At 64.1% G+C, this 48,830-nt stretch carries 37 protein-coding genes and 1 riboswitch (1 of these 38 only partly in view); of the genes, 18 read left to right on the top strand and 19 right to left on the bottom strand.

Features of this window, described 5'->3' with window-relative positions:
• The 8 genes from ACX80B_RS14240 to ACX80B_RS14205 all read left to right on the top strand — a co-directional run.
• Positions 1–769: AfsR/SARP family transcriptional regulator (locus tag ACX80B_RS14240; protein ID WP_459297258.1), on the top strand; the 769-nt coding region annotated here is incomplete at its 5' end.
• 174 nt (positions 770–943) lie between these two features.
• Entirely contained in the window at positions 944–2,185 is a 1,242-nt protein-coding gene (locus ACX80B_RS14235) for an amidohydrolase (RefSeq protein ID WP_459297256.1), read from the top strand.
• 104 nt (positions 2,186–2,289) lie between these two features.
• A riboswitch (glycine riboswitch) is annotated at positions 2,290–2,392 on the top strand.
• Between the two features lie 150 nt (positions 2,393–2,542).
• Complete coding sequence (gene gcvP, locus ACX80B_RS14230) at positions 2,543–5,449, top strand: aminomethyl-transferring glycine dehydrogenase (RefSeq protein ID WP_459297254.1); 2,907 nt, start codon at positions 2,543–2,545, stop codon at positions 5,447–5,449.
• Positions 5,450–5,463: 14 nt separating this feature from the next.
• Entirely contained in the window at positions 5,464–6,630 is a 1,167-nt protein-coding gene (gene gcvT, locus ACX80B_RS14225) for a glycine cleavage system aminomethyltransferase GcvT (protein ID WP_459297252.1), read from the top strand.
• Positions 6,631–6,654: 24 nt separating this feature from the next.
• Positions 6,655–7,041: a glycine cleavage system protein GcvH gene (gcvH, locus tag ACX80B_RS14220; RefSeq protein WP_459297250.1), complete on the top strand. Its 387-nt coding sequence runs from the start codon at positions 6,655–6,657 to the stop codon at positions 7,039–7,041.
• On the top strand, positions 7,038–8,387 hold the full coding sequence (glyA, locus tag ACX80B_RS14215) for a serine hydroxymethyltransferase (protein WP_459297248.1): 1,350 nt from the start codon (positions 7,038–7,040) through the stop codon (positions 8,385–8,387). The genes gcvH and glyA overlap by 4 nt, the downstream gene beginning before the upstream one ends.
• A gap of 2 nt (positions 8,388–8,389) precedes the next feature.
• Complete coding sequence (locus ACX80B_RS14210) at positions 8,390–9,841, top strand: L-serine ammonia-lyase (RefSeq protein ID WP_459297246.1); 1,452 nt, start codon at positions 8,390–8,392, stop codon at positions 9,839–9,841.
• Positions 9,842–9,853: 12 nt separating this feature from the next.
• Positions 9,854–10,519 (top strand): NUDIX hydrolase, encoded by a 666-nt coding sequence (locus tag ACX80B_RS14205; protein WP_459297244.1) that lies wholly within the window; start codon positions 9,854–9,856, stop codon positions 10,517–10,519.
• Here ACX80B_RS14205 and ACX80B_RS14200 read toward each other — a convergent pair.
• Positions 10,479–12,206: an HNH endonuclease gene (locus ACX80B_RS14200; RefSeq protein WP_459297242.1), complete on the bottom strand. Its 1,728-nt coding sequence runs from the start codon at positions 12,204–12,206 to the stop codon at positions 10,479–10,481. The two genes, ACX80B_RS14205 and ACX80B_RS14200, sit on opposite strands and share 41 nt — an antisense overlap.
• Positions 12,207–12,362: 156 nt before the next feature.
• The gene (gene uvrA / locus ACX80B_RS14195; RefSeq protein ID WP_459297240.1) at positions 12,363–14,927 is read right to left on the bottom strand and encodes an excinuclease ABC subunit UvrA; all 2,565 of its coding nucleotides are present in this window, start codon (positions 14,925–14,927) and stop codon (positions 12,363–12,365) included.
• 110 nt (positions 14,928–15,037) lie between these two features.
• On the opposite strand from uvrA, the gene ACX80B_RS14190 reads away from it, so the two are divergent.
• Both ACX80B_RS14190 and ACX80B_RS14185 read left to right on the top strand, forming a co-directional pair.
• Positions 15,038–15,679, top strand: coding sequence for a DNA-3-methyladenine glycosylase I (locus ACX80B_RS14190; RefSeq protein WP_459297238.1), 642 nt, complete (start codon positions 15,038–15,040; stop codon positions 15,677–15,679).
• 49 nt (positions 15,680–15,728) lie between these two features.
• The gene (locus ACX80B_RS14185) at positions 15,729–16,631 is read left to right on the top strand and encodes a DNA-3-methyladenine glycosylase family protein (protein WP_459297236.1); all 903 of its coding nucleotides are present in this window, start codon (positions 15,729–15,731) and stop codon (positions 16,629–16,631) included.
• On the opposite strand, the gene ACX80B_RS14180 is transcribed toward ACX80B_RS14185, so the two are convergent.
• Positions 16,624–16,968: a TraR/DksA family transcriptional regulator gene (locus tag ACX80B_RS14180; RefSeq protein WP_459297234.1), complete on the bottom strand. Its 345-nt coding sequence runs from the start codon at positions 16,966–16,968 to the stop codon at positions 16,624–16,626. The two genes, ACX80B_RS14185 and ACX80B_RS14180, sit on opposite strands and share 8 nt — an antisense overlap.
• 189 nt (positions 16,969–17,157) lie before the next feature.
• Between ACX80B_RS14180 and ACX80B_RS14175 the strand changes: the two genes are divergently transcribed.
• A complete protein-coding gene (locus ACX80B_RS14175; protein ID WP_459297232.1) occupies positions 17,158–18,411 on the top strand; it encodes a metal-dependent hydrolase family protein in 1,254 nt (417 codons plus the stop codon).
• Between the two features lie 71 nt (positions 18,412–18,482).
• Here the strand turns inward: ACX80B_RS14175 and ACX80B_RS14170 are convergent, their stop codons facing one another.
• From ACX80B_RS14170 to ACX80B_RS14160, 3 genes are all read right to left on the bottom strand, one after another.
• A complete protein-coding gene (locus tag ACX80B_RS14170; protein WP_459297230.1) occupies positions 18,483–19,742 on the bottom strand; it encodes a dicarboxylate/amino acid:cation symporter in 1,260 nt (419 codons plus the stop codon).
• Between the two features lie 213 nt (positions 19,743–19,955).
• On the bottom strand, positions 19,956–21,311 hold the full coding sequence (locus ACX80B_RS14165; protein ID WP_459297228.1) for an 8-oxoguanine deaminase: 1,356 nt from the start codon (positions 21,309–21,311) through the stop codon (positions 19,956–19,958).
• Positions 21,312–21,457: 146 nt separating this feature from the next.
• Positions 21,458–22,459 carry an adenosine deaminase gene (locus tag ACX80B_RS14160; protein WP_459297226.1) on the bottom strand — a complete coding sequence of 334 codons (1,002 nt, stop codon included), beginning with the start codon at positions 22,457–22,459 and terminating at the stop codon, positions 21,458–21,460.
• Between the two features lie 228 nt (positions 22,460–22,687).
• On the opposite strand from ACX80B_RS14160, the gene ACX80B_RS14155 reads away from it, so the two are divergent.
• From ACX80B_RS14155 to ACX80B_RS14130, 6 genes are all read left to right on the top strand, one after another.
• Entirely contained in the window at positions 22,688–23,167 is a 480-nt protein-coding gene (locus ACX80B_RS14155) for a nucleoside deaminase (RefSeq protein WP_459297224.1), read from the top strand.
• A gap of 14 nt (positions 23,168–23,181) precedes the next feature.
• On the top strand, positions 23,182–24,681 hold the full coding sequence (locus ACX80B_RS14150; RefSeq protein WP_459297222.1) for an NCS2 family permease: 1,500 nt from the start codon (positions 23,182–23,184) through the stop codon (positions 24,679–24,681).
• A 142-nt stretch (positions 24,682–24,823) separates the two neighbouring features.
• Positions 24,824–26,026 carry an XdhC family protein gene (locus tag ACX80B_RS14145; RefSeq protein WP_459297220.1) on the top strand — a complete coding sequence of 401 codons (1,203 nt, stop codon included), beginning with the start codon at positions 24,824–24,826 and terminating at the stop codon, positions 26,024–26,026.
• Positions 26,017–26,850 (top strand): FAD binding domain-containing protein, encoded by an 834-nt coding sequence (locus tag ACX80B_RS14140; RefSeq protein WP_459297218.1) that lies wholly within the window; start codon positions 26,017–26,019, stop codon positions 26,848–26,850. Before ACX80B_RS14145 ends, ACX80B_RS14140 begins: the two co-directional genes overlap by 10 nt.
• Positions 26,847–29,660, top strand: coding sequence for a molybdopterin-dependent oxidoreductase (locus ACX80B_RS14135; protein ID WP_459297216.1), 2,814 nt, complete (start codon positions 26,847–26,849; stop codon positions 29,658–29,660). The genes ACX80B_RS14140 and ACX80B_RS14135 overlap by 4 nt, the downstream gene beginning before the upstream one ends.
• Before the next feature lie 156 nt (positions 29,661–29,816).
• Positions 29,817–31,229, top strand: a complete 1,413-nt coding sequence (locus ACX80B_RS14130; protein ID WP_459297278.1) for a nucleobase:cation symporter-2 family protein — start codon at positions 29,817–29,819, stop codon at positions 31,227–31,229.
• A gap of 9 nt (positions 31,230–31,238) precedes the next feature.
• On the opposite strand, the gene ACX80B_RS14125 is transcribed toward ACX80B_RS14130, so the two are convergent.
• The 8 genes from ACX80B_RS14125 to ACX80B_RS14090 all read right to left on the bottom strand — a co-directional run bounded on the left by ACX80B_RS14125 (position 31,239) and on the right by ACX80B_RS14090 (position 40,369).
• The gene (locus ACX80B_RS14125) at positions 31,239–31,868 is read right to left on the bottom strand and encodes a nucleotidyltransferase family protein (RefSeq protein ID WP_459297214.1); all 630 of its coding nucleotides are present in this window, start codon (positions 31,866–31,868) and stop codon (positions 31,239–31,241) included.
• A 193-nt stretch (positions 31,869–32,061) separates the two neighbouring features.
• Positions 32,062–33,675 carry a polysaccharide pyruvyl transferase family protein gene (locus tag ACX80B_RS14120; RefSeq protein ID WP_459297212.1) on the bottom strand — a complete coding sequence of 538 codons (1,614 nt, stop codon included), beginning with the start codon at positions 33,673–33,675 and terminating at the stop codon, positions 32,062–32,064.
• Positions 33,676–33,763: 88 nt separating this feature from the next.
• Positions 33,764–35,224 (bottom strand): benzaldehyde dehydrogenase, encoded by a 1,461-nt coding sequence (locus ACX80B_RS14115; RefSeq protein WP_459297210.1) that lies wholly within the window; start codon positions 35,222–35,224, stop codon positions 33,764–33,766.
• A 35-nt stretch (positions 35,225–35,259) separates the two neighbouring features.
• Positions 35,260–36,894: a thiamine pyrophosphate-dependent enzyme gene (locus tag ACX80B_RS14110; RefSeq protein ID WP_459297208.1), complete on the bottom strand. Its 1,635-nt coding sequence runs from the start codon at positions 36,892–36,894 to the stop codon at positions 35,260–35,262.
• Entirely contained in the window at positions 36,891–37,778 is an 888-nt protein-coding gene (locus ACX80B_RS14105) for an ABC transporter ATP-binding protein (protein WP_459297206.1), read from the bottom strand. The genes ACX80B_RS14110 and ACX80B_RS14105 overlap by 4 nt, the downstream gene beginning before the upstream one ends.
• Positions 37,768–38,541 (bottom strand): ABC transporter permease, encoded by a 774-nt coding sequence (locus ACX80B_RS14100; RefSeq protein ID WP_459297204.1) that lies wholly within the window; start codon positions 38,539–38,541, stop codon positions 37,768–37,770. The genes ACX80B_RS14105 and ACX80B_RS14100 overlap by 11 nt, the downstream gene beginning before the upstream one ends.
• Complete coding sequence (locus ACX80B_RS14095) at positions 38,538–39,344, bottom strand: ABC transporter permease (protein ID WP_459297276.1); 807 nt, start codon at positions 39,342–39,344, stop codon at positions 38,538–38,540. Before ACX80B_RS14095 ends, ACX80B_RS14100 begins: the two co-directional genes overlap by 4 nt.
• 35 nt (positions 39,345–39,379) lie before the next feature.
• Entirely contained in the window at positions 39,380–40,369 is a 990-nt protein-coding gene (locus tag ACX80B_RS14090) for an ABC transporter substrate-binding protein (protein ID WP_459297202.1), read from the bottom strand.
• Positions 40,370–40,609: 240 nt separating this feature from the next.
• Here ACX80B_RS14090 and ACX80B_RS14085 point away from each other — a divergent pair, with 240 nt between their 5' ends.
• Positions 40,610–41,812 carry an MFS transporter gene (locus ACX80B_RS14085; RefSeq protein WP_459297200.1) on the top strand — a complete coding sequence of 401 codons (1,203 nt, stop codon included), beginning with the start codon at positions 40,610–40,612 and terminating at the stop codon, positions 41,810–41,812.
• Here ACX80B_RS14085 and ACX80B_RS14080 read toward each other — a convergent pair.
• The 5 genes in view from ACX80B_RS14080 to ACX80B_RS14060 are tightly spaced (at most 52 nt apart) and all read right to left on the bottom strand, a layout consistent with a single transcriptional unit that may run on beyond the window.
• Positions 41,781–43,274: a gamma-aminobutyraldehyde dehydrogenase gene (locus tag ACX80B_RS14080; protein ID WP_459297198.1), complete on the bottom strand. Its 1,494-nt coding sequence runs from the start codon at positions 43,272–43,274 to the stop codon at positions 41,781–41,783. The genes ACX80B_RS14085 and ACX80B_RS14080 overlap by 32 nt on opposite strands.
• A 52-nt stretch (positions 43,275–43,326) precedes the next feature.
• Entirely contained in the window at positions 43,327–44,748 is a 1,422-nt protein-coding gene (locus ACX80B_RS14075; RefSeq protein ID WP_459297196.1) for an NAD(P)/FAD-dependent oxidoreductase, read from the bottom strand.
• A complete protein-coding gene (locus ACX80B_RS14070; protein WP_459297194.1) occupies positions 44,745–46,439 on the bottom strand; it encodes an amidohydrolase in 1,695 nt (564 codons plus the stop codon). Before ACX80B_RS14070 ends, ACX80B_RS14075 begins: the two co-directional genes overlap by 4 nt.
• The gene (locus ACX80B_RS14065; protein ID WP_459297192.1) at positions 46,429–47,811 is read right to left on the bottom strand and encodes an aminotransferase class III-fold pyridoxal phosphate-dependent enzyme; all 1,383 of its coding nucleotides are present in this window, start codon (positions 47,809–47,811) and stop codon (positions 46,429–46,431) included. Before ACX80B_RS14065 ends, ACX80B_RS14070 begins: the two co-directional genes overlap by 11 nt.
• 37 nt (positions 47,812–47,848) lie before the next feature.
• On the bottom strand, positions 47,849–48,830 hold the 3' portion of the coding sequence (locus ACX80B_RS14060) for an NAD(P)/FAD-dependent oxidoreductase (protein WP_459297190.1). The gene runs 410 nt beyond the window's last position; the window shows 982 of its 1,392 coding nt (coding positions 411–1,392); its start codon lies off the right edge, out of view; the stop codon is at positions 47,849–47,851.

Here is a 48,830-nt window from a genome sequence, read left to right as displayed (position 1 = left end):
GGAAAGCTACATCAGTATCCTGCGCCGCCGGATCCAGCCCGGCGCCAGCCGCACCGGCGCCCTGCGCACCGTCACCGCCGGCTACGTGATGGACCGGGACCTGCTCGATCTTGACCTGGACCGGTTCAACGACCTGCTGGCCCGGGCCCAGCACGCACCCGCAGCCCAGGCATACCCGCTGCTGCTGGAAGCTTTGGCCATCGCCGCCGAACCGCTGCTCGCGAACGAACCAACCGCGGCCTGGGCCGAAGCCGAACGTCAGACCCATACCGCACGGCTGTCCTGGGCCATGGTCGCCGCCGCGAACGCCGCGGCCGCGACCGGCCAGAACGAGGACGCCATCCAACTCGCCCGCCGCGCGATCGACGCCGACAAACTCGACGAAAACGCCTGGTCCGCCCTGCTGAGTGCGCTGCGGAACACCGGCCGGCACGCCGACGCCCTGCACGCCTACGAACAATGCCGCCAACTGTTCATCGACGAACTCGGCTGCACCCCCGGACCGGCACTGCAGGGCATCCACCACGAACTCCTCCAAGGCGCCGCCGAAGCAGACGGCAGCCTCGCCGACCTGCTCTCAGCCCTGCTGTGCCTGCACGCCCACACCAACACCGACAGCCACACCACCAAACCCGCAGCCAGCCCGGCAGCAGCCGCCCCCGCGGCCGCACCAACGGCCAGCCACGAACCACTACGCGACGCCAGCCGCGTCCTGTCAAACCTCCTCAAACAAGCCCAACTCGTCATGCAAACCCAAATACCCGGCTAAAACCGTGGACTTGGTCAACTGGCAGTCGCGGCCACTCCGGCCGGAAATCTGAAATTTCCGGCTGGAGGACAGGACGCCGGGGCAGGCCGCCGTGGCCCGTACTGCACCGCTGCGGCCGGGGTAACGTGGGTGCCGGTGGACCCGCCACTGCCGAACACGAATTGAGGCTGACTCATGACCAGCGACGCCCCCGGCTCAAACCCGAAGATAGAACTCAATGGTGCGCAGACTCAGAAGATGCATGACCTGTACCGTCAGCTGCACGCCAATCCGGAACTGTCCATGCAGGAGCATCGGACGGCCGAAATCGTTACCGAACGGCTCGATGCGCTTGGAGTTGAGACCTTCAGCTGTGGCGGCACCGGAGTCGTCGGTGTTCTGCGCAATGGTGACGGGCCGGTCGTGGCGTTCCGGGCGGACACTGATGGACTGCCGATCAAGGAGGACACGGGCCTGGAGTACGCAAGTGCCGCCACCGGTAGCCTGCCCGATGGGACGGACGTGCCCGTGATGCACGGCTGCGGACACGACACCCATGTAACGGCCGCCTTGACGACGGCGGAGCTGCTCGCCGACGCCCGTGGAAACTGGTCCGGCACGGTGGTCTTCATCTTCCAGCCGGGAGAGGAGACGGCTGCCGGGGCAAAGGCTATGGTCGACGACGGACTCTGGGAAAAGGCGCCACGTCCGGAAGTTGTCTTCGGACAGCATGTGATGCCGGAGGTGGCAGGTTCCGTTCATGTCCGCAGTGGCAGCGCGATGTCGATGGCCGACTCCTGGAAGGTCAGCGTCTACGGGCGCGGCGGGCACGGTTCCCAGCCGCAGGACACAGTGGATCCGATCGTGCTCGGTGCCCACATGGTGGTGCGGATCCAGTCCATCGTGGCGCGCGAAGTAGACCCAAGGGAATCCGCCGTCGTCACCATTGGCACCTTCCACGCCGGGCTGAAGGAAAACATCATCCCGGCCTCGGCCGAGTTCACCCTCAATGTGCGCACCTTCAGTCAAGACGTGCGCGATAAGGTTCTGCACTCCTTGCGGCGGATTATCAGCTCTGAAGCGGAGGCGTCCGGGGCTCCAGAGCCGGCGATTGAGGAGATCTCAAGGTTCCCAGCATGTTGGAACGACCCTGAAGCCAGTGCTGGGCTACTGACTGAGTTCCGCCAGGCGCTGGGGGAGGACAACGTGGTGGAGGGCCGGCCGCAAATGGGCAGTGAGGACTTCGGCAGCCTGGCTGAAGCGATCGGTGTTCCATCCGTCTACTGGTTCTTCGGTGGGCATCCGCCTGAGCTGCTCGAGTCCGGCGATACCGTGCCGATGAACCATTCCCCGCAATTTGCGCCGCTAATGGAGCCAACGCTGAGCACCGGCGTCCGTGCTGCGACGACGGCGATTCTCTCGAGGGTCGGCGCATAGTCAGGGCGTCCAGCCGGGCCTGCGCATGCGCGGGCCCGGCTTTTGCCCCACGACGCGACATCGCGTATTCTGTGATACGAACCACCCACAACTGCATACGCCGCTGACCCGCAGCGGGAGAGCCCGGCAGGACGAACATCCTTGGCCGGCGCCGTAGGAGCAAATCCTCCCCAGGAACCTCTCAGGCACCCGTACCGCTGCGTCAGGCAACTCTGGAAAGCAGCCCGGCACAGCCGTGGCTCACCAACGGTGCAAGCGGATCCGATCAGGATCTGCGGAATCTCTCAGGTCCACTACAGAGCGGGGAGGAACCCAGCCACTGGCGTGTCCGCACGCCGTCTACCTTTGGAGTTCCTCATGACGGTTCATTCGACCAATTCAACCAGTCCGGTTTTCGCCGACCGCCACATTGGTGCGCGCAATAACGACGCCGAAAGCATGCTCAAGACAGTCGGTTATCCCAGTGTCGAAGCACTCGCCGACACAGCCGTGCCCGCCAGCATCCGCCAGAGCGCCCCGCTGGACCTGCCGCCGGCCCGCAGCGAATCCGAGGTCCTCGCAGACCTGCGGACGATCGCCGCCAAGAACGTGATGAAGACCCAGATGATCGGGCAGGGCTACTACGGCACGTTCACCCCGCCGGTGATTCTGCGCAATGTGCTGCAGTCCCCGGCCTGGTACACCGCCTACACCCCCTACCAGCCGGAGATTTCGCAGGGCCGCCTCGAGGCTCTGCTGAACTTTCAGACCATGGTCCAGGACTTGACTGCCCTGCCGATCGCCAACGCCTCCCTGCTGGACGAAGCCTCCGCCGTCGCCGAGGCCGTGCTGCTGATGCGGCGCTCCAACAAGGCCAAGTCGGACGGGAAAATCGTCCTCGACGCCGACTGCCTGCCGCAGACGATCGCCATCGTGAAGGGCCGTTCCTCCGCGCTGGACTTCGAGGTAGAGGTCGCTGATCTCAGCAATGGACTGCCCGACGGCGAGATTGCCGGCATCGTGCTGCAGCAGCCCGGCGTTTCCGGCCGGATCCACGAGCACCAGGCTGTCATCGACGCGGCGAAGGAACGCGGCGCGATGGTCACCGTTGCGGCCGACCTGCTGGCACTGACCCTGATCACCGCTCCGGGCGAGCAGGGCGCCGATATCGCCGTCGGCTCCGCCCAGCGCATGGGTGTCCCGCTGTTCTTCGGCGGCCCGCACGCCGCGTACATGGCCGTCCGCAAGGGCCTGGAGCGTTCCGTTCCCGGCCGTATCGTCGGAGTTTCCCAGGACGACGCCGGCACCACCGCCTTCCGCCTCGCGCTGCAGACCCGCGAACAGCACATCCGCCGCGAGAAGGCCACCTCGAATATCTGCACCGCGCAGGCTCTGCTGGCCATTGTCGCTGGCATGTACGCGGTCTACCACGGTCCTGACGGGCTGCGCGCCATCGCCACCCACGCCCACGACTCCGCGCGGGCGCTCGCCTCGGTGCTGACCGACGGCAGCTTCGAGCTGACCAGCCAGCGCTTCTTCGACACCATCACCGTCCAGGCTCCCGGCCGTGCGGCGGACATCGTTGCCTCAGCTGAGGCCGGCGGCGTGAACCTGCGCCTCATCAGCGCGGACCAGATCGGTATTTCCAGCGATGAGACGACGACGGCGGACCACCTGGCCACGATCGCCGCCGCGTTCGGCATCTCCGAGCCGGAAACGGCAATCCGGAACGCGCTCGACGGCGGGACCCGGGGCTTCGAGCTGGAGCCGGAACTGCACCGCACCTCCGCCTACATGACCCACCCGGTCTTCTCCCAGTACCGCTCGGAGACCCGGATGATGCGCTACCTGCGCCGCCTCTCCGACCGCGACTTGGCGCTCGACCGGACGATGATTCCGCTCGGCTCGTGCACCATGAAGCTGAACGCCGCCGCGGAAATGGAGTCCATCAGTTGGCCGGAATTCGCCACCATCCACCCCTTCGCGCCGGACAGCCAGACCGAAGGCTGGCGCGAACTGATCGGCGACCTCGAGTCCCGGCTGGCCGAAATCACCGGTTACGACAGCGTCTCCATCCAGCCCAACGCCGGCTCGCAGGGTGAACTCGCCGGTCTGCTGGCGATCAGCCGCTACCACGAGTCCCGCGGCGAAGGTCAGCGCAATGTCTGCCTGATCCCGGCGTCGGCTCACGGCACCAACGCGGCCTCGGCCGTGCTCGCCGGCATGAAGGTTGTCGTCGTCGCCACCGCCGAGGACGGTTCGATCAACCATGAGGACCTGGCCGCGAAGATCGAGCAGCATTCGGCCACGCTGTCCGCGATCATGATCACCTACCCCTCCACGCACGGCGTTTACGACGACGACGTCCGCATGGTTTGCGACTCGGTGCACGCCGCCGGCGGCCAGGTCTACATCGACGGCGCGAACCTGAACGCCCTCGTCGGCCTCGCCAAACCGGGTGAATTCGGCGGCGATGTCTCGCACCTGAACCTGCACAAGACCTTCTGCATCCCGCACGGTGGCGGCGGTCCCGGCGTCGGGCCCGTTGCTGTTGCCAAGCACTTGGCTCCGTTCCTGCCCGGCGACGCGGCAACCGGGAATAACGACGACGACGGCGCTGAGAGTGCCGCGTCGCAGCCGAATGGAGTGCCGATCTCGGCCAGCCGCTACGGTTCGGCCGGCGTGCTGCCGATTTCCTGGGCCTACGTGGCCATGATGGGCGGCGAGGGCCTGACCGAAGCGACCCGCGGTGCCCTGCTGGCCGCGAACTACGTGGCGACCCGGCTCAACGAGTACTTCCCGGTTCTCTACACCGGCCGGGACGGCCTGGTCGCGCACGAGTGCATTCTGGACCTCCGGGACCTGACCGCCCGCAGCGGCGTCACCGCCGAGGATGTGGCTAAGCGCCTGATCGACTACGGCTTCCACGCCCCGACGCTGGCGTTCCCGGTTGCCGGCACGCTGATGGTCGAGCCGACCGAGTCGGAAGACCTGCACGAAATGGACCGGTTCATCGACGCCATGATCGCCATCCACGGCGAGATGGAAGCCGTCGCAGCCGGAACCTACGCCGTCGAGGAAAGCCCGCTGCGCCGCGCGCCGCACACGGCTTCCGCCGTCGCCAGCTCGGACTGGGACCGGCCCTATACCCGTGAGGAAGCGGTGTTCCCGCTGGCATCGCTGCGGATGGACAAGTACTTCCCGCCGGTCGGCCGGATCGACGGCGCCCGCGGCGACCGCAACCTGGTGTGCACCTGCCCGCCCATCGAAGAGTACGCCAACTAGGAATGAGCGAAACCATGAGCAACGAAACATCAGGATCGGAAAATCCCGGCAACGGCACAGAGTCCAGCCGGCAGACCGCCCTTTATGCCGAACACGAAAAGCTCGGCGCATTCTTCACCGACTTCGGCGGCTGGCAGATGCCGCTGAAGTACAAGAGCGAGTTGGCCGAACACAAGGCGGTGCGCGAAACTGCTGGTCTGTTCGACCTCAGCCACATGGGCGAAGTCAGGGTGAGCGGCCCGCAGGCGGCCGAATTCCTCGACTACGCCCTGGTCGGCAAGCTTTCCGCCGTCAAGGTTGGCCGCGCCAAGTACTCGCTGTTGTGCAATGAGGGCGGCGGAATTATCGACGACCTCATTACCTACCGCCGCGGCGACAACGACTACCTGGTGGTGCCCAACGCCGGCAACGCTCCCGCCGTCGCCGCCGCCCTGGCCGAGCGATCGACGCAGTTCGAGGTCGAGGTTGAAGATCAGTCCGCGGAGACCAGCCTGATCGCTGTGCAGGGTCCTGAGTCTGAAGGGATCCTGCTGAAGCTCATCGACTCCTCGCAGCATGAGGACGTCACGGGGCTGAAGTACTACGCGGCCACCGACGTCACCGTCAACACCGACGGCGGCCCGCTCGATGTGCTGCTCGCCCGCACCGGCTACACCGGCGAGGATGGCTTCGAGCTGTACCTGCCGAACGCCAAAGCGGCGCAGTTGTGGACAACTCTGTTGGAGAGCGGCTCCGACGCCGGGCTGACGCCGGCGGGCCTGGCTTCACGCGATTCACTGCGACTGGAAGCCGGCATGCCGCTCTACGGCAACGAGCTCTCGCTGGAGACGAGCCCTTATGCGGCCGGCCTCGGCCCCGTCGTCGCCCTTTCCAAGGAGGGCGACTTCGTCGGCCGCTCCGCTCTCGAAGCACAGAAGGAACAGGGCGCGACCCGCAAACTGGTCGGACTGACGGCACAAGGACGCCGCGCCGCCCGCTCGCACTACCCGGTTTCGGTCGACGGCGAGGTCGTCGGCGAGGTGACTTCCGGAGCGCCGAGCCCCACCCTGGGCCACCCGGTCGCGATGGCCTATGTCGACGTCGCGCATTCCGAACCGGGCACCACCGTGGAAGTCGACCTCCGCGGCAAGCCGGAGAAGTTCGACGTCGTCAAACTCCCCTTCTACAAGCGCGACAAGTAGCGCGAAGACCTGAAAGGCTCACTTATGAGTAACAACATCCTTACCGATTACCGGTACTCTGCCGAACACGAATGGGTGGATAGCTCCGGTGCCGACGGCGTGCGGATCGGCATCACCTCCGTGGCCACCGACGCACTGGGCGACATCGTCTATGTCGACCTGCCCGAGGCCGGTGCCGAGATCACTGCCGGTGAAGTTTGCGGTGAGGTCGAGTCGACCAAATCCGTTTCCGACCTCTATGCGCCGGTCAGTGGCAAAGTCAGCGCCGTCAACGACGCCGTCGTCGATGACCCTTCACTGGTCAACAACGACCCGTACGGCGAGGGCTGGCTGTTCACCGTGGAGGTCAGCTCCGAAGGTCCGCTGATGAGCGCCGACGAGTATGCCAAGACCAACGGAGTCGAGCTGTGAGCGCGCAGGCAGGGGTCAACGCCGCGGGCGTGCAGACCAAGGAACCGTACCTGGACGCTCTGCTCGGCGATCTCGATCCTGAAATCGCCGAACAGATCGACGCCGAACTGCACCGCCAGCGCTCCGGCCTGGAGATGATCGCGTCCGAGAACCATACGGCCGTCGCGGTGATGCAGGCGCAGGGTTCGGTGCTGACCAACAAATACGCCGAGGGCTACCCCGGCCGGCGTTACTACGGCGGCTGCGAGCACGTCGACGTCGTTGAGCAGCTGGCGATCGACCGGGTCAAGGACCTGTTCGGTGCCGGCTTCGCCAACGTCCAGCCGCACTCCGGCGCGCAGGCGAATGCGTCTGTGATGCATGCGCTGATCAAGCCAGGCGACACCATCCTGGGCCTGAATCTCGCGCATGGCGGCCACTTGACGCACGGAATGAAGATCAACTTCTCCGGCAAGCTGTACAACGTGGTTCCGTACCAGGTCAGCGAGGACGACAACCGGATCGATATGGCCGAGGTCGAGCGCCTCGCCGTCGAACACCAGCCCAAACTCATAGTCGCCGGCTGGTCCGCGTACGCTCGTCAGCTGGACTTCGCCGAGTTCCGCCGGATCGCTGATGCCGTCGGTGCTTACCTGATGGTGGATATGGCGCACTTCGCTGGTTTGGTGGCTGCCGGGCTGCATCCGAATCCGGTTCCGCATGCCCACGTGACGACGTCGACAACGCACAAGACGCTCGCCGGGCCGCGCGGCGGAATCATCCTTTCCAACGACGCCGACATCGCCAAAAAGGTGAACTCGGCTGTTTTCCCGGGTCAGCAGGGAGGACCGCTGGAACATGTGATCGCCGGCAAGGCGGTCGCATTCAAGCTGGCCGCGACGCCCGAGTTCAAAGAACGGCAGGAGCGCGTGCTGGAAGGCGCCCGGATCCTCGCCGAACGGCTCTCGCAATCTGACGTGGCGGAGGCCGGAATTTCCGTCCTGACCGGCGGAACCGATGTGCACCTGGTGCTGGTCGACCTGCGCAACTCCGAGCTGAACGGCAAGGAAGGGGAGGATCGGCTCGCTGCCATCGACATCACCGTCAACCGCAACGCCGTTCCCTTCGACCCGCGCCCGCCGATGGTCACTTCGGGCCTGCGGATCGGCACGCCGGCATTGGCCACCCGCGGTTTCGGCGCCGATGCCTTTACCGAAGTTGCCGACATCATCGCCCAGGCCCTGATTGCGGGACCGGACGCAGACCTGGCGCCGCTGGCAGCACGTGTAACGGCGCTTGCCGAAGCACATCCGCTCTACCCAGGCGTGGCCCGTTTCGCTGACTCTGCCCCGCCGGAACAGGACTAGTCATGGCAGTCGGCGTTTTCGACCTCTTCTCCGTAGGGATCGGTCCCTCCAGTTCTCACACGGTGGGACCGATGCGGGCGGCGTCCGTTTTCGCGCGTGAGCTGGTTCAGCGCGGCATTCTGGACAGCGTCTCCGGTTTGCGGGTGGACCTCTACGGGTCACTCGCAGCAACCGGCCGCGGGCACGGCACCATGACCGCGGTGCTGCTCGGACTGGAAGGGTTCGAACCGGAACTCATCCTGCCCGACGAGGTCGAATCCCGGCTCGCTGCGATCGCCGAGTCCGGTGAGCTGCATCTGGGGTCCCAGGTCGAGGGCGTGCCGGCTGTTGATGGCGCGCCAGGTGTTGATGGTACGCCGGGGCGGAAGATCAGCTACGGCGTCGACGATATTGTGCTGCGGCCGCTGACCATCCTGCCGCGGCACACCAACGGAGTCAGCTTCCAGGTCACGGACGACGACGGCAACGTCCTGCACAAAGCCACATTCTTCTCGGTCGGCGGCGGCTTCATTGTCCGTGAAGGCGAAGAAGACGCCGCAGCGGATGAACTCGACGCCTCCAAGGCGGAGCAGCCGCTTCCCTTCCGCACCGCCGTCGAACTCCTGCGGCACTGCAATGACCGCGGCATCAGCGTCGGTGAGGTCATGCGCACCAACGAGTTAGTCGAACGTTCGGAGGAGGAGATCCGCTCCGGGCTGCTGCATATCCGCGACGTGATGGAAGCCTGCGTGGAGACAAGCCTGAAGCGCACGGATGTGCTCCCCGGCGGGCTCAACGTCCGCCGCCGCGCTCCGAACTGGCATCAGCGGCTGATCAGTGAGGACCCGGACAACGATCCAAAATTCTGGCAGGAATGGGTCAACCTGGTAGCGCTGGCGGTCAACGAGGAGAATGCCTCGGGCGGGCGGGTAGTCACCGCTCCGACCAACGGTGCCGCCGGCATCATCCCGGCCGTGCTGCACTACGCCACCCGTTATACCGCCGGCATGGACAAGGCAACCCAGGAGGAGCGCGATGACGTCGCGGTCCGGTTCCTGCTCACAGCCGGTGCCATCGGCGTGCTGTACAAGGAGCAGGCCTCCATCTCCGGTGCTGAAGTTGGCTGCCAGGGTGAGGTGGGCTCGGCGTCGTCGATGGCGGCGGGAGCGCTCGCCGAAATCATGGGCGGCACGCCGGAACAGGTAGCAAACGCGGCGGAGATTGCCATGGAGCACAATCTCGGCCTGACCTGCGATCCGATCGGCGGACTCGTCCAGATTCCGTGCATCGAACGCAACGCCATCGCCTCTGCCAAAGCAATCAACGCAGCAAGAATGGCCCTCTGGGGCGACGGGACTCATCATGTTTCGCTCGACGAAGTCATCATTACGATGCGCGAGACCGGCAAGGACATGAGCTCAAAGTACAAAGAGACAGCCGAAGGCGGCCTGGCGGTTAACGTCGTCGAATGCTGAGATAGAGGCAGCATGGCAACATATCCTGATCCTTCCGGCGTCGAGCATGTCGAACCACGCCTTGCTGTCAGTGTTCTGATGCTGCGCCGCGATGCTCCTGAGGTTGAAGTGTTCATCCAACACAGGGTTTCGACGATGGACTTCGCGGCTGGCGCTGTGGTGTTTCCCGGTGGACGCGTTGATCCGGTCGACTATGAATCAGCCAAGGCGCACACGTTGCCGCCAGCCGTCTGGGATCGGCATGCGTTGGCCTGGAAGCGGTCCGCCGTAGCGGTCGCCGGTCACTCCAGCATGCATGACATGTCGCGGGTCCTTGTGGCAGCGGCACTCCGGGAAGTTCAGGAGGAGACCGGGGCCGTGCTCGAAGCGGGTGAACTCCTCCCTTGGGCCAACTGGGTAACACCTCCGGGTGGTCCCAAACGTTTTGATACATACTTCTACCTTGCTGTCGTCGGTCCTTCATTGGAGCCGCGGCACCAGACCACAGAAGCGAACGCCTCCCATTGGTTACCGGTGCGGGAGGTGTTGCAAGGTGCCGCGAATGGGACGCTGCAGCTCATGCGCCCAACGTATGTGTTACTGAAAGAGCTGGCGGATTTCGAGGGTCTGCCGAACATCCTGGCAAGCAAACGATCGATCATCCCGAATGGCGCAGGTGTTCAGTACGAATCGGAATGATGTCCCGCGGTTTGGACTTGCTCATTGCCATATCCAACCAGGGGGTGCCCGGGGGTGGCGGTGCTGTTGATTCGTAGGTGTGGCCGGTGGGCGTGGTGAGTTGGACGCTGTGCCTCGGCCCATCAATAGGTTTGGCTGTGAAGCCAGGCGCTTCCTTCGCGAGATTGCAACGTTGGCACAATCCCTGGGAGTTTGCCTCACTGGTTTGCCCACCTTTGCTGTGTGGGGTGATGTGGTCGATGTGCCGGATCGGCGCGTCGCACCAGGGCGTTCGGCAGGTTTGATCCCGGCTGATGAGGAATCTTCGTAATCCTTGAGGGAAGATCCTTGCCCTGGAGTCCATGCTGATCAACCGGCCGGTGTCGGGCGCGGTGTATAGCCTGCGGATCCATATCCGGCCCGCGGCGGATTGACCGGCGTCACCGGTACGGGGGCTGGTGGCATTGTGGTGACTGCCGCCGTCCTCGCGGCCACTGACGTTGTCGCCGTCCGTGTTGCCGCCGTTGCGGATCAGATTTCTGGCCCACCCGGCCGGTACGGTTCCGTAGCCGTGCAGGTAGGCGGGTTCGTTGTCGCCGGCGAACAGCGCCCGGTCAGTCATGATCAACTGGACTTCGACTCCCACACCGGCTGCAGGAGTATTCAGGCTGTTCCCTTCGTCGGGAGTGTCCTGCCCGGACGTTCCCGGCACGGTGTCGCGTCGCCGTGCTGTCTCTTCCGGATACCCGGTCGTGCCCGGGAGGCCTGTAGTTTCAGCGGACAATGCAGTACCGCCCGGAAGCCCGGCGGGTTCAGCACGCTGGTCGGTACCTGCCGCCCCCGGGGTTGAGTTGGTGAACGTGCGGCCGGTGACGCGCTCGACGAGTGTGTCTGCCATGATCTGACCGCGGCCGCGTTCGTCGCCGGTGATCCGTATGTGGTGGTCCGCAGCCTGGGACAGGGCTGCCTTCACCGCAACTCCCTGGGCAACGGGCAACAGACCGGTCACATAGGTCATGGTGTCAGGGGCGGGCCGGCAGGTGACCGTGCGTTCGGATTCGGCCTTGGCGGCCCGGCGAACCACCGAGCGCGGATCCAGCACGTAGGCGTGTTTCTTCGCCTCGCTGATAAGCCGCCGGTCTCCCAAGCCCTTCAGCGCCTTCGGGTCAGCGGCCATGGCCTCATCGACCCGGGCACGGTCTTCGACATCCAGACAGGCGGTCTCGCGGACCAGAATGGTCGCACGCCACTCGCTGAGCACGCCGATGGTCAGCGCGTTCAGGGTGTGCGGCATTTCGTTCACCAGAGCTTTGCCCACACTCAGGTGCCGGCTTCCCAAGGCAGGGCTGTCGTGGCGGGCGAGAGCAATTTGGGAGACGATTCCTTCACCCGGTTTTGCCCGCGTACTGCCATCAGACTGCTTTCTGCGGTGGGAGACATCGAAACTTACGGTAGCGTGCGCCTGGGCAGCAGAGGCAGCCGACTTCAGTTCCTCCAAGGCCGCGATCCGGTCGATTAGTTCCGCATCTGAAACGTCCTGATCGAGCTCAGAAAGGGACGAAGCGAAATCCGCCACGACCGAACTGTCAACGGCTCGGACCGGTTCGCCCCGTCCATTTATGGAGGTCGCTGTAGAGGTCCCGGTCGGAGTCCGCGTGACCTTGGCGACGGCCTGGCCTGTGTTCCCGGAAGCTGATATCTCGAACATGTCTTCGACTTTAGTGGGCCAGTTTCGGTCATACCAGGGTTCGCCAAGACGATGTGGATAATTCAGAAGCGGCTGGCCATGTGGAGGGAAAGTGCGCCGCTGGGGGAAGAGTGGATTGCTGGAGAGACCGCCTGGCCAAACTTGGAATGGAACACCTTACGGCGCAGAGCCTGCTGGCGCGCCAGCTAACCGCTTGGCGAGGTACGGCGCTGTGACACTGCCCTTCTCCGCGGCGACAGTGTGCGGCGGACCGGCGGCCATGATGCGTCCGCCGGCGTCGCCACCAGAGGGTCCTAGATCAATAACCCAGTCCGCTGACGCTGCAACGTCCATGTCGTGTTCGACGAGAACGACGGTATTGCCGGCGCCGATAAGGCGGTTGAGTTGCTTCATCAGGAGCTGCACGTCTGCGGGATGCAGTCCCGTGGTGGGCTCGTCGAGAAGGTAGAGCGTGTGTCCGCGACGGGATCGCTGAAGTTCGGTCGCCAGCTTGATCCGCTGGGCTTCGCCGCCGGAAAGTTCGGTGGCGGGCTGGCCCAAACGCAGGTAGCCCAGTCCAACTTCGCGAAGTGTTTCGAGGCTGCGCGCCGCGGCCGGAACATCGGCCAGGAATTCTACGGCGGCGTCGACCGTCAGGCCGAGTACTTCCGCAATATTCCTTCCGCGGTATGTAACTTCCAGCGTCTCCGGATTGTAGCGGGAGCCGTGACAAGTCGGGCAAGGTCCGTAGCTGCCGGGCAGGAAGAGCAGCTCGACGGCAACGAAGCCCTCGCCCTGGCAGGTTTCGCAGCGTCCGGCGGCGACATTGAAGGAAAACCGTCCGGCGTTGAAGCCACGGGAGCGGGCGGCATCGGTGCTGGCATAGAGCTTCCGCACTGCGTCGAACAGCCCGGTATAAGTGGCGAGGTTGGATCGCGGCGTTCTACCAATTGGCTTCTGATCCACGCGTACCAACCGGTCGATGCCTTCCAGACCGGTGATCTCCTGGACGGTCATCCGGTCGCCCGGTGCCACTTCAACATCCTCCGTCTCTGGAGAGTCGTTGCGCACGTGTGAGCCGACGACATCTGCCAGCACTTGGCTTACCAGCGTCGACTTTCCAGAACCCGATACGCCGGTCACGACCGTTAGAACGCCGAGAGGAAATTCGGCGTCCAGACTGTGCAGATTGTGCCGGGTAACGCCCTCCAGGCGCAAAGTCCCTCGCTGTTTCCTTTCGCCCTGCGCTGCCGCATCTGCAGGTACCCGGCCCTGCGGACCCGACCCATCCTGCAGGAACGGCCGGGTGACCGAACCATGAACCTCCGCCAGACCCGGAACTGGCCCGCTGTACAGTACAGACCCGCCGCCCCCACCAGCATACGGACCGACGTCGACCACCCAGTCCGCGCGGCGGACCACGTCCATATTGTGTTCGACGACGAAGACTGTGTTTCCGCTCGATTTGAGCTGTTCCAGCACGGTCAACAGGGGTTCGGCATCTGCGGGGTGCAGCCCCGCGGAAGGCTCGTCCAGAACATAGATGACGCCGAACAGACCGGAACGCAGCTGGGTGGCGATCCGCAACCGCTGCATTTCTCCCGGGGAGAGCGTCGGCGTTGGCCGGCCGAGGCTCAGGTAACCGAGACCGAGTTCCAGCAGCACCTCGATCCGCTGCAGCAGGTCACGGGTCACCGTCACGGCTACCTCGGTCGCTTCCCCGGAATCGGCAGATGCCCAGGCCGCACCGGCGTCGGTCAGCTCCGTGGTGGGACGGACGATGTCGGCCAGTTCCGTCATCGGCAATGCATTGAGTTCGGCTATATTCCGGCTGGCGAATGTAACCGCCAGCGCGTCCGCTTTCAGCCCCGTGCCACTGCAAAGGGGACACGGCCCGGTCTGCATGAACCGCAGGACTTTCTCGCGCATGGTTTGGCTCTTCGACTCAGCGAGGGTGTGCAGCACGTGGCGCCTGGCACTGACGAACTTGCCCTTATACGGTTTCCCGATCCGGTCGCTCTGCGGGATCACGTGAACCACCGGCTGGTCCTCGGTGAAGAGAATCCAGTCGCGGCTCCCGGTGGGCAAATCGCGCCAGGGGATATCGACGTCGTACCCGAGGGTTGCTGTGATGTCCCGCAGGCTCTTGCCCTGCCATGCCCCGGGCCATCCGGCGATCGCGCCGTCGCGGATACTTAATGACGGGTCGGGAACCAGCAGCTCTTCGCTGACGGTATGCGCCATGCCCAAGCCGTGGCACTGCGGGCAGGCGCCGTCGGCGGTATTGGTGGAAAACGCGTCCGACTCCAGCCGTGACGAGCCGGGCGGATAGGTTCCAGCGCGGGAGAGGAGCATGCGCAGGGAGTTGGAAAGAGTGGTCAGCGTGCCGACCGTGGAGCGCGAACTGGGCGTGCCCCGGCGCTGCTGGAGTGCGACGGCGGGTGGCAGCCCGGTGATCTCCTCGACCTTGGGCGTGTGCCCCTGCTGGATCAATCGACGGGCGTACGGGGCCACCGATTCGAAGAAGCGGCGCTGGGCTTCGGCGAAGATGGTGCCGAACGCCAGCGATGACTTGCCGGATCCGGAGACGCCGGTGAAGGCGACGATGGCGTCGCGGGGGACGTCGACGTCGATATTCCGGAGGTTGTTCTCGCGGGCGCCGCGGACACGAACGAAGCCGGCTGCGGTTTCTTGATCGCTGACGGCTGCGGATAATGGGTCAGGTGTTGATTGTCCAAGCACTGTGCAGACTCTAGCCTTGATTCAGAACGCATGAAATACGTCAGCGGACGATCTCACAATAGTCAGGCCCGCGGCGTCTACTGCTTGGAATACGAAGGAAAGAGGACTCAATGGATTCCGCGAGCACGGGCGACGTCGTTGTTGGTGAGGATGGGCTGACGCGGCCGCGCTGGGCGGCGGTCGATCCGATGATGCGCGAATACTACGACTCCGAATGGGGCATGCCGGTCCGCGGCGAGCAGGAATTGTACGAGCGGATCAGCCTGGAAGCGTTCCAAGCAGGCCTGTCCTGGTCGACGATCCTGCGCAAGCGGCCGGCGTTCCGCATAGCCTTCGCGGATTTCCATCCTGAGACCGTCGCGCAATTCACCGAAGCCGACGTTGAAAGGTTAATGCAGGACGTCGGAATCGTCCGCAACAAGCGCAAGATCGATGCCACGATAACCAATGCCAACGCGACAATCGCGTTGCGGGAGGACGGTGGCCTGGAGAAGTTCATCTGGTCGTTTCAGCCCGAAGCGTCGCCTGCGCCGCGAAGCTTTGACGAAGTTCCGACGACGTCGCCCGAGTCGGTGGCGTTGTCGAAGGCGTTGCGCAAACGCGGCTTCGCCTTTGTCGGTCCGACGACGATGTTCGCCCTGATGGAAGCGGTCGGGATTATCGATACGCATCTGGTGAGCAGCCATCGGCGCGGATCGTCGGGAGTGTGGGTGACGATGCCGGACCTCTCGACCAGGCTCGCGCGAAAATGAACGGCTGCGATAAGTGACCGGCGACGGCGGGTTTCGCGACGCACGCAGGGTGTCCAGCGCTCTGATTGACGACGGCGGATCCCCGGGAACGCTGCGCCGGCAGCTTGAGTACATCCCGCCATACGCCACCGCACCGTTGCTTAGTGCGCTCGCGGCACATGCCATCCCCGGCATGGAATGTGCGGATCCTGCCGGTTTGGCGCACTCCCGGACCATCAAGACCAGCTCCGGTCCCGCCGTCGTAAAGGTTTCATTTCAGGTTCCAGGCCAGGTGGAGCTGGAGATTCAGCTCCCACCGGCACAAGTACCCGAGGGCGAGATAGAGAGAATCGTCCGGCGGTGGCTGGACCTCGATACGGATCCGGTCCCCGTTGACGCCGCTTTGATCAAGCACAGGGTGCTCGAGCCGATGGTCTCCGCGCGGGCGGGACTCCGGGTGCTCGGTTCCGTGGACCCGTTTGAAACAGCGGTGTTGACGGTTCTCGGCCAGCAGGTTTCGCTCGCGGCCGCCCGTACTTTCGGTGGGCGGTTGGTGGAAGCGTTTGGAACCGATGCGTCGGGCGGGCTTCGGACATTTCCCGACCCGGAGGTGCTCGCTGCGATTCCGCCTCAGGAGTTGCAGGCAGCGATCCGCATCACGGGAGCACGCTCCCGGACGGTGAACGCGCTGGCGTCAGCCGTCGCCGTCGGAGAACTGCGGTTGCAGCACGACGCTGATCCGGCGGAGACCCGCGCGTCGCTGCTGAAAGTGCCGGGCATCGGTCCGTGGACGGCGGACTATCTAGCAATCCGGGTGCTGGCGGACCGGGATGCCTATCCCTCCGGCGATTTGGTTCTCCAGCGGGCGCTGGGAGTTAAAACGGCGCGCGAAGCAGCGGCAATGTCCGAGCCGTGGAGGCCATACCGGGCCTACGCATTGTTCCACCTCTGGACATCCGACTCGTTTATCTAGCATGCTGAACGCAGTACAACGTCCATGGCCGGGCTTCGAGCCTTCCGGGCGGAATCGGGTTTCCGCAGGCAATGCAGTACCCATAGCTGCCGTCGTCGAGCCTCTTCAATGCGGCGTCTATCTCAGTCAGGCGTTCACTGCTGGCGCGCAATAGCGTCGAAGCCTGCGATAGCTCAAACGCGATCGTCGAACCTTCGGGGTCGTGTTCGTCGTCGACGTTGGAGTCCTGCCGGGCCTCGCTGACGGCATCAATGTTCGACCGTAACTCCTCTATCAAAGCGAGGCGCTGCTGACGCTCGGCCTCCAAATAGGACCGGTACGGCGATGGGTCATCCATAGCGGTAAGGCTACGTCGGTTGGACGAGGGGAGTCGAGGAGGTGGGATTCGAGCGGAAACTGCACCGGTTAGGATGGCTGTGGCGTGATGGGGATCACGCCGTGTTAAGGACGGCTGCTTACTAAGGACAGCGGCGCACAAAGGATGACGGTGTCGATGAATCGATGGCCGTGTCAACGATAGATAAAGGTGGACAACTTGCCCGGTACGACGATTTTCACGAATGGCCATGTGTTCGACGGCGGGCAATTCCTCCCCGGAACCAACGACGTCGTCCTCAAAGACTCGAAGATTGCCGCCGTCGGGCCCGACCTCGCTTCCTCCGAAAACTACACCGATGCGACGGTGGTCGACTGCGCGGGAAAGACCGTGCTCCCGGGTCTGATCGACCTGCACGTGCACGCGACGACTTCCAACCCGGGGTCTGTGCAGGCCTTTACGCAGCCGTTCTCGCTGCAATTCTACGAATCCGTCCGCAATCTGGAGGCCACGCTGCGGGCGGGAATCACCACCGCGCGTGACGCCGGTGGGGCAGACCTGGGGGCGAAGGTGGCGGTCGACGACGGCTTGATCAAGGGTCCACGGCTGCGCCTGGCCATCAGCATCATGTCCCAAACCGGGGGCCACGGGGATTTTTGGGAGCCCTCCGGAGCCAGTTCGCCCGGGTTGGGCGCGCATCCCGGCCGGCCGGCCGCCGTCGCCGATGGGATCGAGGAAGTCCGCAAGACCACCCGCCAGCTTCTGCGGGCCGGGGCCGACCAGATCAAGATCTGCTCAACCGGGGGAGTTCTCTCGCCCAGCGACGACCCCTCGCACTCACAGTTCACCGAAGGGGAGATCGCCGTCATCGTTGAAGAGGCGGAAACCCAAGGCAAGTATGTGATGGCGCACGCGCAGGGAACGGCAGGGATCATGAACGCCCTGCGGGCGGGCGTCCGCAGCATCGAACACGGTATCTACCTTACGGACGAGGCCATTCAGCTGTTCCTGGATAAGAATGCGTATCTGGTGCCGACCCTTGCCGCGCCGAGGGCGGTAATCCGGAAGGCGGAGGCAGGCGGGAGTGGGCTGCCGCCACAGGTGATTGCGAAGGCGCACCGGGTGGCTGACATCCACCGCAAATCCATCGCCCGGGCGGTGGAAGCGGGCGTCCGGATCGGCATGGGCACCGATTCGGGCGTGGGCGTCCATGGTGAAAACCTGGAAGAACTTGCCCTGATGGCCGACGCCGGCATGAACCTGGAGCAGGTACTGGCAGCGACGACGTCGGTCGCCGGTGAATTGATCGCCCCGGAAAATTCCGTTGGTCGGCTCGCGGAAAACTACACCGCCGACGTCGTCGTGCTCAATGGAAAGCTGGAAACCGAGACGCAGCTGACGACCATAGGGACCATGATCGAACAGGTCTGGAAGGATGGCAACAGGCAGTTCGACGCAGACTAAAATCCCCTGCGGCAAGAATGTGAATCCTTGCCGCAGGGGTTTTCAGCGGAGAGTGTCTGGCTCGGGGCGAGCTACTCCGTAGGTTTTGAAATGGGCTGCGCGGGTTGTTCAGCGACTGCGGTCTTCTTTCCGGCGTAGACGTCCCGATCGATCTCGTCACTCGCATTGGCTACCAGCATCGCGACGAAGGTGTCACCGTTGACGTTGACGAAGGTGCGGAAGATGCCGGCAAACCAGTCGACGGCGATGAGCAGTCCCACGGCCTCGATCGGAAGATTGAGCGCCGAAGCCAGGAACAGCGCGACTACGGGGAAGCCGCCAGGGACGGTGATGGTGCCCATGTTGAGGAGAATCGCGAGTCCCATTCCCATGACGATCTGGCCGATAGTAAGGTCCACATTCCCGGCCTGGGCAAGGAACATGATGGCGATCGTGTAGTTGAGCACGGCGCCATATGACCCCATGGTCAGACCAACCGAGAGGGTGAAGTCGGCGCAGCGTTTGCTCACACCGACTTTCTCCACGGTGTTCTTCAGCACCGTCGGGAAGGTGACGGCCGAACTGGTCGTAGTGATGGCCACCGCAGTCTGCTCGGCCAGTTTGGCGGGCAGTTTCAACGGGCTGAGGCCGGTCCGCGCCGACACCACGATGACAAACAGCACCGTGAGGATGAGGACGCCGATCAACGTCGCACCGAGGTACTTCAGCGCGGTGGTGACAACCGCGAACCCCACGTCGCCTGCCAGCGAGGCGAGCAAGGCAAAGACACCGATCGGCGCAATGTACATGATGAGGCGGATGGTGAGCAGCACCACTTGCTGGGCCTGGTCGAAGAAGTCGACGAGCAGCCGGTTCTGCGTCTTCTGCACATGTTTGTTCAGAGCCATGCCGAAGATCAACGAAAAGACAATGATGGGGACCATCGTGGCTGTGGACATTGCCTCGAAGATGTTGGTGGAAACGAAGGCGGTGATCGTCTCCTGCCACCCGGTCGATTGTGACGCATCCTTCTGCAGCGAACTGTCGATCTCGCCGGTGAAGACTTGACCGCCTCCAGGGTTGATGAGGACGCTCAACGCCACGGCCAGTACAGCGGCGATGACGGAGAAGCCGATCATCCATTTGAAGGTGCGGAAGGCCATCTTGCCCACACCTGAACCAGTCATCGATCCGGTGGCGAAAATGACCGATGCCATCACGAGTGGGACGATTGACATCTGGATGAGCCGGATGAACAAGTCTCCGATGAACTTCAGGTTGCTCGCCCATTCACCCACGATCAGGCCGAACACGATTCCAGCGATGGCGGCGATGGCGATCTGGGTCGCCATGCTCCTACAGGACTTCTTTAGGGTCTTCATTTTCCCTCCAGGCACCCGGCATTGTCATTGATCTTCATCGCCTCTGCCAATCAGATTGTGGTGTGGATTACGTTACGGTCCTCGTTTTGGGGATGATAAAACTGTAATCCGCATCACACTATTCCACAAGGGAAAATCCAATATCCGTATGGTGGAAGTAAAGATCATTCAGGTGATGAGTATTTACCCCGCAACCATCTGTCGCGCAGCGGCGGAGTGTTCGGCGACGAGAGCTGGGATATCCAGTCCCTCAACTGCCCCGTCGATGACGCGCCACTGGCCGCCGATCATCACGCGGTCGGCCCGGTCCGCTCCGCAGAGCAGTAGCGCCGCGATGGGGTCGTGGCTGCCGGAGAACCGCAGTTCGTCGGTCTTGAACAGCGCAAAGTCTGCCTGCTTGCCGACGGCGATTTCGCCGATGTCGTCCCGTCCCAGGACGGCTGCAGAGCCCTTGGTCGCCCAGCGCAGTGCCCGTTCCGGCGTGGCTTGTTCGGCCCCGTAGCGCAGCCGTTGGAGATAAAGCGCCTGACGGGCTTCGAGAATCAGGTTGGATGCGTCATTGGAGGCGGAGCCATCAACTCCCAGCCCGACGGCGGCACCGGCGTCTTCCAGCTCTATCGCCCGGCAGATTCCGGAGGCGAGGCGCATGTTCGACGTCGGGCAGTGGGCAATGCCGACGCCGGCGGCACCAAGGCGGGCCACTTCGTCGTCGTTGAAGTGGATGCCGTGGCCGAGCCAGGTGCGGGAGCTGAGCCAGCCGACGCTTTCGAGATAGTCGACCGTGCGGAGCCCGAACATCTCCCGGCAGAAATCTTCTTCGTCGATGGTCTCCGCCAGATGGGTATGCAGGCGAACGTCGTATTGTTCGGCCAGATCGGCGCTGTCCCGCATGATGTCCGTGGTGACGGAGAAGGGCGAACACGGCGCCAGGCCAATCTGGATCCGGGCGCCGTCACCGCGCTCGTGGTACTGCTTGATCAGGCGCTCGCTGTCGGCGAGGATCACGTCCGGCCGCTGCACGGTTTGCTGCGGGGGAAGTCCGCCGTCGTCCTGGCCCAGCGTCATTGAGCCACGGGTGAGCGTGGCCCGCATGCCAAGATTCCCGACGACGGCGGCCTGGATGTCGATCGATTCTTCCATTCCGCCGGGGAACAGATAGTGATGATCGGCCGCCGTGGTGCAGCCGGACAGCAGCAGTTCGGCCAGCGCGACCGTGGTGGCCAGTTCCAGATCGCGCGGAGTCAGGCGGGCCCACACTGGATACAGGTTCTGCAGCCAAGGGAACAGCGGCACATTGACCACGGGCGCCCAGGCGCGGGTCAGGGTCTGGTAGAAGTGGTGGTGCGTGTTGATAAGTCCGGGCAGGAAGACGTGCTCGCGGGCCTCGAAAATTTCGTCGTACGCCGTCGTCGGTGCCTGGCCGGTGGCAACCAGCTCGGCAATTTTGGTGCCTTCGACGATGACTCCACCGCCGGCGTCGTGCTCATTGGCGGTAAAGATGGCCAGCGGGTTGCGCAGCCAGGTGCGTCGGGCGTCCACGGATAGATCCTCCGGTCGATGTCGGTCTGCGACACCGCGGACACGCCGGTCTGGGCGGACGGCACGAATGTCGCCAGCTCAGTTCTCCTGTCTGCTGATCCAGGAACCGCTACAGCGGTTGCGAGGAACAATAGCACCTCCCGGCGTCAGCCCGCACCACCGCTGTTTTGCCAGGCTTCAATTTCGGCGAAGAGTTCCCGGCGGCGCTCGTCGGTGATGAAGGCAGACTGCACCGAGTTTTCCGCCAGCTTGACCAACTGCCCGGTATTGAACCCGAAGGTCTCCTGCAGCCGGGCGAAGTTGTCATCCAGATAGCCGCCGAAATAGGCCGGATCGTCCGAGTTCACGCACACGTTCAGCCCGCGTTCCAGCATCCCGGGCAGCGGGTGCACGGCGAGTGTGTCGACCGCGCGGAGCCGCACATTCGAAAGCGGGCAGACGGTCAGCGGCATTTGTTCGGCGACAAGCCGCTCCACGAGTTCCTCATCCTCCATGCATCGGATTCCGTGGTCCACCCGGTGGACTTTGAGCAGGTCCAGGGCTCGACGGATGTAATCGGGCGGTCCCTCCTCGCCAGCGTGGGCCACGCACTTCAATCCCGCCGAGTGGGCACGTTCGTAAAGTGTCAGGAAGTCCGACGGCGGGTGGCCGAGCTCAGCCGAATCCAACCCGATGCCGATGATGGGCGCCTCCATCGCGAGCAGGTCCTCCAGCACGGCCAACGCCTCGTCGGCGGGCTCGTCCCGCAGGAACGCCGCGATCAGTTCGGTGCTCAGGCCGAACTCCTGCTTACTGCCGGCGAGTCCGGCGGCAACTCCATTGACGCAGGTGGCCAGCGACACTCCCCGGGACAGGTGCGCCTGCGGATCCATCATGATCTCAGCGTGCCGGACGCCTGCCGCTGCGGCGCGGGCCAGGTAGGAGCGCGTCATGTCGGCGAAGTCCTGCTCGGTCTGCAGCACGGCCATGTTGCTGTAATACAGGTTCAGGAAGGACTGCAGATCGACGAACTCGTACTGCCGCCGCAGTTCCTCGATATCGGCGTAGGGCAGTTCGACGCCGTTCCGTTCCGCGAGTGCGAAAATGAGCTCCGGCTCGAGCGTTCCCTCGATGTGCAGGTGCAATTCGGCGGTGGGAACGGGATTCATCAGCAGGCTTCTTTCACTAGTCGAAAAACTTTTTCCACAAATGTGTTGCGCATCACTCACTGTGCCAGTAATCTCAGTGTCAAGCCAAAGGCGGGCACTCAGGACAGAGAAGCTATCTACCAGGCTGAACTGCAATATCTAAATCGCAGCCGCTCTGGTACGAGTTCTTGAGAGACATCATGGCGCACATGACGTGTCACGGCAGCTGCCTGATCCTGGAGTTTCACCATGGAAAAAGATTCTGCCGACACCAATTATCTCTCCGAGGCGATCGCGCTCGCCGTAGCCAACGTCCAAAATTCCGGTGGTCCATTCGGCGCCGTCGTCGTTACCGCGGACGGTCAGGTATTCCACGGCGTCAACCGCGTCACCGCGGACAATGACCCCTCCGCCCACGCCGAAGTGATGGCGATCCGCAACGCCTGCGCTGCGCTGGAAACCTTCGACCTGACCGGCGCCAAGCTGTACACCAGCTGCGAGCCGTGCCCAATGTGCCTGGCGACCTCACTGTGGGCACGCGTGGCCGGGGTTTACTTCGCTGCCGACCGCCACGATGCTGCCGACGGCGGTTTCGACGACGCTGTCTTCTACGACTACTTCAACACTCCTCCTGAAGACCGGTCGCTTCCGGTGCGGCAGGTACCCATGGAATCGCGGACCGCCCCGTTTGACCAGTGGGCCGCGACTCTCGACCGCGTCGACTACTAAGGGGGAGAGCAGAAATGGTACTTCTGACCGGATCGGGCTCAAGGCCCGGAGAAGATCCACAATCAGCACCAACCACCCGCAAGTCGGGCAAAAAGGACCTGCTGGACCGCTACTTCAAGATTACCGAGCGTGGCTCCAGCTACAGCCGGGAAATCCGCGGCGGACTCGTCACCTTCATCACGATGGCCTACATCGTCATCCTGAACCCGCTGATCCTGGGCGGCTTCGGCCCGGATTCGGCAACGCTCGACGTCGAGGGCGGCTGGCTCGAAGCGGCGCAGGTTGGCGCCGTCACGGCCCTGACCGCCGGCGTCATGACCATCATTTTCGGTATCGCCGCCAACCTGCCGTTCGGCATTGCCGCCGGGCTCGGCATTAACTCCTTCCTGGCCGTCTCCGTTGTCGGCGACGTCACCTGGCCGGAAGCCATGGGCCTGGTGGTGATCAACGGACTGCTGATCGTTCTGCTGGCCGTGACCGGAGCCCGCGAGGCGATCTTCAACGCGGTGCCGCCGGCCTTGAAGGCGGCCATCACCGTCGGCATCGGTCTGTTCATTGCGTTCATCGGGTTCGTGGATTCCGGTTTCGTCCAGGGCACCGAGGGCGGACCGCCAGTACAGCTTGGCGACGGCGGTTCCATCACCGCAGTGCCGACGCTGGTCTTCCTGCTCGGCGTGATCCTGATGGGCATCCTCGTGGCCCGCAAAGTCACCGGCGGACTGCTGATCGGCATGGTCGCCACGACAGTGATCGCCGTCGTCGTCGAAAGCATCCTGAAACTGGGGCCGGCATTCGAAAATCCCGGCGGCTGGCACCTGAACGTGCCCGCCTTGCCGTCGTCCATCTTCGCAGTTCCGGATCTCAGCCTGGTTGGCGAGTTCAGCTTCGGTGCCTTTGAGCGGATCGGCGCCTTGGCCGCCACCATGCTCGTCTTCACCCTCGTGTTCACGAACTTCTTCGACGCTATGGGAACGATGACGGGGCTGGCCAAGAGCGCCGGGCTGGCGGACAAGAAGGGCAACTTCCCGGGGCTGAAAGCGGCCCTGATCGTCGAGGGAGCCGGTGCTGTTGCCGGTGGTGCCACCTCGGCGTCGTCCAACACCGTCTTCATCGATTCCGCCTCCGGTATTGCCGAAGGCGCCCGCACCGGACTGGCCAGCGTCGTCACCGGCACGCTGTTCCTGGCGGCGATGTTCCTCACCCCGCTGACGGCGGTCGTCCCGCTCGAGGCGGCCGCGGCGGCACTGGTGGTCGTCGGGGCGATGATGGTGGCGCAGATCAAGGAGATCAACTTCAAGAACTTCTCCATCGCGCTGCCGGCGTTCCTGACCATCATCACGATGCCGCTGACCTACTCGATTGCCAACGGAATCGGCATCGGCTTCATCAGCTGGGTGTTGATCCGGGCAGCGTCCGGCAAGGCCCACAAGATCCACTGGCTGATGTGGCTCACGGCGGCCGGCTTCGTCCTGTACTTCGCCCGCGGCCCGGTTTCGGCCGCGCTCGGGACGTAACAAACTCCTGTTCTGACCTCCACAGTTTCCATGTCGAACAGGAACGGCGCCGGAAGACCCGTGACAGGGCCTTCCGGCGCCGCGCATAATTCCATCTATAAGGTGCCCGCCAAAGGCGCACCCTCAAGGAAAGGGCAGCAGAATGCTCGACATCCTGAACTCCTGCTCCGACTGGCTCGGAGCGGGGCAACCGTTCGCTGTCGCGACCATAGTGTCCGCGACCGGCTCCGTACCCAGAGGGGTCGGAACCGCCATGGCCGTCAACGCTGACGGCGAGGTGGTGGGATCGCTCTCCGGCGGCTGCGTGGAAGGCGCCGTTTACAACGCGTGCCGGGAGGCGATGGACTCCGCCACGGTCCGGCGCGAGCAGTTCGGGTACAGCGACTCGGATGCCTTCGCGGTCGGCCTGACCTGCGGGGGAGTGCTCGACATCCTGATCCAGCCGGTGTATCCGCAGGGGCATCCGGAGCAACAGCTCGACGTCGCCGGCCTGTCCCGGCTGGCGGATACCGCACAGAACACTCCCGCCGCGATTATCAGGCGGCTCGACGGCGGCAGGCTGACCGGCGTCGTCGTACTTGATCCGCAGGACTTTCCCTCCACAGCCGACGCGGGGCAGCTCGAAGCGCTGATCGGTGACAGCACCGCCGCGCACGGGGCCGCGGCGCAGATCCAGGCGATGCTCTCGACCGGGCAGACCGGCGTGCTCCGGCTTTCGCCGAACCGTGATGTCTGCGGCGACGACTACATCAGCCTGCTGGTGGAAACCCGGCTGCCACCGCCGAGGCTGCTGATCTTCGGCGCCAACGATTTCAGCGCCGCGCTGGTCCGGACCGGAAAACTGCTTGGCTATCACGTCACGCTCTGCGACGCACGGAAGGCGTTCACTTCCGCCGGCCGCTACCCCGGGGCAGACGAGGTCGTGGTGGCACAGCCGCACCGGTATCTGGAAGCCGAAGCCGGCCAGGACAGGCTGGACGCCCGCACCGTGATCTGCGTGCTGACCCACGACGTAAAGTTCGATATTCCGCTGCTGGAACTGGCGCTGACGCTGCCGGTGCAGTACGTCGGGGCGATGGGTTCGCGCCGCAGCCATGCCCAGCGGGTCGAATCCCTGCAGGCGCTCGGCGTGGACCAGGAGCAGTTGGACCGGCTGCATTCACCGATCGGGCTGGACCTCGGGGCGGTCACCCCCGAGGAAGTGGCGGTGTCCATCATGGCCGAAATCATCGCCGGAAGAAATCAACACCGGACGGCGCAGCCGTTGAGCCGCAGCACCGGGCCGATCCATCCGGAGGCGGTCCACCCGCCCATTTCACAGTCAGGAGTTTCGTCATGGATATGAGTACCGTCGTGGCGACAGAGAAGTCACACGATCCCGATCAGTGGCAGCCGGGCGATGCCTGGCTCGCCGGTGGCACGGTGCTTTACTCCTATGGCACGTCCACGTTGAAGCGGCTGCTCGATATCTCCTATGCCGACTGGCCGGCGCTGACCGTCACTGACGAGGGCCTGGAAATCGCCGCAACCTGCACGATCGCGGAGCTCTATGCCTTCCCCCGCAGCGGGCAGGCGCCCGTGGACCGCTGGCCGGCCCTGTCGCTGTTCCGGCAATGCTGCGATTCCTTCGTCGCCTCCTTCAAGATTTGGAACATGTCCACCGTGGGCGGCAATATTGCCACCTCGCTTCCGGCCGGACCGATGACGTCGCTGACCGCGGCCCTCGACGGCGTCGCCACCATACTGGTCCCCGGTGGCGGAAGCCGCGAACTGCCGGTGGCCGGACTGGTCACGGGAGACGCGCAGAACGCGCTGGAACCGGGGGAGCTGATCCGCAGCATCCACCTGCCGGCCGCTGCGCTCTCCGAACCGGTGGCCTTCCGCCGACTGTCGCTGTCCAACCTCGGCCGGTCCGGAGTGCTGCTGATCGGCCGGAAACAGAACGACGGCGGCATCCGGCTGACCATCACGGCCTCCACCAAGCGTCCGGTGCAGCTGGATCTGCTGCCAGGCGCCAGTGCCGCCGACCTTGCAGCCGCCATCGACGAAGCGGTGCCAACCGGCCTGTATCACGACGATATCCACGGGCTGCCCGCATGGCGCCGGGATATGACCTACCTGCTGGCCGAACAAATCCGTGCCGAACTGGGCGAAGGACCAACATCATGACGAACCAAGCAACCACTGGCCGCCGGACCGGCGCAGCAGAGACCGGCTTCAGCGGCATCGAGATCAACGGAAACCATGCCGCCGTCGAACCCCAGCCGGGACAGTGCCTGCGCACCTACCTCCGCGAACAGGGCAATTTCGGTGTGAAGAAGGGCTGCGACGGCGGCGACTGCGGAGCCTGCACCGTCCACGTTGACGGCAAACCGGTGCACAGCTGCCTCTATCCCGCGCACCGGGCTGAGGGCAAAGCGGTCACCACGGTCGAAGGACTCGCCGGCGACGGGGAACTGCACCCGATGCAGCAGCAGTTCCTGGCGGCGCAGGGTTTTCAATGCGGTTTCTGCACCGCCGGTTTCCTGATGACGGCCAGCACGTTCGACGACGAGCAGCTGGAGAATCTGCCCCGGAACCTGAAGGGCAACCTGTGCCGCTGCACCGGTTACCGGGCCATTGAGGACGCGGTCTGCGGTGTGCAGAATGTCGACGCTGAAGGCATCGGACACCAGCGGGCAGGCGACAACGTCGGTGCGCCGGCCGGGCTCGGCGTGGTCACCGGCAAGGTCCGCTACACCCTCGACGTCGACCCCAAGTCCCTGCCCGGGCTGCTGCACATGAAGCTGGTCCGCTCGCCGCACGCCCATGCCCGGGTCCGCAACATCGACACCACCGACGCGCTCGCGGTGCCAGGCGTGAGGGCCGTTTTCACCCACGAGGACGCGCCCGAACAACGTTTTTCCAGCGCCCAGCATGACCACTATGCCGACGATCCGGACGACACCAGGGTGCTCGACGACGTCGTCCGGCACGTCGGACAGCGGGTGGCCGCCGTCGTCGCCGATTCCGTCCGCGCCGCCGAGGAGGGCGTCCGCAGGGTCAGGGTCGACTACGAAATCCTGGCCTCGGTGATCGATCCGGAAGAGGCGGAGCTGCCGCAGTCGCCGCGGATCCATGGCGAAAAGGACGCCGACGTGTCCCGCATCGCCCGGCCGCAGGACAACGTACTCGCCGAACTGCACAGCGCCGTCGGCGACGTCGAGGAGGGCTTCGCGCAGGCCGCCGCGATCTACGAAAACACCTTCCACACCCAGCGCGTCCAGCACGCATCGCTGGAAACACACGCCTCCATCGCCTCGTTCGACGACGACGGCCGGCTCGTGGTGCGCTCCAGCACCCAAGTGCCATTCCTCGCCCGCCGGGCGCTGTGCCGGATCTTCGGACTCGAACCGGACCGGATCCGGGTATTGTGCGAACGGGTCGGCGGCGGCTTCGGCGGCAAGCAGGAAATCCTCACCGAAGACGTCGTCACGATGGCCGCGCTGGCCTTGAAGGTGCCGGTTCAGCTGGAATTCACCCGCGAGGAGCAGTTCACCTCGGCCACCACGCGCCATCCCTTCCGCATCAAGGTCAAGGCCGGGGCCGGCGCCGACGGAAAACTCACCGCCCTGGAGCTGGATGTGCTCTCCAACACCGGCGCGTACGGCAACCACGGCATCGGCGTGATGTTCCACGGCTGCGGCGAGTCAATCGCCGTCTACAACTGCCCCAACAAGAAGGTCGACGCGCGCGCCGTGTTCACCAACACCGTTCCGGCCGGCGCCTTCCGCGGCTACGGGCTGAGCCAGATGGTGTTCGCGATCGAATCCACCATGGACGAACTCGCCTCGCGACTGGGAATCGAGCCGATGGAGCTGCGCCGCCGGAACATTATTGCCGACGGCGACCGGATGATCTCGACCGGACCGGAACCGGAAGAGGATGTCCATTTCGGCAGCTACGGGCTGGATCAGTGCATTGACCTGGTCGATGACGCCCTCGCCCGCGGGCGGAAACGTGAGGCCGAGTTCGGTTTCGTGCTCGGTCCGGAATGGCTGGTCGGCGAGGGCACCGCGCTGTCCATGATCGATACCGTGCCCCCGCGCGGCCATATTTCGCACGCCCGGGCGCGGATGGGCGAAGACGGACGGTATGAACTGCTGGTCGGCACCGCTGAGTTCGGCAATGGCACGACGACGGTGCACGCCCAGTTGGCTGCTACGGCGCTCAACACCAGTGCGTCACTGATCACCGTCAGGCAGTCCGACACCGACCTGGTGGAACATGACACCGGCGCTTTCGGCTCCACCGGAGTCACCGTTGCCGGCAAGGCGTCGCTGCAGGCCGCGGAGGAGTTGGCCACGCAACTGACCAAGTTTGCCGCCGTCGTGACCGGAACCGAAGGTGCGGAATGCGTGCTTGACGGAGACGGCGTCGACTGTGCTGGCACCCGGATCAGCCTTGCGGAGCTGTATGAGCACGCCAAACAGAGCGGAACCGAACTGCTGGGCCGGGGCTACTGGGGCGGCACGCCGCGCTCGGTCGCGTTCAACGTCCAGGGATTCCGCGTGGCTGTGAACGAACAGACCGGCGAGCTGCAAATCCTGCAGAGTGTGCAGGCGGCCGATGCCGGCGTCGTGATGAATCCGCTGCAGTGCCGCGGGCAGATCGAGGGCGGTATTGCGCAGGCTTTGGGAGCCGCGCTGTACGAAGAGGTGGTGATTGACGATGCGGGGGTGGTGCAGACGAACATTCTGCGCCAGTACCATCTGCCCACCTTCGCGGATGTGCCCCGCAGCGAGGTCTATTTCGCGAAGACGAACGACAAGCTGGGCCCGCTCGGTGCCAAGTCGATGAGCGAAAGCCCGTTCAACCCCGTGGCCCCTGCCATGGCTAATGCCATCAAGAACGCGACCGGTGTGCGGTTCACCGAACTGCCGCTGGCGCGGGACAAGATCTACCTGGGGGTACGCGCTTATCAAAGCCGAAAGAACTGATTCGACTCTGTAGTGATCCATAGCGGCCCCCGGCAGTGCAGGGGCCATTAGTTGACATGGAGGTCAACTATGAAACTTCACAAGACCAAACCAACCAAGTCCAAGCCAGGCAAGTCCAAGCCAGCCAAAAACGGCGGCCGTCCCGAAGACGAGCGGATGCCCGTGGGCAAAACGTTTGCCTACGGACTCCAGCACGTGCTGACCATGTACGGCGGCATCATCGCGGTGCCGCTGATCGTGGGATCAGCCGCCGGACTGGAGGCATCGGAAATCGGCATCCTGATCGCGTCCTGCCTCTTTGTCGGGGGAGCGGCGACCATCCTCCAGAGCTGGGGCGTGCCGTTCTTCGGCTCGCAGCTGCCGCTGGTGCAGGGCGTGTCCTTCGCCGGAGTGGCCACCATGGTCGCGATTCTGGAAACCGGAGGAGGCATCCAGTCCGTGTTCGGCGCGGTGCTGGTCGCCGCCGTCATCGGACTTGTCATCGCTCCGTTCTTTGCGAAGGTGATCCGCTTCTTTCCGCCGGTGGTTACCGGCGTCATTATTACCACTATTGGTTTGACCTTGATGCCGGTCGCAGCCAACTGGGCGATGGGCGGAAACTCCACTGACGAAAACTACGGCAGCCTCGCCAATATCGGTCTTGCCGCCCTGACGCTGGCCATCGTGCTGCTGTTGAGCAAGGTCGGCAGCGCGGCCATTTCCCGACTGTCCATCCTGATCGCCATTGTCGCAGGCACCTTGCTCGCGGCCGTGCTCGGCATGGCGGACTTCTCCAAGGTTTCGGAAGGCCCGGCTTTTGCGTTCCCGCAGCCCTTCGCGTTCGGTTGGCCGGTCTTCGAGCTCGCCGGCATTATCTCCATGACCATTGTCGTGCTGGTAACGATGACGGAAACGACGGCGGACATCCTCGCGGTGGGGGAGATCGCCGAAACCAAGGTCGACTCACGGCGCATCGCCGACGGCCTGCGCGCGGACATGCTCTCCAGCGCCATTGCCCCGGTCTTCAACTCTTTTACCCAGACCGCTTTCGCGCAGAATGTCGGGCTGGTTGCCATTACCGGTATCAAGAGCCGCTTCGTGGTCGCCGCAGGCGGCCTGATCATGCTGGTGTTGGGGTTGCTGCCGGTCCTCGGCCGGGTTGTCGCGGAAATTCCGACGCCGGTGCTCGGCGGTGCGGGTGTGGTCTTGTTCGGAACTGTGGCAGCCAGCGGCATCCGCACACTGGCCAAGGTCGAGTACAAAGACAATATGAATCTGGTCATCGTGGCTACGTCGCTGGCCTTCGGCATGATCCCGATCGTCGCTCCGACGTTCTACGACAACTTCCCGGACTGGTTCGCCACGATTTTCCACTCCGGCATCAGCTCCGCCGCGGTGATGGCGGTCCTGCTGAACCTGCTGTTCAACCACTTCAAGGCGGGCAACTCGAAAGACTCCTCGGTCTTTGTCGCCAGCCCGCCGCGTGCTGTCCGCGAAGACCAGCTGAAGGCACTCAAGGATGGCGACATTTTCAGGGACGGAAAGCTCCTGGACTGCGATGGAAACGAAGTCCCTGTGGCGAAGGATTAACGACGGCGGTCAGGGCTGATTGCCCCGGCCGGACGATTCCCCCTCGAGAAGGTGCAGATCGTCAGCTGTGTCGATGTCGGCGTCATCGCCCAAACCGGTGCAGTCCACAAGGTCAACCAAGTCGGGATTCCGGCGCAGGAAGGTGCGGGCTCCCGCATCGGCCTGCGCCAGTTCCGCTGCCTGCCGGGCGTGGACGGGGTCGAAGATCATCGGGTGCGAGGGCCGCCGCGCATCGGCATATCGCGCAGCGGTTATCCTTTCCCGGCGATGAACCTGAAGGAGGTGCTGGACCAGTCCGGCACTGATGTGTGGCTGGTCGACCAAGGCGATCAGAACCGCGTCCGGACCCTCAGCGACGCCGGCACGCCCAATTGCCGCAACGCCGGCCTTGAAGGAAGAGGCCATTCCGGAGGCCCAATCCGGGTTTTCCACAACGGTGCAGCCGTCGAGCCGGCACTCGGCGCGAACTCGTGCTGCTTCGGCACCCAGGATGACGACGACATCGTCGCACCCGCCGTCGAAAAGTGCGCGTGCTATGTGCTCAAGGAGAGGTCTACCGTGGTACGGGAGGAGGGCTTTCGGGCCGCGCCCCAACCGGCTGCCGTTGCCCGCGGCCAGTAAAACCGCCGTCACAATCATGACCAGAACGCTAACATGATGCAGGGCATGGCAGGTGACGATTTTCATGGTCCTGCAGCGATGATGTCGTTGAGCGTCTTCGCCTGGCTGGCGCCGATTCTGCGCTGCCGGCATCATGTTCCTGGTCATCGCGTTGCTCGGCGGGGTTTTTGGCTACCGGGCTTGACGGAACCGCATCATCAGCGCCTGAGGTTTACCGCAGGGAACGCAACCTGCGCTTGAGCGACTTTTCGGCCCGCCTCGCAAACTTGCGGCCACGCTGAATCACCGTTGGTTTGGGGCGGGTTAGTTCCTTAATGATCTTGGCTTGGCGATCGAGGCGTTCCGCCTGACGATCAAGGCGCCTCGCCTGCCGGTCAAGGACTTTTGTTTGCGACGTAAGTTGCTTTCGGGATTGCTTCAGTTGGACCTTCAGGTCCTTCAATAGCTTGGAAGAGTCTGCGGTCTTCCGGTCAAGACCTTGAACATGCTTGTCCACGTCCGCCAGCGTCAGCACCGGCTTTGAAGTGAGCGGAAGGACGGCCTTGAGCTGGTACCTCGTTCGGGTCTCGTCAACTTTGTTCCCTTGCCGCAGCCAGCGGAGACGGGAGAGGACTTCCCGCCGGCCCTCCTCGCCCGGAGCCATCAAGGTATGGACCATTGGTGGGAGTTCCGCTTCCGCCAACTTGTCGTCGAAGGCGGTGTTTTCGTTTCCTGCCTGGTAAATATGCGGCAGGTCGTTCTTTTCCAGGAATGCCGTGAATCTGGCGAATTTTTCGGGCAGCCCGGCGTGGAACTTCGAATAATCAACCGTGTTGTACAGCTCTGCTGCATCAAGTTCGGGATCAACGTCATCGATCCGACGGTGCGGGATGTCGAAGTAGTCAGCTAATTCGAGGGTGCGGGAGTCGTGGGCAATAAGCATCGCGGGAACCCCGGCGAGGATGGAAGAGACACTTCCGTGCATGCGGGTTCCGAAGGTGAACTCGAAGTCTTCCAGATACTCGATCCAGGTACGGGGATCCAGAGGGAACCGCATCCGGTCTTCGGTGTAGAGCCGGTGCCCGGCATGTACGGGCATCCGGAGGTCTGTTATACCGCGGGAATGTTCCCCCCAGACCATTGTTGTGAGGTCCTTATTCGTCTGCGGAATGTAGATGAGGTTCCGGTACTTATCGGCGTGACGGGCGACGATGGGCGCCATCTCCCTGACCTTAGGTGTCAGGGTCAGTGCAATCCGGCTCTCCGCATTCAGCTCAGGTACTTTCCTGGTAACCGCTGGAGAAGGGCCCTTCGTGAATACCGACGGGCATCCGATGACATCAACGTGTTCCGCCCCGAAGCCCAGGTCCTTCAAATAGGCAGCGGTCCGTTCCCCACGTACTCCAATGCTTGCCGAACGATCGAGGACGGCGGCCATGAATTCTTTGACGTCATCGGCGATGGGGTCCTCCCCGGCCTCGCTGACCTCAAGCCGGTGCTGGCTTCCGACGCCGACGATAGTGACCGGCATGTCCAGCTTGCTGATGACGCGGGTTAAACGGCGCAGGCTTGTTTGGAAGCTTGGACGGAAGGCATTGGCCAACGGGATGACGAATCGGTCGAAACCGTCGTTGATCTGCTGGACGTAGTGATCATCGACACCCGGCCGGCTGCTGAGGTAATTATTCGACACAATTTCCGTGCCGGGAACGCTCAGCGTCCGATGGACGGACTGGCCAAACAGAAGATTACCAACATTGGCCCGGTGAGTATCCTGGGTGAGGGCAACTTCCGGCGAAACGGGAGTCCAAGGATCCTTGCTCGAACGCAGCAACACACGGGTCACTATCTACCTCCAAAAAAATTAGAACGGCTCGTAGCTTATACGATCACGATCGGAGGAGGCCGGGCGTTCCCGGGACTTGGGTCAAGGACTAGAACGGATACCGGGCGATCTCCCCCTGCATGGTGACCCACTGCGTTTCCGTGAACGCTTCGAGGTTGGCTTCGGCGCCGCCGAACCGGGCGCCGGTTCCGGAGAAGCCGACACCGCCGAAGGGTGCCACGGATTCGTCGTCGACGGTCTGGTCGTTGATGTGCACGATGCCGCTCGGGATCCGGTCGGCGACCGCCAGGCCCTTCATCGCGTCGGTGGTCAGGATGCCCAGGGACAATCCGTAGTCACTCGCAGTCGCGATGTGGACCGCTTCCTCAACCGATGAGAATTTCATCACCGGGGCGACCGGACCGAAGATCTCCTCCGCGAAGCCGGGATGGTTGAGTTCGCAATCGGCCAGCACGGTCGGACGGTAGAAGAGTTCCTCATAGGTGCCGCCGGCGGCCAGCCGGGCCCCGGCGTCGACGGAACCCCTCACCAAACCGTGGATCTTGTCCCGCTGCGCAGCATTAATCACGGGACCCAACGGAACATCGCTGGTGGCAGGATTGCCGACGGGAAGCTTTTCGGCCTTTTCGGCAAGCCGGTCAACGTATTCGGAGTATATCGACTCGTGCACAATGTGCCGGCCGGTGGTCATGCAGATCTGCCCCTGGTGCAGGAATGATCCCCAGGCACCGGCAGAGACGGCGGCGTCAAGATCGACGTCGTCGAGCACGATTAAGGCGCTGTTGCCGCCCAACTCCAGGTGCGCCCGCTTGAGATGCCGCGCGGCCGCCTCACCGACGGCACGGCCGGCACCGGTTGAGCCGGTGAAGGAAATGATCCGGACCGATGGCTCCTCAATCAGCGCCTGCCCCGCCTCTGCGCCGCCGGGAAGCACATGGAACAGCCCCTCCGGCAGGCCGGCTTCCTCCAGGATTGCAGCCAGGAAGAGTCCGCCGGATACGGCGGTGCGTGGATCCGGTTTGAGGATGACGGCGTTACCGGCGGCCAGCGCCGGAGCAACCGACCGGCTGGAGAGAATCTGCGGGAAATTGAACGGGGAAATGACGCCTACGGTTCCGGCCGGGAGCCGCCTCGCGAAGGACAGCCGCGGCTTGCCGGTCCGCAGCAGTTGGCCGTACGGCACCTCGACCATGGCCGCCGCCGAGTAGAACTCGTTGGCAACCAGGTGGGCTTCGAAACCGGCCTTGCCCTGCCCGGAGCCGGCCTCGCGGATCAACCAATGCATGGCGACGTCGGCGTGCTCCTCGATCAGGCTGCCCGCCTTGCGGAAGATGGCTGCCTTCTCCTCGAAGGAGGTTGCCTGCCATTTCAGCTGGGCGTCCTTGGCCTGCCCGGCGGCCTTCGCCACATCGGAGGCGGAGGCTACTCCGAAGGATCCAATCGTCTCGCCTGTGGCCGGTTCCATCACCGGCTGCGAACCGCCGTCGCTCTTGGTCCAGCCGCCGCTGTAAACGAGTCCATCCCACTGGGATGATTCAAAGAACGTCATTGCTCTCTCCTCTTATGTGTTGCAATATCCAAAGCTTATGGTGCGAAGGTGGTGTCCGGAGCGACGGCGATTTCCAGCAGCACCGGCTCCGTCCGGCTTGCCGCATCTGCCAGCGCATCATCCAGCGCCTCGACAAGACCCGGATAGTCCTCAACCCGACGGGCGGAGACGCCGAAACCGGTGGCGATCGTGGACACCGAAATTTCCGGAAACGACGGCCAGGCCGGCTTGCTGTCGCGCTGCTCCGCCAACCGGTCCATCACCGCGTAGCCTCCATTGGCGAGTACCAGGAAGACCACTCCAACACCGGATTGCGCGGCCGTCCACAGGGACTGGATGGAGTACATCGAGGACCCATCTCCGACGACCGCGACCACCGGGCGCTCCGGCAGCGCCATCTTGAGCCCGATCGACGCCGGCATCGCGAATCCCAGGCCACCCATGGCGGCGGACAGGAACCCCAGCGGCCGGCGGGCTGGAACAAGCGCCTGCAGCGCCGGCCGGGACGACGGCGACTCCTCGACCAGGATGGTGTCCTCCTCCAGCCGGGCGGCGAGCAGTTCGAAGACGTGGCTGGCGCGGAGCGGCTCACCGTCCCCCGGCGGAGGCAATCGGTACTGTTCAGCGGCGGCTCCGGCGGGAGAACGGCCGCCGGTGGCAGCATCCGGACCGGCTTGCCGCTCATCCAGGAGTGTGGTCACGGCGTTGCACAGTGCCGCTGGATCCCCGACGACGGCGAGTTCCGCGGGGGAGCGGTTCGCCTGGACCGCGTCATCGGTCAACACGAAGACACGCGTCCCTTCAGGAACAAGGGGTCCGGTGGTAAAGGGATATTGACGGATGGCGGCCGTGCCCACGACCAACAGGACGTCTGTCGAATCCAGAGCCTGCCGCAGCCTGGGCCGGTCGGCAGGAAGCTGACCCTGATAGAGGGGATGAGTCTGGTCGAACCCGGCGCGCGAGCCGAACGGCTCTATCCATACGGGGGCCTGCAGCTTTTCCGCCAGCGCCGTCAAAGCCGTCCAGCCGGCGTCGGTGTCATTGCCGGAACCGGCCATGATGGCGGGTTGTTTGGCGGTGTTCAACGCCTCTGCGACGAGCTGTATGTCGTCCGGTACGGATGGCGCCGAAAGACTGACGCGGGATGCGGCAGCGGTGGCGTCCGGATCAGCGGGTTCAGTCCAATCACTCATCGGCACGATGACGAGCACCGGACCAGCACCTTGTTCGGCGACCATTGATGCACGCGCTACGGCGGAGGGGACGTCCGCGGCGCGGACCGGAGTAATGACCTCCAGCGGATATTCTCCCGCGAGGCCTTCGAGCTTTCCGGTCAGGAATGGTTCGAGGGCGAGATGTCTGCGGTCCTGCTGTCCCACAACCACCACCAGCGGAGCGCGGTTGACGCGGGCTGTGGCGATGCCGGCGACGGCGTTACCGAGTCCCGCCGTCGTGTGGACGAGCGCGAAGGCCGGCCGGCCGTGGGCGATGGCGTAGCCGGTGGCTATGCCCAGCACCGATCCCTCATGCAGCGCCAGCACGAAGTGGAAATCGTCCGGCAACTGGGCAAGGAAAGGCACTTCCGTTGAACCCGGATTGGAGAAGATCGTGGTCAACCCGCGCTGACGCATTATCTCGAGGGTCGCCTCCCGGACCGTCTTCGTGCTCAATGTGCCTCCTTGGCCGCGGTGTTCCGGGCCCGCTCGGTGTCCGGTTCGGGTTTTGTGTCTGCCCCGGAACCGCGTTTGGCAATCTGGATCTGTTCATACACATGGCCGCGAAGTTCGGTGAAACGCGGCGCGGAGCGCGTGGTGAGCTGATCCCTTTCGGATGGCAGATCGATCGGAATATCTTCCTGGATCACGGTAGGCGAGCTCGACAGGATGATCACCCGCTCGCCGAGATAGACGGACTCGTCGATGTCGTGCGTGACAAAGAGAATCGTGACACCCAGCGTCTTCCAGACATGGCGGATCAGGTCTTCAAGGTCGGCCCGGGTCTGGGCGTCGACGGCGGCAAAAGGCTCATCCATCAGGAGCACCTTGGGCTGGTATGCCACCGCGCGGGCAATCGCCACCCGCTGCTGCATCCCGCCGGACAGCTGCCAGGGGTAGCTGCCGGGTACGTGGTCCAGGCCCACGGCTTCCAAGGCCTCATGGACGAGCTTGTTCCGTTCCGCCTTGGGCATTTTCGCATTCTTGAGGGGAAGTTCCACGTTGTCCCGCACGCTCATCCAGGGGAACAGGCTGCGTCCATACTCCTGGAATACGACTGCCATGTCCTTCGGCGGGCCGGTAACAGGCTGGCCGGAGAGGATTACTTCCCCGGAGGTAGGCGCCATTAACCCGGCAATGCACTTGAGCAGAGTCGTCTTTCCACTTCCAGAGGGCCCGACCAGGCAGGCCAATTCCCCTGGATGCAGATCGAAGGTCAGGTTCCTGACTGCTTCAATTTCGCCGGCGTCGACCTGGTAAATTTTCTGTACGCCCCGGACGGAGAGCAGCGGTTCTCCCCGTTTTTCAGCCGCGGCGTGCGGAGCTGTCTTAGCCAGCATTCTCAACCTCTCTTAGTCCGTGGTACCACGCTAATATTCTGCGCTCAGTCCACTGGAAGATAAATGACAAGATAATGCCGATCAGTCCGAGCACCACAATGCCGCTCCACATCTCCGGGATGGCGAAGGAGCGTTGGAACTGAACGATGGTGAATCCCAGCCCGGACGAGGAGGCGAACATTTCCGAAATCACCATCAGGATCAGGGCGATGGACAGGCACTGCCGGATTCCAGCCATGATCTGAGGGCCCGCGCTTGGAAGCACCAGGTGGCGGATGCGGGCAAAGCCGCCAATACCGTAGGTCCTTGCGCTGTCGTCCAGTACCGAATCCACGGCCCGCACACCTTCGATCGTATTGAGCAGGACCGGCCAGATGGCGCCGGAGACGATGACTGCCACCTTCATGGTGTCGTTGATGCCAACGAGCAGCATCAGCACGGGTACCAGCACCGGTGGAGGAATGGCGCGGAAAAATTCCAGCGTCGGTTCGGTCAATGCCCGCAGCCACCGGACGGATCCAATGAGTACTCCGAGACCGATACCCAGCACGATGGCCAGCAGGACGCCGAAGACGAGGTTGGTGAGGCTGGGAACGACATCTTCGAAGAAGCGGTCCCCGAACCAGACATCAACAAAGGTCAGGGACAACTCCCCGGGCTTCGGAATGAAGAAGCTGGTTGATCCGATCGTCGTGACCCACCAGAAGAGGATGAGCAGCACAGGCAGGGCCAGCAGGTAGGCGGCGCGCTTGGCTAGCCTCATACGATCGCCTCCCCGCGGATCGAACTGTGCCAGGCCAGGAATTTACGTTCGATCAACCGCATGGCGAAGTTGATAACAACACCGATCATCCCGGTGGCAAGAACGAGCGCATACATTGGCGCAACGGCGGCACCGGACTGCGCCAGCGCAATCTGGTGTCCCAGTCCCGGGTTGCCAATGATCAGTTCGGCCGTGATGGCCAGGATCAGTGCGACGGCGGCAGCCAGCCGGATGCCGGTCATGATGTAGGGCAACGCAGTAGGCCAGACAACGTACCGCACGCGGGCGAGCCTTCCGAGGCCGTAGCTCTTGGCGGTGTCATTGGCGACAGTATCGACGTCGGCAACTCCATAGAGAACCTGGATGAGGACCTGCCAGAAAGATGCGTAAATCACCAACAGCAACGCAGATCCCCGATCGACGCCGAACAACAGCACAGCCAGCGGAATCAGCGCAACTGACGGGATCGGACGCAGGAATTCGATAGTCGAGTGGGTTGCTTTGCGGAGGAAATTACTGGAGCCAATGGTCAGCCCGAGAACCAGCGCCGCCACCGTAGCGATGGCCAGTCCCAACCCCCAGCTGATCAGTGTTTGCATCACGGCCACCCAGAATGCGGTGAGTCCGAGATTCTGAACGAACACAATCAAGACTTCGCTGGCTGGTGGAAGGAACTCTGGATTCACGATCCCCAGCCGGGGGATCGCCTCCCAGACCAGTAGGAATCCGATGATTCCCGCCAGTCCGAGAAGCGGCCGGTTCGAGGTCTTCCGTGTCCTGCCCTTCCGTCCTTTGCGGGTCAGTGGCCCGCCATTTCCGGAGGAAGCTACAACAGCAGTCACGGCAGGATGTCATCCAGATTTGGCTCTTCGGACAGGGTTCCGTACTTGGCGGCTGCTTCGCCCAGAAGCCCGGTTGCCTCCCGGTTGAATTCGGCCCGGTAGGTCGGAAGAACCATCTCGGCGCGGAGTTCATCGCTGATTTTGGTGTACGTTCCAACGATGTCGCGGACTTCCTGCGGGTTCTCCTGCGCGTATTCGAGCGACTTCGTCATCGCCGCGCGGAACTTCTCGACCAATTCAGGATCATTCTCGATCTTGTCGCCGCTGGTGAAGTAGCCGGCGATATCCAGGTTGGGATGGGTGTCATGGAAGTTGTAGGAAACGACGCGTGCACCGTCTTCAAGCGACGAAGACAGGAACGGTTCCAGGATCCAGGCCGCGTCAACCTGGCCATTGGCCAGCGCGGCGGGTGCATCCGGGAAGCCGACCTCGACGAAGTCGATCTTGGAGGGGTCGCCGCCATCCTGCTCCACCACATAGCTGATGGTGGTGTCACCAATATTGGCGAGATTATTAACGGAAACTGTGGCACCTTCAAGGTCGGCCGGCGACTGGATCGGAGAGTCCTCCGGTACGACGACGGCACTGAACCCGTCGTCATCCATGCTTGCGCTGGAGGCACCATTGGTGACGAATTTCAGGTCCAGCCCCTGATCCGAGGCGACCATGATCGAAACAATATTCCCGAAGGCGAAGTCGAAGTCGCCGCTGACCACGCCGGGAACGGCCGCAGCGCCACCGGAGGTAGTCTGCAGTTCAAGGTCGAGTCCCTCCTCTTCGAAGAACCCCTTTTCTTCTCCCAGCCAGATGGGTGCAGTGTCGACGATAGGAATCACGCCAACGCTGATCGGAGTCAGATCTCCGCCGCCCCCGCCACCAGCACCCTCTTCTTCGGAGCCACCTCCGCCGCTCGGCGAGCCGCTGCCACAGGCGCTGATGGCCAGAACGGAGGCCGCCGCCATAAAAACAGATAGTTTGCGATTCATCTTCATCCCTTTGGATTGCTCTGTCGGCGCCGGTTGCGTCGGATCGACCGGGGTAGTTCGTATGATGAACAGGTGTTCTGCATAAAAACTATGACGCTACTCACACTGAGTCAAGCAGTGAGCTGTTTTGTTGCACGTTCGAAACACTGCTGTCGTCCGAACACAGGCCGGTTGCCTAGTATCTGTTTTAGAGTCCGGCGCGTCCTCCGGGCCTGTCCATGCCGGTTGTAGGAGCGAAGATTGTCCACCAAGCCGCCTGCCGGCCTGCTCTTCATACTGTGGTGTGCCGTTGGCGTCGGCCCGCTTCTGAGTTATGGATTGAGCACCACCAGCTCTTTGGTCATTGACGAACTTGGCATCAGCGAAGCCCAGTTCGGGCTGTTGGCGACGGTGACCTTCTTTACCGCGAGCCTGACGGCACTGTGGCTGGGCCGGCTCGCCGACCGCGTGTCCGAACGGACGGTGTTGCTGATCATTTTCGGTGGTGCCGCCGCCTCGATGGTGGTGGCGGCACTCGCGCACAGCTACTTCCTGCTGATTCTGGCCATGGCAATCTCGGGCGGCGCCCAGGCGATGGCGAATCCGGGCACGAACCGGGTCATCATGCACCTGGATCCACCCCACAAACGGCCGGGTTGGCTCGGTGTGAAGCAGTCGGGCGTGCAAGGTGCCCAGCTGTTCGCCGGGATATTCTTTCCCGCACTGGCGGTGTTTATCGGCTGGCAGGGAGCGGCAGCGGCCGCCGCCGTCGTGGTGATTGGGTTGGGTGTCCTCGGCTGGAGCCGTGCTCCCGCAGAATCAGGGCAGGTACGACGGCGGCCAGCCCGCCAAAGTGCCGCAGCAGCTCCGCCAAAGGCGAAGCCCGGACGGTTGCCTGCCGTTGTCTGGGCGTACGCCGCAGCGGCTTTCGCGACCGGTGCCGGGATCCAGGCGACCAACGTCTATCTGCCGCTCTTTTCGCAGCGCGAATTGGGCTTCTCACTCGTCCTGGCCGGCCTGACGGCGGCGCTCGCCGGCGTGGTGGGCATCGGCTCACGCGTGTTCTGGGGCAGGGCGATGGCCGGGAACCGCAATGGTTTCTCGCTGCTGCTGATCCTGGCCTCGGGGGCGGCGGCTGGCGCGCTGCTGTTGCTGTTGTCCGCGCCGGCACAGCAACAGTGGATGTTGTGGGCCGGAACCTTCCTGCACGGAGCCACCGCTCTGGCGGTCAACGTCGTCGTCATGGCCGGGGTGATGGCGGAGGTCCCGCGGGAACGGGCAGGCGCCGCCTCAGGTGCGGTGTCGCTCGGTATGTATGTCGGGTTCGGACTGGGACCGCTGATTATGGGGTTGCTCCTTGAGTCATTCGGCGGTTTCCAGGCCGGCTGGACCTTCGTGCTCGGCTCCTATCTGGTCTGCGGACTGCTCTCGCTCACCGCCCGGAGGAGGCGCGCGGGGTCTTGAACACCGTGCCCTGCCATTCCTTGTGCGCTGTCTTGTCCCGGCTCATCATGACGTGCTTGACGTTGGTGTATTCCTCCAGCGAGTAGGCCGACATGTCCTTGCCGAACCCCGACGCCTTGTAACCTCCGTGCGGCATCTCCGAGACGACCGGAATGTGGTCGTTGATCCACACGCAGCCGGCCTGGATTTCCTCGCTGGCGCGCAGCGAACGGGCCAGGTCGTTGGTCCAGGCCGAGGCGGCGAGACCGTACTGGGTGTCATTGGCCAACCGCAGGCCGTCGTCGTCGGAATCGAATGGCAACGCGGTGAGCACGGGGCCGAAGACCTCTTCCTGGACGATCTCCGAATCCTGGGCCACGTCCACCACCAGGGTCGGTTCGTAGAACGCGCCGGCGGCCAGTTCACCGCCTGGTGCCTTCCCGCCGGCCAGGATCTGCGCCCCGGAAGCCCGGGCACGTTCGACGAATCCGGCAACCTTGCCGCGGTGCTGGTGGCTGATCAGGGAGCCCAGATCGGTTGATCCGAGGGTTGGGTCGCCGACCGTCACCCCGGCCATGAGTTCCGCGACCCGCTGGGTAAAGGCCTCGAACAGCGGACGCTGGACATACGCGCGGGTCGCAGCTGTACAGTCCTGACCGCCATTGATGATGGAACCGGCTACCGCGCCATGCGCCGCTGCCTCGACGTCGGCGTCGTCGAACACCACGTAGGGCGCCTTGCCGCCGAGCTCGAGATGGACGCGCTTGGTGGTCGCGCTGGCCATTTCCATGATGCGGCGGCCAACTGCGGTGGAGCCGGTGAACGAGGTCATGACGACGTCGGGGTGCCGCACCAGATGCTCGCCGGCGGTCCTGCCCGCGCCGGTGACAATGTTGATGACGCCGTCGGGTATGCCTGCCGCCGCTGCCGCTTCCGCGAACATCAGCGACGTGCCAGGCGTGAGTTCGGAGGGTTTGAGGACAATGGTGTTGCCGGCCGCGATGGCGGGAAGGATCTTCCAGCCGGCCATTTGGAAGGGATAGTTCCACGGCGAGATGGAGCCGACGACGCCGATGGGTTCGCGGCGGATCATCGACGTCTGCCCGGCAAGGTACTCGCCCGCGGCAAGCCCTTGGAGCTGGCGCGCTGCACCGGCGAAGAAGGACGCGTTGTCGATGGTTCCCGGAACGTCGAATTCGGTCGACATGCGGATGGATTTTCCGGTCTGCGCGGTTTCGACGGCGGCGAGATCGGCGGCACGCCGGTCCAGCTCGGCCGCCAGCTTGAGCAGCGCATCGGAGCGTTCACCCGGCGTCATCCGGGACCACGGAGTGAAGGCGCGCCTGGCGGAGGCAACGGCCATGTCGACGTCGTCCGCACTGGCGTAGCGCAGCGTCTCGGCAACTTCGCCGGTGGCCGGATTAATCCGTTTGGCTTCCTCGCCGCGGCCTTCGCGGTACTGGCCATCAATGAACAGATGCATGTCGAACTCCGTCACTTCCGTCGTCGTCATAAGGGTTGAGGTGCAGCAAGCGTCAGGAATCGAAGCCCATCCCGAGCCGGTCCAACAGCTTCAGCCAGGGACCGCGCCGGCCGCGGTTCCGGTCTGCCCGGATCAGGGCGGCGGTGGTGATCTTGATGCCCAGCCACGCCAGTGGCTCGGGTGGGAAGGGCAGCGGGCGTTTGCGCACCATTTGGAGGTTCGTGCGCTCGGTGGGCGTGCCGCCCAGCAGATCCAGCATCACATTGGCGCCGAACCGGGTGGCACCGACGCCGAGGCCCGTGTAGCCCGCGCAGTAGGCGACCCGGCCGTCGTGCGCGGTGCTGAAGAAGGAGAAGAACCTGCTGCAGGTGTCGATCGCGCCGCCCCAGGTATGCGTGAACTGCACGCCGTCCAGTTGGGGGAAGGTGGCGAAGAAATGCGCCGCCAGCTTGGCGAAGGTTTCCGCGCGCTGCTCATAGCCGTGACGCATCTTCCGCCCGTAGTGGTAGACGGCGTCGTAGCCGCCGAACAGGATGCGGTTATCGTCGGTCAGCCGGTAGTAGTGGAACCGGTTGTTCAGGTCGGACAAGCCTTGCCGGTTGTGCCAGCCGATGGACTGCAGTTGTCCGGCAGTGAGCGGCTCCGTCATCAGCACGTAGTCGTAGACCGGCACCGTGTGCAGCCGGGTGCGTTTGAGCAGGGACGGGAACGCGTTGGTGGCCAGGGCGACCCGGGAGGCGTTGACCCTGCCGCCGTCGGTTTCCAGCAGCACCGAGTGCGCGGTCGAAGTGATCTTCCGGACCGGAGTATGTTCGTAAATTTGGACGCCGGCTTCCAGGCACGCGCGCTGCAGTCCCCAGGCGAGGGCGGCCGGGTTGAGCATGGCAGTGCCCTTCTTGTCCCACAATCCGGCCAGGTAGAGCGGGGACTGGACCTCCTTCCGGAGCGCCTCACGGTCGAGGAAGACGATATCCGGGTCCTTGCCGTCTTCGGCCTGCAGCCACTCGACCTGGTGCTCCTCGGTGGCGACGTCGAGCGAGCCGGTCCACTCGAAACTGCAGTCGATCCCGTAATTGTCGATGGTGTTCGCGATTTCCTGCAGGTTCTCCAGTCCGAGCCGGCGCAGCAGGGCAGCTTCGCCGGGCAGGTGCGCTTCGCCATTGGCGTCCCCGTGGGTCAGGCTGGCTGAGCAGAAGCCGCCGTTCCGGCCGGTGGCTGCCCAGCCGATCCGCGCCCCTTCCAGCAGCACCACCCGCCGGTCCGGGTCGCGTTCCTTCGCGAGCAGAGCCGTCCACAGTCCGGTGTAGCCGCCACCGACGACGGCGAGGTCGGTATCGGTTTCGGCGGCAAGCGCGGGAAGCGACTCAGGGCGGGCAGGATCGTCGAGCCAGGCCGGTTCCGTCGAAGCGTTCGCCAAAGCGGCAGCGACGGCGGCACGCGGGACGGACCTCTCGGCGTCGTCGTAGCTGGTCATGCGTTGATCCTTTGTCCAAGCCGGTCATGGACAACCTGACCGCCCACCATCGTGAGGTCGGTTCCCACCGTGTGCAGTTCGGCCGCGTCCAATTCGAACGGGTCCGTACTCATCACGGCAATGTCCGCGAGCATTCCCGGTTCAATCCGGCCCGCTTCTTCCTGCCGGTTCAGCCAGGCGGAACCGGAGGTGTAGGCGGCCAGGGCGGTCTGCAGCGAAAGCGCTTCTGCAGGAACCAGCGGCTCGGCGTCCGGCGCATCCGGCTCGCGGCGATTGACGGCGACATGGATGGCCTGCCAGGGATCCGGCGTCGAAACCGGCCAATCTGAACCCATCGCCAATGCTGCCCCGGAGGAGACCAGCGAGCGGAACGGATACTGCCAACCCGACCTTTCCTGGCCCAGGATCGGAACGGTCAAGTCCGTCATTTGCTGGTCATTGCAGGCCCACAATGCCTGCGCGTTCGCGGTCACGTCGAGGGCTGCGAACCGCGGCACATCGGATGGATGGACGATCTGGATGTGCGCCATGTGGTGGCGTCTGCCGCTGCTGCCCCAGCCGCGGCCATTGCAACGGCGGGCATGTTCGACGGCGTCAAGGCCGTCGCGGACGGCGCGGTCGCCAATCACGTGCATGTGGAGGTCGAAACCGGCGGCATCGAGGGCCGTCGACACCTGCAGCAGAACGTCCTTCGGCAGATAGCTCAGACCCTGGCCGGGTGCCGGACCGGTGGCCATTTTGTCGCAGGAGCAGGGCCGCAGATACGGCTCGAGCATCGCCGCTGTCTGGTTCTCCGGGACGCCGTCGACCATGATCTTTGCGCTCACGGTGGGGAAGCCGGCCGCCGCATTGATCCGCCGCCGTTCGCGGAAGTTTTCCACCAATTCGGCAATATTCTCCATGCTGGTGCTCCGCGGAACCCACAGGGAACCGGTGGCCCGGCCGGTCAGTTGGCCGCTTTCCAGCAGCCTGCGGTAGCTCGCGCTGGCGTCGCTGTACCCGGCATAGTCACCCAGGATGGCCTCCTGCCATCCCGTCACGCCAAGGCCCTGCAGATATTGCTGTCCCTCCAGCAGGCCTTCTTCCATCTCCGCTTGAGTCAGGGCGGGAATCAGCCGGTTGACCAGGTCCATTGCGCCCTCTTGCAGCGTGCCGGTCGGGTTGCCCTTTTCGTCGCGCTCTATCCGTCCGTCGGCTGGATCCGGTGTGCCGGCGTCGATCCCTGCCATCCGCAGCGCGACGGAGTTGACCCAGGCGCCGTGATGGTCGCGGTTGACCAGGTACACCGGCCGGTCCGGCACGACTTCATCGAGCAAATCTTTGGTGGGAGTGCCGCCGGGGAAATCCTGCATGTACCAGCCGCCGCCGGTAATCCACTCCCGGCCGGTGCCGGCCGCGTAATCGCGCACCTTCGCGGCGAGGGCGGAAGCGCCGCTGGTCTCGGACAGGTCGCAGCCCAGGCGTTCGATGCCCGCCATCACGGTGTGCACGTGGGCGTCGGTAAAGCCGGGAGACAGCAGCCGGCCATCCAGGTTGACGGCCTCTGCGGTCGTCCCCGCCGCCGCCCGCACGTCGTCGTCAGTTCCGACGGCGATGATCCTGCCCGCGCGCACGGCAACGGCCGTCGCCGTAGGGTGCAGTTGCTTTCCGTCGAAGATGCGTCCGGAGTGGAAGACCCAGTCACCGGTCATGGTTGCCTTCCACATGGGCATCCGCCGTCGTCAACGCCTCATCCAGGATGTCCAGCCCGGCGTTGGCATCTTCGACGGTGATGTTCAGCGGCGGGACCACATGGATGCGGTTGAAGTTGGCGAACGGAAGCAGACCGCGGGACTTGCACGCTGCCACCAGTTCGTTCATCTCCGGACTCGAACCGCCATAAGGGGCAAGTGGCTCCCGGGTCTGCGGGTTCTTGACCAACTCGACAGCCCAGAACGCTCCGGTGCCACGCACTTCCCCAACAGCAGGGTGCCGCGCGGCGATGGCTTCCAACCGCGGACCGAACACCTCCCTGCCCAGCATGGCGGCGTGGCCGATCATGTCCTCGTCACGCATCGCGTTGATCGTGGCCACGGCCGCCGCCGTCGCCAGTGGGTGGCCGGAGTAGGTGAGACCGCCCGGATAGGGGCGGTTGTCAAAGGTTGCCGCGATTTCGGCGGAGATGGCCACACCGCCGAGTGGGACATAGCCGGAGTTGACCCCCTTGGCGAAGGTCAGCAGGTCCGGGACGACGTCGAAATGTTCAATGGCGAACCACTTACCGGAGCGGCCGAAGCCGGCCATCACCTCGTCGGCGATCAGGACGATGCCATACTTCGTGGCGAGCTCGCGGACGCCTTTCACATAACCGGGCGGCGGAATCATAATGCCGGCGGTGCCGGGGATGGACTCCAGGATCAGCGCCGCGAAGCTGGGACTTCCCTCGTACTGGATCAGCTGCTCCAGGTGCTCCAGTGCCCGCTGGCATTCCTCTTCTTCGGTGCTGGCGTGGAAGGCGGTGCGGTACAGGTACGGCGGAAAGAAGTGGACGGTGCCGGCGTTGCCGTAGTCGTTCGGGATCCGGCGCGGGTCGCCGGTGATGTTGATGGCCAGGGAGGTGCCGCCATGGTAGGAGCGGTAGGCGGACAGCACCTTGTACTTTCCGGTGTGCAGCCGGGCCATCCGGATGGCGTGCTCGACGGCTTCGGCACCGGCATTCGTGAAGAAAATCCGGTCCAGATCCCCCGGCGTCAGCTCCGCGATCAGTCGCGCTGCTTCGGAACGCGCGTCATTCACGTGCTGCGGAGCAACGGTGCAGAGTTTCAGCGCCTGCTCCCGGATGGCTTCAACCACTTTAGGGTGCTGATGCCCGATATTGGTATTGACCAGCTGCGAGGAGAAGTCCAGCAGCCGGTTTCCCTCACCGTCCCAGACATAGGACCCCTCGGCACGGGTAATGGTCATCGGCTTGATCTGGGCCTGTGCGGACCACGAGTGGAACACATGCTTCCGGTCCAGCTCGTAAGCGCGCCGTCCGGCGGCGAGTTCGTCGTCGGATATCCGGATGCTGGAGGCAACTGTCATGAACTTCTCCTCTGTGACTGGACTTTCCTGTGTTTCATCAACGCCGGCCCGAGACCAGATCCGCCGCTGTGGCGAGGGGGGAGGTGGTCTTGCGTCCGGTGCTTTCGGCCTTGTCTGCGGCAGCATACGCCCGGTAGAGCGACTTGACGGCGATCCAACGCAACGGTTCTGGTTCCCACTGCCGTACCCTGCGGTTCACCCAGGGCATCGCGGTGAGCTCGCTGCCGGGATGCAGGATGAGGTCACGGAGTGTTCTGCCGGCCAGATTCGACGCCGCCACCCCGGTTCCGACATAGCCTCCGGCCCAGCCAATGCCGGATTTCCGGTCCAGTCCGACCGTTGCTTTCCAGTCCCGGGGAACGCCCAGCACCCCCGACCAGGCATGATCGATCTGGGCACCCGCGGCGGCAGGGAACATACCCCGCAGGATTCCGGTCAGTTGCGCGATCGTTTCCGGTTGAGTGGCGCCATCGGTATCTGTCCTGGACCCGTACCGGTACGGCACGCCGCGGCCGCCCAGGGCAATCCGGTTATCGGAGGTCCGCTGGGCATACATGTAGGCATGGGCCATATCCGACACCGTATCGAACTGCGCCCAGCCGATCTCCGACCACACACCGTCGCTGAGCGGTTCGGTGACGATCATCGAGGAATTCATCGGCAGCCATTCGCGGTGTGAGCCTTTGAGGTTGGCCGTAAACCCTTCCGTCGCCCGCACGACGTAGGCGGCGCTCACATCGCCGCGCTCCGTCAGCACCCGTCCGGTCGTGATTTCGGTGACGGCGGTGTCCTCATAGATCCGCACACCGGCCTGCTCCACGGCCGCCGCCAGTCCGCGGACGAGCCTGGCCGGATGGATCCTGGCGCAATGCGGGTGATGGATGCCTCCCAGCGTTCCGGCGACATTAACCCGCGCCCGGCTTTCCGCCGCGGACAACAGCGTGGTGCCGGCCTCGGGCCATTCCTCTTCCTCATCAGCCGACTTCTGCAGCCGCCGCAGCTGTGCCGGGTTGCGCGCC

The sequence above is a fragment of the Arthrobacter monumenti genome, from assembly GCF_054511255.1.
Note: the sequence above shows the minus strand (reverse complement) of the source record. Positions and strands in the feature narration are given on the sequence as shown.

Excerpts from the sequence above, each read along its gene's own strand:
- ACX80B_RS14235 (WP_459297256.1), top strand. The coding sequence starts at position 944 with ATGACCAGCGACGCCCCCGGCTCAAACCCGAAGATAGAACTCAATGGT.
- gcvP (WP_459297254.1), top strand. The coding sequence starts at position 2,543 with ATGACGGTTCATTCGACCAATTCAACCAGTCCGGTTTTCGCCGACCGC.
- gcvT (WP_459297252.1), top strand. The coding sequence starts at position 5,464 with ATGAGCAACGAAACATCAGGATCGGAAAATCCCGGCAACGGCACAGAG.
- gcvH (WP_459297250.1), top strand. The coding sequence starts at position 6,655 with ATGAGTAACAACATCCTTACCGATTACCGGTACTCTGCCGAACACGAA.
- ACX80B_RS14210 (WP_459297246.1), top strand. The coding sequence starts at position 8,390 with ATGGCAGTCGGCGTTTTCGACCTCTTCTCCGTAGGGATCGGTCCCTCC.
- ACX80B_RS14205 (WP_459297244.1), top strand. The coding sequence starts at position 9,854 with ATGGCAACATATCCTGATCCTTCCGGCGTCGAGCATGTCGAACCACGC.
- ACX80B_RS14200 (WP_459297242.1), bottom strand. The coding sequence starts at position 12,206 with ATGTTCGAGATATCAGCTTCCGGGAACACAGGCCAGGCCGTCGCCAAG.
- ACX80B_RS14190 (WP_459297238.1), top strand. The coding sequence starts at position 15,038 with ATGGATTCCGCGAGCACGGGCGACGTCGTTGTTGGTGAGGATGGGCTG.
- ACX80B_RS14180 (WP_459297234.1), bottom strand. The coding sequence starts at position 16,968 with ATGGATGACCCATCGCCGTACCGGTCCTATTTGGAGGCCGAGCGTCAG.
- ACX80B_RS14170 (WP_459297230.1), bottom strand. The coding sequence starts at position 19,742 with ATGGCGACCCAGATCGCCATCGCCGCCATCGCTGGAATCGTGTTCGGC.
- ACX80B_RS14160 (WP_459297226.1), bottom strand. The coding sequence starts at position 22,459 with ATGAATCCCGTTCCCACCGCCGAATTGCACCTGCACATCGAGGGAACG.
- ACX80B_RS14155 (WP_459297224.1), top strand. The coding sequence starts at position 22,688 with ATGGAAAAAGATTCTGCCGACACCAATTATCTCTCCGAGGCGATCGCG.
- ACX80B_RS14150 (WP_459297222.1), top strand. The coding sequence starts at position 23,182 with ATGGTACTTCTGACCGGATCGGGCTCAAGGCCCGGAGAAGATCCACAA.
- ACX80B_RS14145 (WP_459297220.1), top strand. The coding sequence starts at position 24,824 with ATGCTCGACATCCTGAACTCCTGCTCCGACTGGCTCGGAGCGGGGCAA.
- ACX80B_RS14140 (WP_459297218.1), top strand. The coding sequence starts at position 26,017 with ATGGATATGAGTACCGTCGTGGCGACAGAGAAGTCACACGATCCCGAT.
- ACX80B_RS14135 (WP_459297216.1), top strand. The coding sequence starts at position 26,847 with ATGACGAACCAAGCAACCACTGGCCGCCGGACCGGCGCAGCAGAGACC.
- ACX80B_RS14130 (WP_459297278.1), top strand. The coding sequence starts at position 29,817 with ATGCCCGTGGGCAAAACGTTTGCCTACGGACTCCAGCACGTGCTGACC.
- ACX80B_RS14125 (WP_459297214.1), bottom strand. The coding sequence starts at position 31,868 with ATGATTGTGACGGCGGTTTTACTGGCCGCGGGCAACGGCAGCCGGTTG.
- ACX80B_RS14115 (WP_459297210.1), bottom strand. The coding sequence starts at position 35,224 with ATGACGTTCTTTGAATCATCCCAGTGGGATGGACTCGTTTACAGCGGC.
- ACX80B_RS14105 (WP_459297206.1), bottom strand. The coding sequence starts at position 37,778 with ATGCTGGCTAAGACAGCTCCGCACGCCGCGGCTGAAAAACGGGGAGAA.
- ACX80B_RS14100 (WP_459297204.1), bottom strand. The coding sequence starts at position 38,541 with ATGAGGCTAGCCAAGCGCGCCGCCTACCTGCTGGCCCTGCCTGTGCTG.
- ACX80B_RS14090 (WP_459297202.1), bottom strand. The coding sequence starts at position 40,369 with ATGAATCGCAAACTATCTGTTTTTATGGCGGCGGCCTCCGTTCTGGCC.
- ACX80B_RS14080 (WP_459297198.1), bottom strand. The coding sequence starts at position 43,274 with ATGCATCTGTTCATTGATGGCCAGTACCGCGAAGGCCGCGGCGAGGAA.
- ACX80B_RS14075 (WP_459297196.1), bottom strand. The coding sequence starts at position 44,748 with ATGACCAGCTACGACGACGCCGAGAGGTCCGTCCCGCGTGCCGCCGTC.
- ACX80B_RS14070 (WP_459297194.1), bottom strand. The coding sequence starts at position 46,439 with ATGACCGGTGACTGGGTCTTCCACTCCGGACGCATCTTCGACGGAAAG.
- ACX80B_RS14065 (WP_459297192.1), bottom strand. The coding sequence starts at position 47,811 with ATGACAGTTGCCTCCAGCATCCGGATATCCGACGACGAACTCGCCGCC.